This window comes from Pseudomonas sp. F2 (assembly GCF_057174385.1).
Genome location: NZ_CM169904.1, coordinates 4633001 through 4690671, shown reverse-complemented (window position 1 = coordinate 4690671; position 57671 = coordinate 4633001). Strand labels below are relative to the sequence as shown.

Sequence of the window (57671 nt, the reverse complement as noted above, 5' to 3'; positions counted from 1 at the left end):
CGGGGTCCGTCATGTGCTGCAGAGTCGCCGCTAACGCTGCATCACCTGCAACCAGTCGCTGGAATCGCTGTAACGCCGAATCGGCCGATTGCGGTGCAGGGGTGTCGCGCAAACCTTCGGCGATCTTCTGCGTGAGCCAGGCCCCGGGCCGGCAGTCGAGCACCAGATGAATCCGCGCGCAGGTATCGAAGTTATCCACCCGATGCACACGAGCAAGATCGAGAAACCAGCACTCCCCCGCCGACATCGGTACACGTTGACCCTCGAGCCAGAAGTCCACGGCGGGCGGGCTGAGCAGTGGAATGTGCAGGCGCAGATCGGCTTCCGGGCCTTCCAGATCGTAATCACGGTGCTCATGAATCCGCCCGCCCGGCCCCAGTCGCAGCAGGCGTGCGCTGACGATATCCAGCGCCAGCTCACGTAGCCCCAACCGCCAGCGTTCATCGCGCAGCCAGGGCGTGCGCTGCAGCGTTTCACCGCGTCCGGGCGATAACTCGGTCAGGGCATCGGCGGCCGAAATCAGTGCCACGCCGCTCCAGTCGCCCGTGAAGTAATCGGTGTTGAAGTGTCCGCGCCAAGCCTCTTCGGCAATCGCCTGCAGCGCCTGCAACAGCAGCGGCAAGTCCACCGCCACCGGCAGACGTGAACAGACCGGGCGGCTCATGCCTTGGGCAACACCGCGCATTCGCCAAGCCAGGTCAGCAGCCGGTCCAGACAGGCATCCACGGTCTGCACGCCGGTGTCGAGCACCAGCGAGGCCTGCGCGGGCGGCTCGTACGGTGCCGAAACCCCGGTGAAACCGGCCATCTCGCCACGCCGTGCGCGGGCGTAATGCCCCTTCGGATCACGCTGTTCGCACACCGTCAGCGATGCGCTGCACCAGACCTCCCGATAGTCCGCAACCAAACGCTGGGCGAACACCTCTCGCAGTTCCAGCAACGGCGCGATCATCGCCAGAATCACGATCTGCCCGTTTTCCACCAGCAGCGCTGCCAGCTCGCTGGCACGGCGGATGTTCTCCAGGCGATCGGCGTCGCCAAACCCCAGATCGCGGTTGAGCCCGACCCGCAAGCCGTCGCCATCGAGCACCACGCTCTGCACTCCACGGGCAAACAACTCGGCGTGCAGCGCTTGGGCCAGCGTCGATTTGCCCGCCGCCGGCAGACCGGTGAGCAAAATCGCCGCACCGCGATGGCCGTTGCGGGCCTCGCGCTGCCTGCGGCTAATGCTGGCGACGGGCGCCTGCAGATTATTTGGCAGCAGCATGCGCCACCACTGGCACCGAAATATCCCCCGACGCCCACGCCGATTCTCGGTTAGCCAACGCCGTGGCGATCGACTGCACTTCGGTGGACTGCACCTGATCCGGCAGCGGATCGAGGCCGGCGCTGGCGAAGATCTGCCCATAGGCATTGCGCAGATCGGCATACGACAGATCGCGGCGCAGATCCGCTTGCAGGTTGTTCAGTTCGCCCTGAATCAACTCCAGCTCGCCAATGCCGGCGGCCTGGTGCCGATTGCGCAACTGACCGACGATCTGCCCGTCGATGTCCGACAGTTGCTGGTTGGTCTTGAACTGACGCAGCGCCTCTTGATAGTTGGCATTGGCCACATACAGCTGCGCCAGCACCGCGATCGACATCGCCTGACGGCGTGCGGTGGCGACTTCTTCGCCGGCCTTGGCCACATCGATGGCTGCCGGGGCAGAGATCACATTGAACAGGTTCCAGGTGACTTTCACCCCATAGTCGGCCCAGCGATCGTTCACCAGAAACGAGTTGCTGTCGTAGTGTCCGCCGACGGAAAACTCCAGGCCCGGCAACATGCGCAACATCGCCTTGCGGGTTTCAGCAGCACTGATCCGGGTCTGGTAATCCTGCTCGCGCAGTTCCGGACGGCTGGTCAGGGCTTCCTGCTCCAGCCTGGAAATATCGACCTTGAGTTCCGGGATCTGATAACCGTCGTCAGTGGCCAGCGTCAGGTTGGTGCCCAGCGGCAGATTGATCAGGGTCGCCAGTTCGGTTTTCGCCAGCGACAACGCCCGGCGTTGCTCTTCCAGTTGCCGGGTCGCTTCGATCAACGAACGCTGGTAACCGAGGGACTGCACCGGATCACCGATGCGCTGCTCGCTCATGCTTTCGCTGTTGCGCCGGGCGGTGTCGACCCGGGCCATCAGGCTGTCGATCTGTTTGAGCAGACGTTCGGCCGCCATCGCCCGCCAATAGGCCGAGCGCACGTCCTGAACGATGGTGTTGATCACTTTGCGCCGGCGTTCCTGAACGATCAGGCGCTGGTCGCCCTGTTGCTTGGCGTTGATGTAGCTGACGCCGAAATCGAGGACGTTCCAGACCATGGTCAGGTCGGCGACGTTGCGGTCGCGGTCCTGGGAGGTCGACGGTTCCAGGGACTGGGTGCCGGTGCGTACGCTCTGGCTGCTGGAGGCGCTGACATTGTTGCGTCCGACGTAACCGGCATCCAGCGCCATGCGTGGCAGCATGTCGAAGCTGGCGAGGTCGAGCTGCCGCTTGGCCAGCGCTTCCTCCATGATTTTCAAGCGCCCTTCGAGGTTGTATTTCACCGCGCGGGCCATGGCCTGGTGCAGGGTCAGCGGACCGCTCAGCGGTTCCTGACCCTTGTACATGCTTTGCAGGTCGGCTTTGGCCCGTTGTTCGCTGACACTGCGTTCGATCGGTTCACTGGTGACTGCACATCCGCTGATTGCCAGCGCCAGCAGGCTGGCGCCGAACAATTTTTGACTTTTCTTCATCCCTGCATCGCCCCTGGGTGCTGCGCATATTGAGTTGTTGTGTGTGTTATCAGGCCTGCATTTCGCTGATACCGACCTGTTGCAGAGCCGCCGCCAGGTTGTCGACCCGGTGCTGCTCGCTGTCTTTGATCTGTTGCAGTTGCTGGCCCAGGGTCGGCGCGCCGAACACACCGCGCAGACCCTGGGAAATATCGCCGCCCGTGATCGAATGACGGTCGAAGGCATTCAGCGAATCGCGCTCTGCGGCGCTGTCCTGATGGAACAGGCTCGACAGCGTACTGCTGCCGAACACCCCGCCATCGCCACCGCCAAACCCGAGGAAGCCATGGCCGGAACCATCGCCGCCGCTGTCGCTGCTGGTGAAAACCTGGGCGATGAAGCTCGGGCTCAGGGCGCCGTGGTTGATGAAAATGTCACCCAGCGGACGGATGCCGTTGCCGATCACCCGTTGTTCGAACAACGGCGCGAAGGTCAGCGGTGAGCCGAGGTCGCCGGTGGGCGGTGTGAAGATGAGCGGTTGCAGCGGGACGTTCGGCGCCGGTGGTGGCACGACGGGGTCGCTGCTGCGGAACTCCGGATCCGGCGGCACCACCACCAACGGCGAGGTCGGTGTCACCGGCGGTACGACCACCGGCACCGTATTGATCACGTAGTTCCCGGACTGACTGATCCCGCTGCCGCTGTTGCCCGACTGGTCACTGACCCCGGCCGTGTTGATGCTGATTGCATTGCTGGCGCTGTTGACGTTGGCGGTCGGCGTCAAGGTCGCCGTCCAGGTCTTGCCACCGTCGCTGCTGCTCAGGTTGGACAGGGTGCCATTGGCCACGCTGAGGTCCGCCAGATCGAAACCGCTGACCGCTTCGTTGAAGGTGATGATCACCTGCGAAGTCTGGCCGACACCCAGATTCGGGTTGGCAACCACGACCGTGGCGGTCGGGCGCTCGCTGTCGAGGGCGTAGTTGTTCGACACCGCCACGGTGCTGCCGGCGTTGCCCGCCAGGTCGGTGACGTTGCTGGTGTCCAGCGCGATGAAGTTGCTCGGGTCGGTCACGTTCGCGGTCGGGGTGAAGGTCGCGGTCCAGGTCTTGCCGCCATCGCTGCTGCTCAGGTAGCTCAGGTCGCCATTGGTCACGCTCAGGTCGGACAGGTCGAAATTGCTCACCGCCTCGCTGAAGGTGAAGGTCACCGTGGTGGTCTGGCCGATGCCCAGATGCGGATTGGCAACCACAATGTCCACCGTCGGCCGGGTTGCATCGAGGATGTAGTTGTTGGAGATGGCGATGCTCGCGCCGAGGTTGCCGGCCAGATCCTGGACGCCGGCGGTGTCGATCAGGATCAGGTTGGTCGGGTCGTTGACGTTAGCCGTTGGCGTGAAGGTCGCGGTCCAGGTCACACCGCCGTCGCTGCTGGTCAGGTTCGACAGCGCACCGTTGGCGACGCTGATATCCCCCAGATCGAACCCGATCACCGCTTCGCTGAACGTGATGGTCACGGTGGTGGTTTCACCAATGCCCAGGCGATTGTCGGCGACCACGATGGTGGCGGTCGGCAGCGCGGTGTCGATGGCGAAGTTGTTGGAGTCGGTGATGCCGATACCGCTATTGCCTGAGACGTTGGTCACTCCGGCATTGCTCAGGCTGATCAGGTTGGTCGCGTCAGTGACATTGGCGGTCGGGGTGAAGGTCGCCGTCCAGGTGACACCGCCGTCGCTGCTGCTGACATTGCTCAGCGTGCCGTTGGCGATGGTCAGGTCGCTGTTGTCGAAACCGCTGACCGCTTCGCTGAAGGTGATGGTCACCAGCGAAGTTTCCCCGGCCTTGAGCGAAGTGTCGGCAACCACGATGGTGGCAGTCGGCACCTGAGTCTGCACCTGATAGTTGGCGGAGCTGGTGGTGCCGGTGCCGGTGTTGCCGGCCAGGTCGGTAATACCGGTGTTGTTCAGGACAATCAGGTTGGTGAGATCGGTGACACCAATGTTCGGCGTGAACGTGGCCGTCCAGGTGATGCCGCCGTCGCTCGACGCGACATTGCTCAAGGTGCCGTTGGCGACGCTCAGGTCGGCATTGTCGAATCCGGTCACGGCCTCGCTGAAGGTGATGGTCACCAACGCGGTTTCACCGGGACGCAGGTCGCTGTCGGCCATGACAATGGTCGCCGTCGGACGCTGACTGTCGACCGCATAGTTGTTGGAATCGGTGGTGCCGCTGCCGGCGTTGCCCGCGAGGTCGGCGATGCCGGTATTGTCCAGCGTGATCAGGTTGGTGGTGTCGGTGATGCCTGCCGCCGGAGTAAAAGTAGCCGTCCAGGTGATACCGCCATCGCTGCTGCTCACCGCGCTCAGCGTACCGTTAGCGATGGTCAGGTCGGCGTTGGTGAAACCAGTGACCGCTTCGCTGAAGGTGATGGTCACCAGACTGGTCTGGCCGACGCCGAGCGCGGTGTCGGCGACCACGACAGTGGCGGTCGGGCGCTGAGTGTCGATCGAGTAATTGTTGGAATCGGTGGTGCCGCTGCCGGCATTGCCCGACAGGTTTTGAACACCGGAATTGTCCAGCGTAATCAGGTTGGTGGCGTCGGTGATGTTGGTGGTCGGTGTGAACGTTGCCGTCCAGGTAATGCCGCCGTCGCTGCTGCTCACCGCGCTGAGCGTGCCGTTGGCGATGGTCAGGTCGGCATTGGTGAAACCGGTCACCGCTTCGCTGAAGGTGATGGTTACCAGCGAGGTTTCGCCGATTTTCAGCGAGTTGTCGGCAACGATGACGGTCGCGGTCGGCAGCACGGTGTCGATGGTGTAGTTGTTGGAGTTGGTGGTGCCGCTGCCGGCGTTGCCCGCCACGTCGGCGATGCCGGTGTTGGCCAGTGTGATCAGGTTGGTCGCGTCGTTGACGCCCACGTTCGGGGTGAACGTCGCGGTCCAGGTGATGCCGCCGTCGCTGCTGCTCACCGCCGTCAACGTACCGTTGGCGATGGTCAGGTCGGCGTTGGTGAAACCGCTCACCGCTTCGCTGAACGTGATGGTCACCAGCGAGGTTTCGCCGGCCGTAAGGTTGCTGTCGGCGACCACAATGATCGCGGTCGGGCGCTGGGTGTCGATGGCGTAGTTGTTGGAGTCGGTGGTGCCGCTGCCAGCGTTGCCCGCCAGGTCGGCGATACCGGTGTTGTCCAGGGTAATCAGGTTGGTGGTGTCGGTGACGCTGGCACTCGGCGTGAACGTCGCGGTCCAGGTGATGCCGCCGTCGCTGCTGCTCACCGCACTCAGCGTACCGTTGGCGATGGTCAGGTCGGCGTTGGTGAAACCGGTCACCGCTTCGCTGAAAGTGATGGTCACCAGCGAGGTTTCACCGATCCGCAGGTTGTTGTCGGCCACCACGATGGTCGCGGTCGGGCGCACGGTATCGATGGCGTAGTTGTTGGAGTCGGTGGTCCCGCTGCCGGCGTTGCCGTTCAGATCCGCGATGCCGGTGTTGTTCAGGGTGATCAGGTTGGTCGCGTCGGTGATGCTGGCGGTCGGCGTGAAGGTCGCCGTCCAGGTAATGCCGCCGTCGCTGCTGCTGACCGCCGTCAAGGTGCCGTTGGCAATCGTCAGGTCGGCGTTGGTGAAACCGGTGACCGCTTCGCTGAAGGTGATGGTCACCAGCGAGGTTTCACCGATCCGCAGGTTGTTGTCGGCCACCACAACGGTCGCGGTCGGCCGCGCAGTGTCGATGGCGTAGTTGTTGGAATTGGTGGTGCCAGTGCCGGCATTGCCAGCCAGATCGACGACCCCGGTGTTATCCAGGGTGATCAGGTTAGTGGTGTCGGTGATGTTGCTGGTCGGGGTGAGCGTGGCGGTCCAGGTGATGCCGCCGTCACTGCTGCTCAGGCCGCTCAGGGTGCCGTTGGCTACGGTAAGGTCGGCGGAGGTGAAGCCGCTGACCGCTTCGCTGAAGGTGATGGTCACCAGCGAGGTTTCACCGGCCGCCAAATTGGTGTCGGCCACCACAATGGTCGCGGTCGGGCGCAGGGTATCGATCACGTAGTTGGCCGAATCCGTCGTGCCGCTGCCGGCGTTGCCAGCGAGGTCGGCGATACCGGTGTTGTCCAGGGTGATCAGGTTGGTGGTGTCGGTGATGCTGGCGGTCGGAGTGAAGGTCCCGGTCCAGGTGATACCGCCGTCACTGCTGCTCACCGCGCTCAGCGTGCCGTTGGCGATGGTCAGGTCGGCGTTGGTGAAGCCGGTCACGGCTTCACTGAAGGTGAAAGTCACCAGCGAGGTATCGCCGATCTTCAACGCCGTATCGGACATCACGATGGTCACGGTCGGGCGCGCGGTATCAATCGCGTAGTTGACGGAGCTGGTGGTGCCGACGCCCGCCACGCCGTCGCTGATCGCAGTTACCCCGGTGTTGTCGAGGGTGATCAGGTTGGTGGCGTCGGTGATGTTATTGGTCGGAGTGAACGTCGCGGTCCAGGTCAGGCCGCCGTCGCTGCTGCTCACCGCTGTCAGCGTGCCGTTGGCAATGGTCAGGTCGGCGTTGGTGAAACCGCTCACCGCCCGGCTGAAGGTAATGGTCACCAGCGAGGTTTCGCCGATTTTCAACGCCGTGTCGGCCATCATGATGGTCGCGGTCGGTGGCTCAACATAAGCAGTGTTGAGCGTACCGCCGTTGTTGAAGATCGCCGCGACTGCAGTCGGCGAAGTACCGTTTGTGCCGCCGCCCGATGCCGTACCACCGACACCGCTGCCGGCGGCGTTACCGCTGATGGCGGCAAAGTTGGCGGCGGTGATCAGCACCGTGCCGCCCTGGTTCCAGATGGCGCCGACACCACGCCCGGCAATGCCACCGTTGGAAGCGTTGCTGCCGAGCCCGCCACCACCGCCGCCACCGCCCCCGGCACCGATGTTGTTGCTGATGACCGACGTCCCGACGATTTTAAGAGTCCCGGTCGAGGCGTTGTAAATACCGCCAGCAGCATTGCCGCCTGCGCCGCCGACCTTGTCCCAACCGGCCCCGCCACCGCCACCGCCGATGGAAATCGTGCCGTTGTTGGCCGTGCCGCCATTGCCACCGTTGCTGTAGTAGGAAACGCCCAACCCGCCGGCACCACCGGTGCTGCTGCCACCGCGACCGCCCATGTGCGTCGCGTCGTAGCCACCGCCGTAACCGCCGACGCCGCCGCTGCCGGCCTGCCCGCCGAGGGTGCCGGTGCCCGGCCCGGCCGTGCCGCCATGGCCTCCGCCTTGACCGCCAAGCCCGCCGCCACCGCCGCCGCCACCGCCGTAGTACGCACCGGTGACCCCACCGCCACCGCCACCACCGGCCGCCGCGTTGCTGGTCACCGTGACATTGTTCAACGTGAGGATGCCGGCGTTGAAAATGCCGCCGCCCATGGCGCCGGTCGCCCCGTAGCCGCCATTGCCGCCGTTACCCGAAACCAGTCCGCGAGTAATGACCAGACCATCGAGTGTCACCGTACTGCTAGAGGTGATTTCCACCACCCGCGTCCGGTACTGACCGTCGAGAATCACGTCGGCCGCGCCGTCGTTGTTCAGGTCGCCATCAACGGTGATGTTCTTGTTGATCAGCAATTCCGAGGTGAGCTGCACCGTCATGCCGGAGCTGAAGGTCACGATGTCGCCGTTCTGCGCCGAGGCAATGGCCGCACGCAGCGAGCCGACCCCGGTGTTCGCGTTGTTGGTGGCGGTCCACGTGGCGAGGCCCCACTGATACTCACTCATCGACAGGGTCGACAGCACGTTGGCGCTCTCGATCTTGCCCGTGGCGATTTCCAGATCCCAGTCGCCGCCCACGCCGGTGCGGTTGTTCGAGGCGGCTACATCGCGGCCGGTGAATTGTGCCAGCGAGTCGACGAAGCTCAGGCCGCGGTCGCCCTCGGCGGTGTAGCAGCCGTAAATGAGGATGTCGCCGCCAACGTTCATGTCCTTGCCGATTTCTGCCAGCAGCGCACTGCGCTGCGCGACGTTGTCCGCCGACAGATAGCTGTTGCCGAGCCACAGGTCACCGGCGTTGCCATGAGCGATGATCTGTACCGAGCTGACACCCGAATGCTGGTCGAGATAATCGGCGATCTGCTGCAAACCGTCTTTGCTTGCATCGAGCTTGACCACTTGCGCGCCGGGAGCGACGCCTTTGAGCAGGCTGTCGGCATCCTTGACCCGGGCATCGACGAACACCACGCTCTGGCCCGGTACCGCAACAGGGCTGGCAGCCGGCGTGGCATCGGCCTGGCCGTGGGTGTCTTTGCTGACCGACGGGTGATCGGCCGTCGGCGCCTTGGCCGCATCGGCTGCAGGATGGCTGTCGGCCTGGGCGGCGGCGTCAGCGACCGTGGCCGCGACGGCGCCGTCGAACAGCATGCGCGGTTCCAGTGACATGATCAGCGGCGCAGCCGGCGTCCGTTGGCCCTCGGTTACCCGCGACTTTTGCTTGCTCCACCACATGTTGCTCACCCGGACTCGAACAGTTGTAAACGCATCAATGAAAAACGCCGCGATCAACTGATCGCGGCGTCGGACTTCATACGAATCACATTGGCAGCACTGGCTGAGCCATCGAGCCAAAAGGACAGATCGGCGTATTGCTTGAACAGGTCCGGCGGCAGAATCGTGCGCCGGGACTGCAGGGCAACCTTGGGTTTGACCTTGTGCAAGCCGGCCACACCCAGCGCCTGGTCGAACGCCGGCGCGTCATAGGCCAGGTGTTCGAAATCGTGCTCGAACCAGGGCTCGCCAATGAAGTCGTAGACCAGCCGCAGCACGCGCTCCGGGGCCTGGGTCAACAAGTCGTAATCGACGATCAGCAGCGAATCGGCGTGCTCGCCGTAATAGGCTTCCTTGAGTGCCGCCCAGGCAAAACCGACCAGACGATTGCGCTGGGCCAGGGTTTCGCAGCGGCTGTAGACGGTGTTGCGCTCGACAGCATCGCCGAACAGCTTGGTGTTTTCATAAGGGTTGGCGCGGTACAACCGTTCCAGGCTGTCCATCACCCAGGCGACGTTGCGCACGCAGGCAATGACTTTGGCTTTGGGGAACAGATCGCTGATGGCCGGCAGGCGCGAACTCCACTGCCGGTTGGTGTCGAACACCACCGGTTTGTCAGCCTTGTCGGCGTAGTAGGCATCGAACAGTCCGCGCAGCAGGCGCCGGCGCATGTCGGTGTCGATCACCGCGCCGAATTCGCTGCCGGCGCTGCATTGTTCAAGGACACCGGAAAACAGCGCGCCGACCGGGCTGGTCATGCCGGCATGAAAGCGCGGGTTCTGCAGAAGAATCGCAGAAAGCAGGGTGGAACCTGAGCGCGGCAAGCCGGAGATAAAGTGGAACTGCTGCAATCCCTTCACCCTACTTTGTAAGTCCTTTTGTCCGACGAGCGTAGTCCAACAATACCCTTTCGACTAGTAGTGTTTTGATATCAAAATAGAGCAAAACGGACTATGAAAGCCCGTTTTAATCGCGAAAAAAATGGTGAAGCGTTTAAGTCATTTCTCCGTCGTCCCGTTATCAGTGGTCAACGAAAAAAGTCGCGCATTTGCGCCACCGGCATGGGTCTGATCACGCAGTTGCCAAGTCGTCGGCAAGGGTCGGAATGGGTCAGGCACGTCCACGTCCAGATCGCCGATCAACCAGACCCGGGCACTGCCCTTGGGCAGGTCATCGAGTCGGTCCAGGTAGACCTCCTCGGACACCAGGGTGCCGAAACCGTAGTGATTCGGACGCGTCGAACGGCCATCGGCAGCGGGCGGGGTATACAGCCGCACCTGAGCGTCAGTGCGGTTGTAGTAGACGTAACTGAGGTACCAGAGCATGTCGCTGGTGACGATCCGGTCACCGCTGACGAAATGCCGGTTGATGTAATCGACCATGACGTTGAACTGATCGTGCGGGTCGACCGTGGCGTTGGTGTTCACACCCACCAACTCAACCCCGACCCATGCCACCAGGATCGTCACTGCCAGCACACGAGTGCGGCGGTACAACCGGTCAATGGCCAGCGCCGCCAGCATCGGCAACCCCAGCGCATAGGCTGTCAGGTAACGTTCGATGAACACCGGGCTGATGAAGGACACCGCGAACACCAGCAACAACGGCATACCGGTGTAAAGCGCCAGCAAGACGCTGCCATGGTTCACGCTGCGGTCGCGGGCCACGGCCACGCCCGCCAGCGCCAGCAGGGCCAGCGGTACGCCGCAGAACAGCAGCAACGGGAGATGCTCGCCGTCGTCCTGGATCAACCAGAGCCAGATCATCGACGGCAGCGAGGACAGGGTCACCGGATCTTCCCAACCCACATCGCCACCGACCTTGAGTTCTTCCATGTGTTGCGTCAGATCAAGCAGGTTCGGCAACCACGGCAGGTAGAGCACGACGATGGCCAGATTGGCCAGCCACCAGTCCTTGCGCTGGATATGCCGCAGGCGATAACCCGGCAGCAGGCGAATCAGCCCCAGATACAGCCAATGGCTCAGCGCGGCCAGCACTGCAAAGTAGTGGGTGTACAACGCGGCGCTCATCAGCAATGCATAGATCAGCAGATACCGGCGGCGCTGCGGGCGCCTGACCCAGCAGATCAGCGCCAGTGTGGTAGCGATCAGGAGCAGGCCGAGCAGCGAGTACATGCGCACTTCCTGGCTGTAGCGCACCGCCGTCGGCAGCAACGCCAGCAGCACCCCGGCGATGATCGCGGCGCGGCGGGTGGCCAGGCGATCGACCAGGCAGACACCCAGCCCGACCGTGGCGATGCCGGCCACAGCGCTGAGGCTGCGAATCGACAGGATGCCTTCACCGAATAACCCGATCCAGCCGTGCAGCAGCATGAAATACAACGGCGGATGCACGTCGAACGCCGCGTGTTCCCAGATACCACTGAGCGAATAGTTCGCCAGCAGCAGGCTTGAGCCTTCGTCGCCCCAGATCGCGGCAGCGGTCAGGTCATAAAAACGCACCACCGTCGCCAGCAACAGAATCGGTATCAGCCACTGCTGGCGAGCCCAGCGCCATAGACGCCGGACACCGGCGTTCGGTGCGGCAAACGGGTCCTGGGTATCCCCCAGCGGAGTCTCGCGACGCGCTTCCATCAACCTTCCCTTACAGATTTACCGAGTCACAACCAGCATCACTCATTGCGCACACTGTAGGCCAGAGGCGAAGTCGACGCGCGGCCATGACGACGTCCGGCAAGTCCGCTGATCCGGGTCTACGCTACGGCGTGGCGTGACCTGCCCGCGCAAATGCAAGGCGTCAGCACAGCCTGTGGACCTGCCCTGCAACCAGGCTACCGCGCGGCGCGCCGACCACATAACAGAAGGATGAGGAACCATGGAAGTCTTTATGGGTACGATTCAACCGTTCGCCTTCAACTTCGCCCCCAGTGGCTGGGCCTTGTGCAACGGACAAATCCTGGGCATCTCGCAATACCAGGCATTGTTCGCCTTGCTGGGCACCTTCTACGGCGGCAACGGCACGACCAATTTTCAGTTGCCCAACCTGCAAGGTCGGGTGCCCGTGGCACAGGGTACCGGACAGGGCCTGACGCCGCGTGTCATCGGTGAGGTGTATGGCACGGAAAACGTCACCGCCACGATCGCCAACATGCCCAACCACACCCACGCGATGACCGGCCTTTCCGCCAACACCGCCCTGCAACTGGCGGTGCCTGCAAGCAATCCGGCGACCGTGCCCACCGCGACCAATTCGTACATCGGCGCTTCCGGCGGCGGCCCTGGCTCGGCGAACATCTATTCCGATGCCCAAGGTGCCACACCGGTTCCCATCAAAGGCCTGACCACCACGGTCACCGGGGACATTTCCTCCACGGGCGGCAGTCAGCCGTTATCCATCGTCAACCCCTCTCTGGTCGTCAACTTCAGCGTTGCCCTGAACGGGATATTCCCTTCGCGCAACTGATCATGCGTCGGGGGCCTCACGGCCCCCGGCCGTTCTTTTTTCAACGGAGTCAGATCATGCTGCAAGCGGTTCAGATCCAACACGTCCAGCCGTTGCTCGGACAGCAAAGCACGCTGCACCTGCCAGATGGCACGGCATTGCCGATTCAGATCGAGCATCTTGATGAGGTTCCAGCGGCGAAAACCCGCTACAGCGAGCGCATGCCGTTCTGCCTCGAATTCAACAGCCTGGTGCCGACCGGGTTCGTCGACGGCCTCTGCGCACTGGAGCTGCCGGAACTCGGGCGAGTGGAAGATATTTTCGTGTCGCGAGTGCCGGCGATGGGGCGGGATCCGCAACTGGGTTACTTCTGCATGTCCTTCAACTGAAATCCCGCCTCACTGCGGATACCACACCAGCCGTTCCGCCGCCGGATTGCGTTCTTCCACCGCAAATCCCAACGCCAGATAGTGTTGCCGTGCGTGGGGGTTGTTGGCCCAGACCACCGTTGCCACCGGGCAACGAACCTGCTGCGCGGCCTTTTGCACGCCTTGCAACACCGCGCGGCCGTACCCCTTGCCCCGCGCCTGGGGAATGAAGGCGATGTACAACACGCGGATTTCATTGGGGCCGAAGTCGGTGCTCAGCGCCCCGATGGCCGTGCCGAGTTTTTCCACGACGTAGTGCAGGGCGTTGGGATGGTTTTCAGCCACGCCCTGTTCCTGCACCTGAAATTGCTGGGCGATCACTTGCTGCACCACTTCCTGCTCGCCGTCGATCCATTGCAGATCCGGGCGCGCCGACTGATAGAGGCGGTGCAAAAATGGCTCGTCGGTGGCCCGCGCAGGTCGCACCACCAATCCGTCTGCCGCCACACCCGCGTTGCTCGCCATGTTCACGCTCCCTAGAAACCGCTTTCCCTGACCCCCAGCGCCGCCAACCGGCGCCAGGCCACGCCGAGTACCGACTCGCCGCTGCCCTGCAGCACCACCACACCGCGCAACGGTTGAACCGGGGTGGGCGGCTGATCCAGCGTAGTCAATCGCGCGCCATATTGCGCTTGTACAGGCTCGGCTCGTTGCTGTTGATCGCGACGCACGGCAATCGGCCCGTGATGATCGGAGGTCAGCGCCTCCTGATCGACATAGGCCACGCCATTGGTATCGATTTCATCCAGTTTTACGGCGAGCGCCGGATGCATCGGATCATCGGCGATGAACCGCCCGGTCGCACCCGGTTTGACTCGCCACAACTCGGCTTCGGCGATATAGCCACGCAGGCGCGAACCGTCCTCGACCACCCGCGCCAGCGCATCCTTGCTCGACAGCCAGCGCCCCGGCGTCAGATTGGGCAGCACATCACGCACAGTGCCGGCATGGGGCGCGCGCAGCAGCAGGCGTTCGCGGCGAGCGCTCAGACCACGGTATTGCGCCACGGCTTCGGCGAGGCGTTGCTCGATGATACCGGCGTCGGCCGCGGTTTCACTGCGACCGGCCTGTCGGCGCATCAGCAATTGCTGGATCTGGATTTCCCGGCGAACGATGGCCTGCTGCGATTCGAGGTCCGGCGACTCCAGTTCGATCAGTACATCGCCCTGGGCGACTGTCTGGCCATCCGCGACCTTGACTGTTTTGACCCGCGCCGCCACCGGCGCATGCAACGCACTGGCCCGACCGCCCTCAAGCATCGTCGGCAGTTCGACCGCGCTGCGCCACGGCACGATCAGCACCAGCAACAGGCCGAGTACCGCCAGGCTGCTGACCAGCACACGCGGGCCATGCGCTTGTTCGCGGCGGCTCCACCACTGACGCCACTCATTCATGATCGGCAGAAAGATGAACCACACCAGTTCCACCAGCATCAGGAAGATCCCCAACACCTTGAAGAACAAGTGATAGACCGCCAGCGCGATCCCGAAAAACAACGCCGCACGCCATAACCACGAGCCATACCCCCAGATCAGCAAACGCCGCTGCATCGTCGGCGACCAAGGCTCCGGCGCCGGGGCGCCATAGCCGAACAAACACTCACGCAGGCGCCAGCGACAGAAGGCAAAGGCCCGGCCCTGCAGGTTGTCGACCTCCCACAGGTCGCTGAGCAAAAAGTAGCCATCGAAACGCATGAACGGGTTGAGATTGACCACCAGCGTGGTGATCCAGGTCGCACTGGCGAGCATGAACGCCGCCGTCCGGGCCGGGCCGTCGGGCAATAGCGACCAGACCAGCAACGCGATGCACGCCAGCAACAACTCCGCCAGCACCCCGCCGGCGCCGATCAGCAGCCGCGCACGCCGGTCGTTGACCCGCCAGGCGTCACTGACGTCGGTGTAAAACATCGGCAGCAAGACCATGAACGCCACGCCCATGCTCTGCACCCGACACCCGGCGCGCTTGGCCATGAATGCGTGGCCGAACTCGTGACAGAGCTTGGCGAAGAACAGCGCCACAGCAAACGAGAGCGCCCCACCGAGGCTGAACAGGTGCGGAAAGGTGCCGACAAAGCGCTGCCAGTCCCGCGAAACCAGAAACACCCCGAGCGCCAGCGTTATCGGCAGACCGACGCGCAACAGTCGTGGTCCGAAGCGCTCCAGCCACGGCCACGCGCGATTGAGAAAAGCGTCCGGACGCCACAATGGAATGCGAAAAAACAGATATTGGTGAAGCAGGATTTTCCACAGTCTCTGCCGTTGCGCGAGAGCCTTGAGCGAGTAACTGGCACGCTGCTGATCGTCGAGGGCGCTGATCAGGTCATGCCCGCGCAGAAATGTCAGCAGTTGCTCCAACTCGACACCGTCCAGCGGCAGGCCCGGTTCGCGGTTGGCGGCGCGCAGCACTTGCTCGGGATCGCCCAGCGACCAGTGGCGCAACAGGCGCATCGCCGCCGCGCCGAGTTTGAAATACCGACCGCGCACCGGATCGGCCAGGGTCCAGCGCGGTGAACCGTCCAGTGCTGGCGCCGCGGGCGACAGTTGCAGGTCGGCACGCAGGCTCGGCAGATTCATTTACAGACCTACGCTCTGGCGCAGACCGGCAAGCGGGCGGCGCAGCAGGTACAAGGCCAGCGGCGCGCGGTCGCCGAATATCTTGGCCGTACCGCGCAGGCCGATGCGCGGCGGTGCCTCGGTAAAATTCGCATCCAGTCGATACGCCAGTTGGCCGCCAGCGGTGGGCTGCGCTTCATAGGCCGAACGCTCAAGTCTGGCGGTGTGGCGTTGCAGCGGATCGCTGTCGAGGAACAACGCAATATCGGCGCCCGGTTCCAGCGCAATCGCGTCGCCCACCGCCAGTTCGATACGCAGTTCGGCCTGATTCGGGTCGGCGATTTCCATCAACCGCTCGCCGGTCTGCACCGGTCTGCCGGTCAGGCGCTCGGCATCGGCGAACACGGCGATCCCATCACGCTCGGCGCGCACTTCGCTACGCGCCAGCAACTCGCGGGCGTAATCGCGCTCGGCGCGTTTTTGCTCGGCACGGGCGGCGAGCAAATCGACCCTGGCACTGGACTCGGCATCGGCAAACGAACGTTGCGAGTTGGATTTCAGTTCTGCTTCCGCCACGCCCAAGGCACGCTCGGCCACATCAGCCTGGGCCTTGAGGGTGGTGCTTTCAAACCGCAGCAGCAGGTCGCCGGCTTTCACCGGTTGATTGGGCTTGACCAGAAACTCGGCGATCACCCCGTCCAGCGGCGCCGCCACCACGCGACCGCCCTGCGGCACGACTTCCGCCGGCGCCAATACCGACTGGCGCACCGGGATCAACAACCCGAGCAACAGCACCGCCACCAGCGCCACCTGACGCTTGCGGGTCCAGCGCAGCCGCCACGGCTTGCCCGGCTGCAACGCCAGCCACGCATGACTGTAGGTGTCGCCCAGTTGTGACAGCAGCACTTGTTCGGAAGGGTTCCACGGCACATCGCGGGCCAGCCACAAACCGCCGAACACCTCGCCCTCGCGGTCGATCAGTGGCAGCCAGAACACTTGAGCGGCAGACAGACTGCGCCAGTCAGCCTGAATCGCTTCGCCCACCTGCTCAGGCGTGATGACCCGCGCAATCTTCAATCCATCCTGCTTGAACAACTGCGCCACCGCCTGCTCGACGAATGCCACAAACGGTGCATTCGGCTCGACCGTGCTGACGCCAGTCACCGCCTGTACCTTGCCAGCGATCAGTAAGGCCGCATGGCGATACCCGAACAGCGCCTGGCTGTCGTTGACCAGGCTATAGGCCAGTTGCGAGGCATCGCGAGCAGCACGTGTCTGTCGTTCGAGATCCAGAAACCGCGCAAACACCTGTTCGGCGCCGCCGGCCACCGGGGCGTTCATTTAAGCTCCGCAAAATGCGCCGTGCCGCTCATGCCGGCGAGCAAGCCCTTGGCTTCGGGAAGTGTGGCGACCAGCAACAGGGTCTGACTGCCTTCGTCAATCCGCGCACCGAGTCGTTTGACCGTGGCATCGATCGGCTGGCCGGTTTCGTCGGGGATAAAGCTGAAGGTCTGGCCGGGTTTGAGTCTGGCCATCCAGCGCGACGGCACCAGCAAGTGGATCTCCAGGGTGCGGTTGTCGACCACATCGAGCAGTGGCGCGCCGGCCGGCACACTTTCGTAGCGTTGCACCTTACGCTCGACCACTTGCCCGTCGAACGGCGCAACCACGCTGCAGCGTTTGACCTGAACCTGATAAACCTGAGATTGCGCCTGGGTCTCGCTGACCTTGGCCTCGGCCCGCGCCACTTCGAAACGCCCGACGGAATTGAGCGCCGCCAGTTGCCGATTGTGCGCCAGCTCCTCACCGGCACCGCGGCTGGCGGCCTGGGCGGCATTGAGCTGAGCCTGATACGCCGAGCAATCGAACTTCGCCAGCACATCGCCCTTTTTAAACGACTCGCCCTCGCTGAACGGCAACTCGACAATCCGCCCCGACAACTCACTGGCCAGCGTCGCCTGATCCCGAGCGCGCAACACACCCCGCGCCTCACTGCTCGCCGTGGCTGTCGCAGGCGTTGCGTTATCCAGCAGCGGATCGTCTGGCCCGGGCGTTTGCGCCTGAACTGCACACGTAACAAAGGTCAATCCGATAACCCAACCGCGCAAACGCTGCATAACCGCTACTCCCTGACGGATGAGCGGAGTCTACGACAGCGGGGAATAGCGTCAAGCGAAAGGCCATCACTGTGCCGTTACGCTTGCTGTAATCCGACCGAAGCGCTATGGTCAACCCATCGAAAATATGACTTTGATGGAATATTCCATAACACTCATATTAGTGCCCATGAATTGGGATATCGAATACACCGACGAGTTCGGCAACTGGTGGGAAGAACTGACTGAGAGCGAGCAGAGTTCTGTGGCGGCAAGCGTCAAACTGCTTGGGCAATTCGGCCCAGGCCTGCGTTTTCCGCATAGCAGTGCAATCAATGGCGCGCGGCATGGTCATTTACGGGAATTGCGCGTCCAGCATGGCGGGCGACCCTATCGCGTGCTCTATGCGTTTGATCCAAGACGCTGCGCGTTGCTTTTGATCGGTGGAGATAAAACCGGTCAGGACCGCTGGTATGAACTCAACGTCCCGCTCGCCGATCGACTGTACGATGAGCATCTCGAAACATTGCGCAAAGAGGGTTGCAACAATGGCTAAGAAATTCGCCGACCTCGAAGCACGCATGACACCCGAAGCACGGGCGCTTGCCGATTCGATCTACCAACAACACATCAAGGAAATGCCGCTTAACGAACTGCGACAAGCCAAGGCCTTGAGCCAGGCCACGCTGGCTGAAATGCTGCACGTCAACCAAGCAGCCATCTCGAAAATGGAGCGCCGTACCGATATGTACATCAGCACGTTGCGCAACTATATCCGGGCAATGGGTGGCGAACTTGAAATCATCGCGACCTTTCCCGACGGGCAAATCAAAATCGAAAATTTCGCAGGCTGAACAGCCATAACCCGCTTCAACCTGTGAATCTTCCACTGTGCAATAGCCGTATAGTGGCCAATCGAATTCGCCGATTTGCTCCCTCAGGCGCAATCTCAGCGCTGCGCCATCTCCCCCACCGGATACACCGCCTCCCATCCCCCACCCAACGCCTTGTATAACCCGACCATCGCCAACGACACACCCGTCGAACTCTCCACCCACTGCTCCTGAGTCGCCAGCAACGCGCCTTGCACGGTGAGGACGTTGACGAAATCGACCACGCCTTCGACGTACTGCTGCTGTGCGGTGCGCAGGGCGATCTGGTTCTGCCGCACGGCTTCGGCGAGGCTGTCGCGGCGGCGTTGGCTGGCGTTGTAGGCGGTCAACTGGTCGTCGATTTCATGCCAGGCGCGCAGCACGGTCTGCTGATAGGCGATGGCCGCTTCCTGTTGCTGGGCTTCGCGCAGTTGCAGCATGCCGCGCAGCCGTCCGCCGTCGAACAGCGGCAGGCTGAATTGCGGGCCGATACCAAAAGCCCGCGAGCCCCAGGAACCGAAATCGCTCAGCTGCATTGCCTGCGAGCCGAGGTTGCCGGACAGGGTGATGCGCGGATAGAAGTCGCCTTTGGCCACGCCGATGTTGGCAGTGGCGGCGTGCAGGCGTGCCTCGGCCTGGCGGATGTCCGGTCGGCGTTCGGCCAGCTGTGACGGCAGGCCGATGGCGACTTGCAGCGGTGACTGCGGCACCGCGGCATCTGTGGATAACTCCTTGGCCAGCGCTTGGGGCGCTTCGCCCATCAACAGGCTGATCGCGTTGATCAGTTGCGACTGACGCTGCTCAAGGGCCGGCAGGCGCGATTCGATGGCCGCGACCTGGGCGGCGGCTTCGGCGACGTCCAGATCGGTCGCCACACCGTCGTTCAGGCGCAGTTGCGACAGCTTGAGGCTGTGCCGGGCGACATCGAGGTTCTGCTCGGTGACCGCTCGGGTGTTCTGCACGCCGCGCAGCTGAATGTAGTTCTGTGCAGTGTCGGCGAGGACCGCGAGCAGCACGCCGCGACGGTGGTTTTCGGCGACTTCGAGGTTGGCATCGGCAGCCTCGGTCTCGCGGCGCACGCGGCCCCAGACATCCAGTTCCCACGAGGCGGAGAAACCGGCGTCCCACAGGTTGAAGGCGGAATCGCCGTTGTGCCCGGACGGGTCATTCAGGCCGTCGCCGCTGTTGCGTTTGCGCGCGTAGCTGCCGGTAGCGGCGGTGGTCGGGTAGCGTTCCGCGGTGATCACCTGGCGCGCGGCACGGCTTTGTTGCAAGCGGCTGCCGGCCAGCTGCAGATCGAGGTTGCTGTGCATCGCCCGCTGGGTCAGGGCTGAGAGTTGCGGGTCGTGGAAAACCTCCCACCAGCGTTCGTTCAGCGGTTCGCTGACCGCCTGACTGGGGGCGGACTTGGCGGGTTTGGCCCAGTCGGTGATCTGGCGGGCTTCAGGCTTGTGGAAGTCGGGGCCGACGGTGCAGGCGCTGAGGCCAAGGGTAAGCAAGGCACTTAAGGTGAGTTGCTGCCACGGACCTCTTCGCTGGCAAGCCAGCTCCCACAGAGAACTCTGTTTGGAGTGAGAATCCCGGCCAGTCTGCACACCCTCTGTGGGAGCTGGCTTGCCAGCGATGTCGCCAGCCGATTCAACAAAAATCATCGCTGAGTCACCTCGCGCTCCGCCGACGCCGAACGGCGAGTGTCGATACTCGCCTCCACCGACATGCCCACCCGCAAACGCTCGGCCAATGGCTGACCCGACTCAAGCACGATCTTCACCGGAATCCGCTGCACGACTTTGGTGAAGTTGCCCGTGGCGTTGTCCGGTTTCACCGCGGCGAATGTCACGCCAGTGGCCGGGGCGATGCTTTCGACGCGACCGCTCAAGGCCTCACCGCCGAGGCTGTCGACGTGCACCTGCACTTGCTGGCCCGGTTGCACGTCGGTGAGCTGAGTTTCCTGAAAGTTGGCAACCACATACGCCTGCTGCAACGGCACCACCGCCAGCAACTTGCTGCCCGGCGTGACATAGGCGCCGACGCGCACCGCACGCTCGCCGACCATGCCATCCTGCGGCGCAGTGATGCGCGTGTAGGACAGCTCGAAACTGGCGATTTCCAGTGCCGCTTGCGCATGCTTCAGATTGCCTTCGGCGGCATCACGCTGCGCCGTGAGGATCTCCACCTGCTTGCGCTCGGCCGCCAGTTTCGCGCTGGCCGTATCGAGACGCGCGCTCGCCTGATCGATGCGAGTGCGCGCCTGCTGCGCATTCTGCACCGTGCCGGCGCCGACGCCAGCGAGGTGGTTGTAGCGGTTGAGCTCTTGCTGGGCGAAGGCCATTTCTGCCTTGGCCGAGACCACCGAGGCCTGCGCCTGAGCGATCACCGAGGTCTGCCGCTCCAGCGTGGCCCTGGCGTTTTGCAATTGGGCGCGGGCGACCAGGGTTTGCGCATCGGCCGCTTCAGCGGCGGCGCGCAGATCACGATCATCGATCAACGCCAGCAATTGCCCGGCCTTGACCTGCTGGTTGTCTTCCACCAGCACTTGCTTGATGAACCCGGCCACGCGCGGCACCACTAACGTGTAGTCGGCGGAAACGAACGCGTCGTTGGTATTTTGCTGGGTGCGCTTGCCGAACAGTCCCGGCACCGCCAGGTACAGCAACACGCCCACCGCCAGTGCGGCGGCCACGGCCACCGCGAGTTTTTGCTTTGCTTGAGTCGTCATAAAAACCTTCTGTTTCAGTACAGCCATCAGGTCGGCGCGCGCGGCGGAAAAATCCGCGTCGGCAGCCAGAAAATCAGCAGGATCAGCGCCACCGCGACGCCGGCCATGCACACATAAAGATCAGAGGACGTCAGCACCACGGCCTGTTCGTGCAGGCGATGGGCAAGGCCCGGATCGCTGCGATCGGCCAACGGTGAATTACCGAGGTTGTCGATCAACATGGTCGAGTGGAAATGCAGGCGCGCGGTGGTCAGCGCCTCGATGACGCCGGTGGCGATCACCGCCGCCAAGCCTTTAACCGTGTTGAACCACGCCGAAGCGAACGGGCCGTCCTGTGGCTGGATGCTGCCGGTGGAGAGCATCAACAGCGGCAGTACTGACATCGGCTGACCGAAAATCTGCAGCCATTGCAGGACGTAGAAATTGTCGCGGATCCACTCCGAAGTCAGCAGCGAGCCGCCCAGGCAAGACAGAGTAAGCATGCTCAAACCGATGCCCAGCACCCAGCGACAATCGACCCAGCGCAGGTTGCACAGCGCCGCCACCAGCGGCAGCGCGATCAGCTGCGGCAACGCCGCGATCAGCATGATCGGCGCGGTCTGCACCGGGCGATAACCCTGCACCTGCGCGAGATAGCTCGACGGAATCAGCACCACCGCCTGCAATACCACCAGCACCCCGGCCAGGGTCATCAGTGCGAACGCCAGGTTGCGAATACCGAGCATCTGCAGCTTGAAAAACGGAATCGGCTGCGACCATTCATGGATCAGAAACGCCAGCAGCAACAGCGAGCCGGCGCCGAGCAATGCGCAGATCAGGTTCGATTCGAACCAGTCCAGCCGATTGCCCTGGAGCAAGCCAATCACCAGCATGCAGATCGCCGGAAAACCCAGCAGCAGGCCTTTCCAGTTGAAGGTTTTGAGGCGTTCAAGGCGCAGCGGATCCTGCGGAATGCCCCAGGCCACCATCGCCATGGCAATCAGACACGGCACGATGATTTGCCAGAACGTCCATTGCCAGCCGACGTATTCGCTCCACAACCCCGCCAGCGGCGTGCCAAGACCCGGGCCGAACGTCGCCGTCAGCGCATAGCCGGCCAGGCCATAAAGTTTGAAATTGGCCGGCAGAAATCGCAGGGCGACGGTCATCAGCATCGGCGGCAGCGCGCCGCCGGCCAGGCCTTGCAAGGTGCGCATCAGCAACAGGCTTTCGTAGTTCGGGGCGAACGGGCACAGCACGCCGAGCAGCGTGAACAGGCTGATCGCGCAGAGGGTGAAGCGGCGCAGGGAAAACGTCACCGAGCACCACGGCGCAAACGCCATCGCCGCCACCGAAGTCGCGGCGTAGCAGGACACCAGCCAGGTGCCTTCGTCGTAACCGATGTTCAGCGCACCACGAATGTCGGCCAAAGCGACTTTGGTCACCATCTCGTTGAGGCCCGAGACCAGCACCGCCAGCAGCACGCCGACCAGGCCGGTGATGATCCGCGCGCCGAACACCGGTGGCGTGGCCGCCGTCGCCGGACTGGCCGCAGCGACGTTCGCCGGGACGGTCAGGGATGTCATGAATACACACTCCGGAGGGAAAAATACCGGAGCATTTTAGTAGGGCTTACTGCTGACGAAAATTGACTTATCGGCAGGTTATAAGTGCGTCAGACACAATTGTTTAATGCAAAAAATCGCAGCCTTCGGCAGCTCCTGAAGACTGCGCTTCCCTGTAGGAGCTGCCGAAGGCTGCGATTTTTTGGCCCTTCAGGGCTGCGCGGCCAGCCAGGTTTCGTCGCAACAGGCCTTCAGCGTTTCGCGCAGCCAGCGGTGTGCCGGGTCTTTGTCGAAGCGCGGGTGCCAGGCCTGGGTCAGCATCAGCGTCGGCAACGGGATCGGCAGGTTGAAAGAACGCAGCTTCAAGCCCAGCCGCCGCACGCTGAGCAACGCTTCCTTGGGCACCGGCAGGATCAGGTCGGAATCGGGCAAGGCAAACATCGCCGCGTGGAAGCTTGGCGCAATCACCGCCACCCGCCGCTCCAGGCCCAAGGCGTTCAGCGCGGTGTCGATGGGGCCGCGAGCAATGCCACGGCGCGACATGCTGATATGTGAGTAACCGGCATAGCGCTCGGCAGTGATTTCGCCGTCGAGCAGTGGATGATCCTCACGTACCAGACCGACGAAATGCGTGGAAAACAGGTTCTGCACTTTGACTTCCGGGGTCACCGGACGGGTGTTGCTGACACTCAGATCAATCCGTCCTTCCCGCAGCGCTTCGTCGTCGCCATCGCCTTCGGGAACGAAGCGCAATTCGCAGTGCGGCGCCTGCTGGTCGAGGGTGTCGAACAGCTTGCCGCCATATACGCCGATGAAAAAGTCGTTGGCGCGGATGCTGAAACGCCGCCGCAAGGTACCCAATTCCACGCTGTCGGCGGAGCGAAACAGCAGCGCCGCCTGCTCGACGACATCGCGCACCTGCTCGCGCAATTCGAGGGCTTTGGGGGTGGGTACCAGGCCACGACCGGCGCGCACCAGGATCGGATCGCCAATGGCTTCGCGAATGCGCGTCAGGGTGCGACTCATGGCGGCAGGGCTGAGGTTCATCCGCCGCGCGGCGCCGACCACACTGCCTTCGTCGAGCAGGGCGTCGAGAGCGACCAGAAGGTTCATGTCCGGGAGTTGCATGCAGAGCACTCGTGGCTGATCTGGATTGATTCAGGCGCAATGCTAGCAAACATGTCTCAAGTTTGGCGGCTGCTGTAGGGGCGCCATCGCTGGCAAGCCAGCTCCCACAGGACTTTCGGCGGTCACAGAATCAGTGAACGCCACAATCCTTGTGGGAGCTGGCTTGCCAGCGATGGGGCCAGCTCAGTCAATACACATCAGCGCTGCATGCCCCAGCGCTTTACGGTCACCCGCTCCAGCGTATCGAACACCAGATTCTCCACCAGCAACCCGATCAGGATCACCACCGCCAACCCGGCAAACACCTTGTCGGTGTACAGCTCATTGCGGTTCTGGAAGATGTACCAACCTAACCCGCCCTTGCCGCTGGTGGCGCCGAACACCAGCTCGGCGGCGATCAGCGTGCGCCAGGCAAACGCCCAGCCGATTTTCAACCCGGCGAGGATCGACGGCAGCGCTGCCGGGATCAGGATGAACAGCACAAAACGCATGCCCTTCAGCCCGTAGTTACGCCCGGCCATGCGCAGGGTTTCCGAGACGCCGAGAAAGCCTGCGTAGGTGTTCAACGCCAGCGCCCACAGCACCGAATGCACCAGTACGAAAATCAGGCTGTTCTGCCCAAGACCGAACCAAAGCAACGCCAGCGGCAGCAAGGCAATCGCCGGCAGCGGGTTGAACATCGAGGTCAGGGTGCTCAGCAGGTCGCGACCGAGCTGGGTCGACACCGCCAGCGTGGTCAGGGCGAATGCCAGGACGATGCCGATCAGATAGCCCTTGATCAGCACCACCAGCGATATCCACACCTTGCCCAGCAGCTCGCCGCTGAGCAGGCCGTCGTACAGCGCATGGCCGGTCTGCAGAAAGCTCGGCAGCAACAGGTCGTTGTTCTGCACCCGGGCGATCACTTCCCAGAGGATCGCCAGCAGAATCAGGATCACACTTTTACGCAACCAGCCCTGTTGCCACAGGCGTTGCGCCAACGGCAATTCGCGCTCAAGCGGCACGCTGGTCAATGGTTCAAGGACGGTTTCAAACTCTTGTCGTACAGACGATGGCTGGCTCATCAGGCAATCCTCCAGAACGCTCAATAAGCGATACGAATGTCGTTGAAGTCATGGTCACGCTCGGTCTCCGGCGACTGGCCTTCATCGAACAGCAAGCGGTGAATGCGCCGTGCCGATTCCTGAAACGCCACGCCGCCGAGGCTTTGCAGATCGTATTGATGGCTGTGCACCTCAGCGCGTACCCGCCCCGGATGTGGCGACAGCAGCAAGATGCGATTGCCGACCACCAGCGCCTCTTCAATCGAGTGGGTGACGAACAGCAAGGTGAAGCGCACTTCTTCCCAGAGCAGCAGCAATTCTTCCTGCATCTTGCGCCGGGTCAGCGCATCCAGCGCGGCGAATGGCTCGTCCATTAAAAGGATTTTCGGCTGCATCGCCAGCGCGCGGGCAATCGCCACCCGCGCCTTCATGCCGCCGGACAAGGTGTGGGGATAGGCGTCGGCGAATGCTGCCAGACCGACTTTTTCCAGGTAGTGCAGTGCACGTTCTTCGGCGTCTTTTTTGTTCAAGGTTCGCGAGGCCAGCAGCGGAAACATCACGTTCTGTTTCACGGTTTTCCACGGCGGCAGTTGATCGAATTCTTGGAACACCACGATCCGGTCCGGACCCGGTCCCTCGACCCGCTGACCTTGCAGGCGAATCTCGCCTTCGCTCGGCGCAATGAAACCGGCGGCCGCCTTGAGCAAGGTCGACTTGCCGCAGCCGGACGGGCCGAGCAGCACAAAGCGGTCCGCCGGATCGATTTCGAAACTGACCTGATGGGTGGCCCGCACCACCCGTTGCGGGGTGCGGTATTCGAGGCTGACGTTATCCACCGCCAGCAGCGCTTGCGTGTTGGCGACCGAGTTGCTGGCCGCGTGGCCTTGCAAGAGGGCGTTCATCTCGATCAGCTCCCTTGCAGCGGTTTGGCGTCTTGGAAGAAGTAGTCCTTCCACGATTCCGGTTTGTTCTTGATCGCGCCGACGCGGTAAAGAAATTCGGCCAGTGGATAAGTATTTTTCGGCGTGACGCTGAACTCGAACTGCGGGTTGTCGATGATTTTCAGCAGCTCGGCGCGGTCGATCCTGGCCTTGGTCACGCGGATGTAGGTGTCCGCCGCCGCGCCCTTATCGTTCTGGGCAAATTGCGCGGCTTCGCTCAGCGCCTCGACGAAAGCTTTGTAGGTTTTCGGGTTCTCATTGCGGAATTTCTCGGTGGCGAACAGCACGGTTGGCGAGTTCGGGCCGAGGATGTCGTAGGAGTTGAGCACCACGTGCATGTTGGGATTCTGCAGCGCCTGATCCTGGAACGGCGGGTTGGAGAAATGCCCGGTCAGTTCGGTGCCGCCGGCAATCAGCGCAGCGGTCGCATCCGGGTGCGGTACGGCGATGGTGTACTTGTCGAGGCGATTGAATTCCTTGTCACCCCACTGCTTGGCCGCGGCGTATTGCAGGAAGCGCGACTGCACCGACACGCCCACCGCCGGCACCGCAATGCGGTCCTTCTCGGTGAAATCGGCAATGGTTTTGACCTTGGGATTATTGCTCACCAAGTAGTACGGGAAGTTGCCGAGCGAGGCGACGGCCTTGACGTTCTGCTTGCCGTGGGTGCGATCCCAGATGGTCAGCAACGGGCCGACCCCGGCGCCGGCAATGTCGATGGAACCGGACAAGAGCGCATCGTTGACCGCCGCGCCGCCCGAGAGCTGCGTCCAGTCGACCTTGATGTCGAGGCCTTGCTGCTTGCCGTACTTCTCGATCAGGCCCTGATCGCGCACAACGTTGAGCAATAAATAGACAATCCCGAACTGTTCGGCGATGCGGATTTCACCTTCGGCGTGGGCCACGGTCGGCGCCACCAGGCTGCCGGCAATCAGGCTGAAACCCAGGCCAATGGCCGCCGCCAGCGGTGCAAAGGGAAGACGTTTGGACATGATCGAATCTCCGGCAAATCAGAAAGGCGCGTCGCCCTGGATGGTCGTGCGATACAGCTTGCGGCGCAGGTGCGCGGGGCAGCCGGCGGCGAGGTGGATCAGCGAACGGTTGTCCCAGAACACCATGTCGTGGGGCTGCCACTGATGGCGGTAGATGTTTTGCGGCAGCACGCTGTGGGCGTAGAGCTCGGCCAGCAGCTGTTGGCTCTCGTCCTCCGGCAGACCGACGATGCGGGTGGTAAAGCCTTCGCTGACGAACAACGCCTTGCGGCCGTTTTCCGGGTGGGTACGGACGATCGGGTGCACCACTTCGGCGACCTGCGCCAGTTGCTCCGGGGTCAGGGTCGGACGCCAGTTGCCTTCGAATTTGGTTTCGCTGTAGCGCGCGGTGTAGGAATGCGCGGCCGAGCGCCCTTCCACGGCTTTGCGCAACGCCTCGGGCAGGTTGTCCCAGGCTTTGTGCATGTCGGCAAACAAGGTGTCGCCACCCTCGGACGGTAATTCCTGCGCATGCAGCATCGAGCCGAGACTCGGCAGTTCTTTATAGGAGAGATCGGAGTGCCAGAACTTGCCGGCGTCACCGAGACCGATGTTCTGGCCGTTCTCGACGATGTTGGAGACGATGAGAATTTCCGGGTGATTGGCCAGCAGGAACTGCTTGAGCACATGGATCTGCAGCACGCCGAAACGACGGCTGAAATCGATCTGCTGTTGCGGGGTGATGCGCTGGTCGCGGAACACCACGACATGGTGATCCAGATGCGCGCGATGAATGCGCGCGAAGTCATGGTCGTTGACTGGCCGGGTCAGGTCCAGGCCGATGATTTCGGCACCGACGGCACCGCTGAATGGGCGAATCTCGAAGGTTTGCGGCGCGGCAGTCGCGGCGCTTGGGGTGGCAGTAGCTGCGGACATCTTTCAATCTCCCACGCACGGCGCGCTCACGGGCGCGCACGTCGATCAGACACTCACGCTGGATTGCGTGTCGGTTCAGGTCGTGCGGCGCGCCGATTGGTCGGCAGGTACGCAGGTGGGTGACTTTAAAGCTATAAGAACTGGAAATTAAATACCGTTAATGAATAACTATATGGCGGATGGTGAGGAATGGACGGGATGGTGAGTGACGGTTTTTGTCACTTCTGGGCGTAATGTGGCAATTTCACTGACGCCATCGCTGGCAAGCCAGCTCCCACAGATTCCGATGTCGAGCACACAATCGTGTTCCAACCGAAAACTCTGTGGGAGCTGGCTTGCCAGCGATGAGGCCATAAAGACCGCTAGAGCATCAACGCTCGTGCAACGCCTCGGCCCGCGCCCGGATGATCGGCTTGAGCAGATAGCTCAACACCGATTTCTTGCCGGTGATGATATCCACCGACGCGACCATCCCCGGAATGATCAGCAGCGGCTTTTCATCGGTGCCCAAGTGGCTTCGCTCGGTGCGCACCTTGATCATGTAGTAGGTGGTTTTCTTGTCTTCGTCGGTGATGGTGTCGGCGCCAATCTGCTCCAGCTTGGCTTTGAGTCCGCCGTAAATGGTGTAATCGTACGCGGTGAATTTGACGATCGCTTCCTGCCCCGGATGCAGGAACGCAATGTCCTGCGGGCGGATCTTGGCTTCGACCAGCAAGGTGTCGTCCAGCGGCACGATTTCCACCATGTCGCTGCCCGGCTGGATCACGCCGCCAATGGTGTTGACCAGCAACTTGTTGACGATGCCGCGCACCGGCGAGGTGACCAGTGTCCGGCTGACCCGGTCTTCCAGCGCTTTGCCGGTGGCCTGGGCCTTGTTCAGGTCGGTGCGGGCTTCGTTGAGCTGAGTCAGCGCTTCGCTGCGGAATTTGCCGCGCGTCTCGTCGATCTTGCGCTGGACCTCCTTGATTGCCGATTCGGCGCGCGGGATGGCCAGCGTGGTGGCGTCGAGCTGACCACGGGTTTCGACCTCGGCACGCTTGAGGCGCAGCACCTCCACCGGCGATACGGCACCCTGCGCCACCAGCGGCTCGGACATGTTGATTTCCTGGCGCTGCAGGCCCAGTTGCTGACGATATTGCGCTTGCTTGGAACTGAATTCGCGCAGTTCTTGTTGACGCTGAATCAGTTGTTCCTGCAGGCCACCGATTTCGTCATGCAATTGCTGACGACGGCTGATGTACAACGACTCTTCGCTTTTCGCCTGACCCGGCACGGCTTTGAGCACGTCCTCCGGGAAGTTCAGCGGACGGTCTTCGACCTCGGCGCTCAGGCGCTCGACGCGCAACAGCATCGACAGGCGATCAGCTTCGGTTTCGCCGACGTTGGAAGCAAATCGCGTGTCGTCCAGGCGAATCAGCGGTGCGCCGGCCTCGACGATCTGACCTTCCTTGACGAACATTTCCGAAACGATCCCGCCCTCAAGGTTCTGGATTTTCTGGATCTTCGACGACGGAATCGCCTTGCCGTCGCCCTTGGTCACTTCGTCGATCACGGCGAAGTTGGCCCACAGCAGCAGGAACAGGAAGAAGCCGATGATTGCCCAGATGGTCAGGCGCACGACGCGCGGGGCGTCCTCGATCAGCGCCTTGTTGACCTCCGGCAGCGGCTGGCCCTGCAGCGAGGCAGAACCCTTGAAGTAGCGACGGATCGACTCTTTGACACCCGACTTAAGCAACACTGATCTGCCCCTTCTTCAACGCTTCCATCACGGCGGCTTTCGGGCCATCGGCAAGAATCTGTCCACGGTCGACCACCAGCAGGCGGTCGACCAGCGACAGCAGCGAGGCCCGGTGCGTCACCAGCACCACGGTCTTGTTTTCAACCACGGCAGCCAAGCGTTGCTTGAGGCGTTCTTCGCCGGTGTTGTCCATGGCGCTGGTCGGTTCGTCGAGCAGCAGGATTGGTGGGTTGAGCAGCAGCGCCCGCGCCAGTGCGACGTTCTGCCGTTGGCCACCGGACAGGTTCTGCCCGCGTTCACCGACTTGCAGTTCATAACCCTGCGGATGCAGGCGGGCGAATTCGTGCACGCCCGCGAGCTCTGCGGCTTGCAGCACCAGCTCGTCTTCGACGTAGCGCGCGCCGGAGATCAGGTTGTCACGCAGGGTGCCGGCCAGTAACTGGATGTCCTGCGGCACGTAGCCGATGTTGTAGCGCAGCTCGCTGACGTCGATCTGGCGGATGTCGACGCCATCTACCAGCAGCGCGCCGTCATCCGGTTGGTACAAGCCGACCAGCAGTTTCGCCAGCGAACTCTTGCCCGAACCGCTGCGGCCGATGATGCCGATCTTCTCGCCGGGACGAATTACCAGGTTGATGTTCTTCAGCGCCGGGTTCTGCTGCTCCGGGTAGGTGAAGCTCAGCTGACGGCACTCGATCGCGCCCTGCAACACCTTGCGGCTCAGCGGACGCTCTTCGAAATTGCGCTCCTGCGGCAGCTCCATCATTTGGTCAACCGAGGTCATGGTCACCCGCGCCTGCTGATAACGCGTCAGCAAACCGGACAGCGAGGCCAGCGGGCTGAGCGCGCGGCCGCTGAGCATGTAGCAGGCAATCAGACCGCCCATGCTCAGGTTGCCGGCGATGATCTGGTACACCCCGAAGACGATCATGATCACCCCGGCCAGTTGCTGGATCAGCAGGGTGATGTTCATCGCCAGACCGGAGAGCATTTTCACTCGCAGCTCAAGGCGGCTGAGGGTACCGATGGTCTGTTCCCACTGATACTGGCGTTCGCTTTCGGCGTTGTTGACCTTGACCGCATCGAGGCCGGCGAGGGTTTCGATCAGGCTCGACTGCCGCTCGGCGCCGAGGGCCATGGTGCGCTCCATGGTCGCGACCAGCGGCTTCTGCAGCGCGTAACCGATCAACAAGGCAATCGGGAACGCCAGCACCGGAATCCACACCAGATGCCCGCCGAGAATCGCGATAACGATGAAGATCAGAATGGTGAACGGCAGGTCGATCAGGCTGGTCAGGGTCAGCGAGGCGAGAAAGTCGCGCAGGCTCTGAAACTCATGGATGTTCTGCGCGAAACTGCCGACCCGCGCCGGGCGGTACTTCATGGCCATGCCGACGATGCGTTCGAACAGCGTCGCAGAGATGATCAGATCGGTTTTCTTGCCGGCCAGATCCAGGCACAGACTGCGCAGGCTCTTGAGGATCAGGTCAAAAATGTAGGCACCGGTGATGCCCAGCGCCAGCACCCACAGGGTCGCTTCGGCCTGGTTCGGCACCACGCGGTCGTAGACGTTCATCACGAACAGCGGCGCGGCCATGGCAATGATGTTGATCAGGAAACTCGCGGCGATCGCATCGGCGTACAGCCAGCGCGAACGCTTGAGGGTGTCGCGGAACCACGAGCGCGCACGCGGGATCAGCGTGCCGTGGTTGACGTCGAATTTGTGCTGCGGCTGGGCGAAGAACACTTTGCCGGTGTAGTCGTCGGCCAGCAGTTCGCGGCTGACCACCGATTCGCCGCCGTCGCTTTCGCTGAGCAGCACCCGGGCTTCGTTGTCACCTTGCCAGCCGAGCAAGACCGCGCTGCGACCATCCTTGAGCAGCAACAGCGCCGGCATGGCAATCGCCGGAATTTCTTCCAGCTTGCGTTGCAGCACCCGACCCTGCAGCCCGGCGCGAGCCGCTGCGCGGGGCAGCAACTCGACGCTCAGGCGCTGCTTGGGCAGCGGCAGACCGGTGGTGAGCATCGCCGCACTGGCGGGTTTCTGGTGCAGCATGCACAGAGCGAGCAGACCATCCAGCAACGGATCGTCGTGCATCGCGCGCGGATCATGAATGAGTTGAACTCGACTGACTTCTGATTCCACGCTCGGCACTCTTGGCTAACAATTGAACAATGAAGGTTCTGCTCAATTCATACCGGGCAGTTGGACCTTCGGCTTCACATCGTTCTGCACGACGGATGCCAACGGTGCGACCACTCCCTGGCTCTTGAGCAACTCGCCCATGGTCGCCTTGATTCGATACTGAGTAAATAACTGAATGTTCTTGATCTCGGCCAGACGGCGCGAAGCGGTGAACAACTCGTTTTCGCTGTCGAGCAAATCGAGCAGGGTGCGCTCGCCGAGGCTGAACTGACGCTGGTAAGCGGTACGCACGGCGGTGCTGTGATCAACGTACTGCTGAGCGATCGGCACCTGCGCATTGGCGTTGTTCAGGGCATTCCAGGCCAGACCCAGTTCTTCATTCAATTGACGCAGAGCGTTGTTGCGGATGTCCAGCGCCTGGTTGGACAGGTACGACTTGGATTCCAGATCGGCCTTGTTGCTGCCGCCGGAGTACAGGTTGAAGCGCATGCGCAGCATGGCCTGCCACTCGTTGTTGTGGCCGTTCTGACCGTCGAGATCGTTGTCGGCGGTGCGACCCAGCTCGGCGTCGAAACGTGGGTAGAAGGTCGACTTGGCGGTTTCGTACTGCTTCTCGGCAGCAGCGATATCGGACTCGGCCGAGCGCAGGATCGGGCTGTTTTCCAGCATCTGCTGCCGCGCTTCATTGAGGTTGGCCGGCATCATCGCCATGAACGGTGCCGGACGCTCCAGCTGGTCAGGCATCTGGCCGACGGCACTGAGGAAGTTGGTCTCGGAGTCGGCGAGGTTGGTCTGCTCGGTGATCAGGTTGTTACGCGCCTGGGCCATCCGCGCTTCGGCCTGATCGAGGTCGGCACCACTGCCGACGCCGCGCTGGGTGCGCAGTTGAATCTGGTCGTAGATGCGCTGGTGGCTCTTGAGGTTTTCTTCGGCCAGACGCACGAATTCGCGGCGGGTCAACACGTCCAGGTACACCTGGGCGACGGTCAGCGCGGTGCGCTCGGAAGTCCCCAGCAGGGAGTAGGCGCGGGAGTTGACGGTGGCTTGTTGACGCCCGACTTCGCTCGACGTCGCAAAACCGTCAAAGACCATTTGCGAGAGACGTAAACTTGACTCACTGCGGTTCAGTGTCTCCCAGTGATTGCCGCCACCGTTGGCGCGCGTGGTCACGCTGTCGGTGCCCTCACGGCCATAACCACCCAGCAGGTCGACCTTGGGCAGGTATCCACCTTTCGCAGCCTTTAACTGATAATCCGCCGCCAGACGACTGTTGACCCCTGCCTGGATTTCCGGATGGACATCCAGTGCCTGTTGCATGGCTTCCGGTAAGGATTGTGCATGGGCGAAAGAGGCGGCCAGAGCGAAGGGTAGAGCCTTGAACAAGTGCAAACGCATGGTAAAGATTTCCCAGGACTTCTTGTCTTGAATCACAGCAAAACGTGCTGCTGCGTCGGATGATTGGCAACCGGAATGACCGTATGTCGGAAAGTTCAAAATAGGAACTGGATCACACGCTGAGGGACAGGTCGCCGCGGAAATATCAATGTGACATTAGTGGGGCGATTGTTTAGGATGGCACCCAGAAGGTCAATAGTTTGGCATAAAGTTAATAGCGAAAGAATCTAGCCAAAATATTGACGAAAAGAAGCGTCAAACTTGATTCGCAAATTTTAAAAGTACGTCCAGACTGAATCGGCGCCGAAGCCATCAGGCAATGGAAGTCAACTGAACGTAACACCCGGAGAGTCTTCAATGAGCAGTGTTGTTGCCATCGTCAAAAGCATTGTCGGTCAGGTATTCGTGGTATCCCCCGAGGGTGTACGCCGCGTGCTCGTTGAAGGCGATCGCCTGTTCGTCGGCGACCAGATCGATACTGGCCTCTCCGGCGCTGTATCGCTGGAACTGGCGGATGGCCGCACCCTGGACCTGGGTCGCGAAACGCAGTGGAGCGCCAACGCGCCCGACTCCAGCACGGACCTGGCCGAAGCCACCGCGCAGGCCGCACCTTCTGTAGCCGAGTTGCAGCAGGCCATCGCCGCCGGCGCCGACCCGACCACTGCTCTTGAAGCCACCGCTGCCGGCGCGACCGCCGCGGGGACTGGCGGCGCGGCAGGCGGCGGCCACAGTTTCGTGATGCTCGACGCCACTGCTGGCCGCGTCGACCCGACCATCGGCTTCCCGACCGCGGGCATCAACGCCGGTGCGCAAGCGGCGCAGAACATCACCGGTGGCCAGACCACCGACACCACCGCCAACGCCCTGCGTGAGTCGACCCTGAGCCTCAGCGCCACGCCGACCATCACTGAAGCCGGCGGCGTGCTGGTGTACACCGCGACCCTGACCCAGGCGCCGCTGACCGACCTGACCATCACCCTGTCCAACGGCTCGGTGATCGTGATTCCCGCCGGCTCCACCACCGGCACCGTCAACGTGCCGCTGGCGCCGAACGACACCGTTTATAACGACCCGACCCAGATCGACGTGACCGTCACCGGCACCACTGGCGGCAACGGCATCACCGTGACCCCGCCGACCACTCCGGCCACGACCCAGGTCACCGACACCATCGACACCACCACTGTCACCCTGACCGCTGGCAGCAGCGTCACTGAAGGCGGCCAGATCACCTACACCGCGACCTTGACCAACCCGGCACAGACGCCGGTCACCGTCACCCTGTCCAACGGTTCGACCATCACCATCGAAGCCGGCCAGACCACGGGCACTGTCAACGTGCCAACCGCGCCGAATGACGTCTACAACAACGGCAGCACCGTCAGCACCACCATCACTGGTGCCACTGGTGGCAACTTCGAGAACCTGGTGCCGAACACGACACCAGCCGTGACGAACATCGTTGATTCGCGCGACACCACCGGCCTGACCCTGACCGCTACCGGCAGCGTGGTTGAAGGTGGCCAGATCACCTACACCGCGACCCTGACCAACCCGGCGCAGACGCCGGTCACCGTCACCCTGTCCAATGGCTCGACCATCACCATCGAAGCCGGCCAGACCACGGGCACCATCAACGTGCCGACTGCGCCAAACGACGTCTATAACAACGGCGGCACCGTCAGCACCACGATTACCGGTGCTACCGGCGGCAACTTCGAGAACCTGGTGCCAAACACGACGCCAGCGACCACCACTGTCACTGACTCCATCGACACCACCAACCTGTCGCTGAGTGCCACTGGCACCGTGGCCGAAGGCGGTTCGATCGTTTACACCGCAACCCTGACCAATCCGGCCGGTACCCCGGTGACCGTGACGTTGAGCAACGGCTCCGTCATCACCATCGAAGCTGGCAAGACCACCGGTACCGTGACCGTTCCCGCGCCTGCGGATGACGTCTACAAAGACGCCGGCAAAGTCGAAGTCAGCATCACCGGCACCAGCGGTGGCAATTTCGAGAACCTGGTACCAAGTACCGATCCAGCCGTCACCGAAGTCACCGACACCATCGACACTTCGACGGTCAAACTGACCGCCGATACCTCGGTCGCTGAAGGCGGCACCGTCACTTACACCGCCACCGTAGGCGCGCCTGTCACCGGTTCGCCAGTGACCGTGACCCTGACCAACGGTCAGACCATCACCATCGAAGTCGGCAAAACCACCGGCACCGTGACCACCACCGCACCGAACGATGCGCTGACCGGCAACCCGCCGCTGACCAACGCCATCACCAACGTCAGTGGCGGTAACTACGAGAACCTCGTCGCCGACAAAACCCCGGTTTCGACCACCGTTACCGACACCGTCGACACCACCAATCTGTCGCTGAGTGCCACTGGCTCCGTCGCTGAAGGCGGTTCGATCGTTTACACCGCGACGTTGACCAATGCTGCCGGCTCGCCGGTCACCGTAACCCTGAGCAACGGCGCCGTGATCACCATCGAGGCCGGCAAAACTACCGGCACCGTGACCGTTCCGGCGCCTGCCGATGACGTCTATAAAGACGCAGGCAAAGTGGAAGTCAGCATTACCGGAACCAGCGGTGGCAATTTCGAGAACCTCGTTCCAAGCACCGAGCCCGCTGTCACCGAAGTGACCGACACCATCGATACTTCGACCGTCAAACTGTCCGCTGACACTTCGGTCGCCGAGGGCGGCACGGTGACTTACACCGCTACGGTTGGCGCCCCCGTGACCGGTTCGCCGGTTGTCGTGACTCTGGCCAACGGCCAGACCATCACTATCGAAGTGGGTAAAACCACCGGCACCGTGACCACCACCGCGCCGAACGATGCGTTGAACGGTCACGAACCACTGACCAACGCGATCACTGGCGTGAGCGGTGGCAACTACGAAAACCTCGTCGCCGACAAAACCCCGGTTTCGACCAGCGTTACCGACACCGTTGACACCACCAACCTGTCGCTGAGTGCCACTGGCTCCGTCGCTGAAGGCGGTTCGATCGTCTACACCGCAACCCTGACCAATCCAGCGGGCACACCAGTCACCGTGACCCTGAGCAACGGTTCGGTGATCACTATTGAAGCCGGTAAAACGACCGGCACCGTGACGGTTCCGGCGCCAGCCGATGACGTCTACAAAGACGCCGGCAAGGTCGAAGTCACGATCAAGGATGCGTCCGGCGGCAACTTCGAAAATCTGGTGCCGAGCACCGTTCCGGCCGTCACCGAAGTCACCGACACCATCGATACCTCTACCGTGAAGCTCAGCGCCGATACTTCGGTGGCTGAAGGTGGCACCGTCACTTACACCGCCACAGTCGGCGCACCGGTCACCGGCTCACCGGTTGTTGTAACCCTGGCCAACGGTCAGACGATCACCATTGAAGTGGGCAAAACCACTGGCACCGTGACCACCACCGCGCCGAACGATGCGCTTAACGGTCATGAGCCGTTGAGCAACTCGATCACCGGTGTGACCGGCGGCAACTACGAAAATCTGGTGGCGGACAAAACCCCGGTTTCGACCACCGTTACCGACACTGTCGACACCACCAATCTGTCGCTGAGTGCCACTGGCACCGTGGCGGAAGGTGGCTCGATCGTCTACACCGCGACGCTGACCAACCCGGCCGGTACGCCGGTCACCGTGACCCTGTCGAACGGCGCGGTGATCACCATCGAAGCGGGTAAAACGACCGGCACCGTGACCGTTCCGGCGCCAGCCGATGACGTCTACAAGGACGCCGGCAAAGTCGAAGTCACGATCAAGGATGCGTCGGGCGGCAACTTCGAGAGCCTCGTTCCGAGCACCGTGCCGGCTGTCACCGAAGTGACCGACACCATCGATACTTCGACCGTCAAACTGTCCGCTGACACTTCGGTCGCCGAGGGCGGCACGGTGACTTACACCGCTACGGTTGGTGCACCCGTGACCGGTTCGCCGGTTGTCGTGACTCTGGCCAACGGTCAGTCCATCACCATCGAAGTGGGTAAAACCACCGGCACTGTGACCACCACCGCGCCGAACGATGCGTTGAACGGTCACGAACCACTGACCAACGCGATCACTGACCTGAGCGGTGGCAATTACGAAAATCTGGTTGCTGACAAAACTCCGGTCAGCACCACCGTCACTGACACCGTGGACACGACGAATCTGTCACTCAGCGCCACCAACTCGGTCGCCGAGGGCGGTTCGATCACCTACACCGCGACCCTGACCAACCCAGCGGGCACTCCGGTAACCGTGACCCTGTCCAACGGTTCGGTGATTACCATCGAAGCGGGTAAAACGACCGGCACCGTGACCGTTCCGGCGCCAGCCGATGACGTCTACAAGGACGCCGGCAAGGTCGAAGTCACGATCAAGGATGCGTCCGGCGGCAATTTCGAAAATCTGGTACCGAGCACCGTCCCGGCCGTGACCGAAGTCACCGACACCATCGATACCTCTACCGTGAAGCTCAGCGCCGATACTTCGGTGGCTGAAGGTGGCACCGTCACTTACACCGCGACCGTTGGCGCACCAGTCACTGGCTCGCCAGTGACTGTCACTTTGGCCAACGGTCAGACCATCACCATCGAAGTCGGCAAGACCACCGGCACCGTGACCACCACCGCGCCAAACGATGCGCTGACGGGTCACGAACCGCTGACCAACTCGATCACCGGCGTCAGCGGCGGCAACTACGAAAATCTGGTCGCTGACAAAACCCCGGTCAGCACCACCGTCACTGACACCGTGGACACGACGAATCTGTCACTCAGCGCCACCAACTCGGTCGCCGAGGGCGGTTCGATCACCTACACCGCGACCCTGACCAACGCTGCTGGCTCGCCCGTCACCGTGACCCTGTCCAACGGTTCGGTGATTACCATCGAAGCGGGCAAGACCACCGGCACCGTGACGGTTCCAGCGCCAGCCGATGACGTCTACAAAGACGCCGGCAAGGTTGAAGTCACCATCAACGGTGCAACCGGTGGCAACTTCGAGAACCTCGTTCCGAGCACGGTTCCGGCAGTGACTGAAGTCACCGATACCATCGACACCACGTCGGTAAAACTGACCGCAACCGAGTCCGCGGCTGAAGGCGGCACCGTCACCTACACCGCGACTGTCGGTGCACCCGTGACCGGTTCGCCAGTCGTGGTGACCCTGGCCAACGGTCAGAACATCACCATCGAAGTGGGTAAAACCACCGGCACTGTGACCACCACCGCACCGAACGATGCGTTGAACGGTCATGCGCCGCTGACTAACGCCATCACCGACGTGAGCGGCGGCAACTACGAGAATCTGGTTGCCGACAAAACCCCGGTCAGCACCACCGTGACCGACACCGTCGACACCACCAACCTGTCGCTGAGCGCGACCGGTACCGTGGCTGAGGGCGGTTCGATCGTTTACACCGCGACGTTGACCAATGCTGCCGGCTCGCCTGTCACCGTGACTCTGTCCAACGGCGCCGTGATCACCATCGACGCGGGCAAAACCACCGGCACCGTGACTGTTCCAGCCCCTGCCGATGACGTCTACAAAGACGCTGGCAAGGTCGAAGTCACGATCAAGGATGCTGCGGGCGGCAACTTCGAGAATCTGGTGCCAAGTACCGCTCCAGCCGTGACCGAAGTCACCGATACCATCGACACCACGTCGGTAAAACTGACCGCAACCGAGTCCGTGGCTGAAGGCGGCACGGTCACCTACACCGCGACTGTCGGTGCACCCGTGACCGGTTCGCCAGTCGTGGTGACCCTGGCCAACGGTCAGAACATCACCATCGAAGTCGGCAAAACCACCGGCACCGTAACGACCACCGCACCGAACGATGCGCTGAACGGTCACGAACCGCTGAACAACTCGATCACCAATGTCAGCGGTGGCAACTACGAAAACCTCGTTGCCGACAAGACGCCAGTCAGCACCACCGTGACCGACACCGTCGATACCACCAACCTGTCGCTGAGCGCCACTCCGGCGGTGAACGAAGGTGGCCAGATCACCTACACCGCCACCCTGACCAACGCCGCCGGCACTCCGGTGACCGTGACGTTGAGCAATGGCGCGGTGATCACCATCGACGCCGGCAAAACTTCCGGCACCGTGACCGTCGATGCACCGAAGGATGACGTCTACAAGGACGCCGGCACCGTTGAAGCGACCATCAAGGGCGCGACCGGTGGCGACTTCGAAAACCTGGTCACCAGCAACACGCCGGCGGTGACCACCGTCAACGACACCATCGACACCTCCACCGTGTCGCTGACTGCCACCGCCAACGTCGCCGAAGGCGAGACCGTGGTCTACACCGCGAGCGTGACCGCACCTGTAACCGGCTCGCCAGTTGTGGTCACTCTGTCCAATGGACAGACCATCACCATCGCCGTCGGTGAGACCACCGGCAGCGTGAACTTCGTCGCGCCGAACAGCCCATTGGCGGGCGGCAGCTCGCTGAGCGTCGCCATCGACAAGGTTGCCGGCGGTAACTATGAAAACCTGGTGGCCGACAAGACACCGGCAAACACCTCAGTGTCGGACACTGTCGACACCACCAACCTGAACCTGACTGCCAGCGACTCGGTGGCCGAGGGTGGTTCGATCGTCTACACCGCAACCCTGACCAATCCGGCCGGGACTCCGGTGACCGTGACCCTGTCCAACGGCGCGGTGATCACCATCGAAGCCGGTAAAACCACCGGTACCGTGACTGTTCCAGCTCCGGCCGATGACGTTTACAAAGACGCCGGTAAAGTCGAAGCGACCATTTCCAGCGCCACCGGTGGCAACTTCGAGAATCTGGTGCCTAGCACGGTTCCGGCCGTCACCAACGTTACCGATACCATCGACACCACCACGGTCAAACTGACCGCGACCGAGTCTGCTGCCGAAGGTGGTACCGTCACCTACACCGCGACCGTTGGTGCGCCAGTGACTGGCTCGCCAGTCGTGGTGACCCTGGCCAACGGTCAGAACATCACCATCGAAGTCGGCAAGACCACCGGCACCGTCACCACCACCGCGCCGAACGATGCGCTGACCGGCCATGCGCCGCTGACCAACGCCATCACCGACGTGAGCGGCGGTAACTACGAAAACCTTGTGGCGGATAAAACGCCGGTTTCGACTAATGTCACCGACACCGTCGACACCACCAACCTGTCGCTGTCCGCGACCGGTACCGTGGCCGAAGGTGGCTCGATCGTTTACACCGCGACCCTGACCAACGCCGCTGGCTCCCCAGTCACCGTGACCCTGTCCAACGGCGCGGTGATCACCATCGAAGCCGGTAAAACTACCGGTACCGTGACTGTTCCAGCTCCGGCCGATGACGTTTACAAAGACGCGGGTAAAGTCGAAGCGACCATCTCCAGCGCTACTGGTGGCAACTTCGAGAATCTGGTGCCTAGCACGGTTCCGGCCGTCACCAACGTTACCGACACCATCGACACCACCACGGTCAAACTGACTGCGACCGAGTCCGCTGCGGAAGGTGGCACTGTCACTTACACCGCGACTGTCGGTGCGCCAGTGACTGGCTCGCCTGTGGTCGTGACCTTGGCCAACGGTCAGAACATCACCATCGAAGTGGGTAAAACCACCGGTACTGTAACCACTACAGCACCGAACGACGCGCTGACCGGCCATGCGCCGTTGACCAACGCCATCACTAACGTGACCGGTGGCAATTACGAGAATCTGGTCGCCGACAAAACCCCGGTTTCAACCACCGTTACCGATACAGTCGACACCACCAACCTGTCGCTGAGCGCAACCAATTCGGTCGCCGAGGGTGGTTCGATCATCTACACCGCGACCTTGACCAACGCCGCTGGCTCGCCAGTCACCGTGACGTTGAGCAACGGCGCCGTCATCACCATCGAGGCCGGCAAAACCACCGGCACCGTAACCGTTCCAGCGCCAGCCGATGACGTTTACAAAGACGCAGGCAAAGTCGAAGCGACCATTTCGACCGCCACCGGTGGCAACTTCGAGAACCTGGTGCCGAGCACTGTTCCAGCCGTCACCAACGTGACCGACACCATCGACACCTCGACCGTCAAACTGACTGCCGACACTTCGGTGGCCGAAGGTGGCACCGTCACCTATACCGCAACCGTCGGTGCGCCGGTAACCGGTTCTCCGGTTGTGGTGACCTTGGCCAACGGCCAGAACATCACCATCGAAGTGGGTAAAACCACAGGCACCGTGACCAGCACTGCACCGAACGATGCGCTGACCGGTCATGCGCCGCTGACCAACTCGATCACCGGTGTGACTGGTGGCAATTACGAAAACCTCGTGGCTGACAAAACCCCGGTCAGCACTAACGTCACCGATACCGTCGACACCACCAACCTGTCGCTCAGTGCGACCGGCACCGTGGCCGAGGGTGGCTCAATCGTTTACACCGCGACCCTGACCAATGCGGCTGGCTCGCCAGTCACCGTGACTCTGTCGAACGGCGCCGTGATCACCATCGACGCCGGTAAAACCACTGGCACTGTGACCGTTCCGGCGCCAGCCGATGACGTGTACAAAGACGCAGGTAAAGTCGAAGCGACCATTTCCACCGCGACCGGTGGCAACTTCGAAAACCTGGTACCGAGCACCGTGCCGGCTGTCACTCAGGTCACCGACACCATCGATACCACCACGGTCAAGCTGACCGCGTCTGAGTCTGCGGCAGAAGGCGGCACCGTCACCTATACCGCTACCGTCGGCGCGCCAGTGACCGGTTCGCCTGTGGTCGTGACCCTGGCCAACGGTCAGAACATCACCATCGAGGTGGGTAAAACCACTGGCACCGTCACCACCACCGCACCGAACGATGCGCTGAACGGTCATGCGCCTTTGACCAATGCCATCACCGACGTGAGCGGCGGTAACTACGAGAATCTGGTCGCTGACAAGACACCGGTTTCGACCACCGTTACCGACACTGTCGACACCACCAACCTGTCCCTCAGCGCAACCAACTCGGTCGCCGAGGGTGGTTCGATCATCTACACCGCGACATTGACCAACGCTGCCGGCTCGCCAGTCACCGTGACGTTGAGCAACGGCGCCGTGATCACCATCGACGCTGGTAAAACCACTGGCACAGTGACCGTTCCGGCACCTGCCGATGACGTGTACAAAGATGCCGGCACCGTTCAAGCAACGATCACCAACGCTACCGGTGGCAACTTCGAAAATCTGGTACCGAGTACTGTGCCGGCTGTGACTCAGGTCACCGACACCATCGACACCACCACGGTCAAACTGACCGCGACCGAGTCGGCGGCTGAAGGCGGTACCGTCACCTACACCGCGACCGTTGGTGCACCGGTCACTGGTTCGCCAGTGACAGTCACTCTGGCCAACGGCCAGAACATCACCATCGAAGTGGGCAAAACCACCGGCACCGTGACCACCACCGCACCGAACGATGCGCTGACCGGTCATGCGCCATTGACCAACGCGATCACTAACGTGAGCGGTGGCAACTACGAGAACCTCGTTGCCGACAAAACCCCGGTCAATACCACGGTCACCGATACAGTCGACACCACCAACCTGTCGCTGTCCGCGACCGGTACCGTGGCCGAAGGTGGCTCGATCGTTTACACCGCGACCCTGACCAACGCCGCTGGCTCCCCAGTCACCGTGACCCTGTCGAACGGCGCCGTGATCACCATCGACGCCGGTAAAACCACCGGCACCGTGACCGTTCCGGCTCCGGCTGATGACGTCTACAAAGACGCCGGCACCGTTGAGGCCACGATCAAGAGCGCGACTGGCGGCAATTTCGAAAACCTGGTGACCAGCAACACCCCGGCCGTGACCAGCGTCACCGATACCGTCGATACCACCACGGTCAAACTGACCGCGACCGAGTCTGCGGCTGAAGGTGGCACTGTCACTTACACCGCGACCGTCGGTGCGCCAGTCACCGGTTCGCCGGTTGTGGTGACTCTGGCCAACGGTCAGAACATCACCATCGAAGTCGGTAAAACCACCGGCACGGTGACCACCACCGCGCCGAATGACGTATTGACCGGTCATGCACCGTTGACCAACGCCATTACTAACGTGACCGGCGGCAACTACGAAAATCTGGTGGCCGACAAGACCCCGGTCAGCACCACCGTGACCGACACTGTCGACACCACCAACCTGTCCCTGAGCGCAACCAACTCGGTCGCCGAGGGTGGTTCGATCATCTACACCGCAACCCTGACCAACGCCGCTGGCTCGCCAGTGACCGTGACGTTGAGCAACGGTGCAGTCATCACCATCGACGCGGGCAAAACCACCGGCACCGTCACCGTTCCGGCTCCAGCGGACGACGTCTACAAAGACGCCGGTACCGTGCAGGCGACCATCAAGTCGGCGACAGGTGGCAACTTCGAAAATCTGGTACCAAGCACCACGCCGGCCGTAACCAACGTCACCGACACCATCGACACCACTGGGGTGAAACTCACCGCCACTGGCACCGTGGCCGAAGGTGGCACCGTCACCTACACCGCCACCGTCGGTGCGCCAGTCACGGGTTCGCCTGTCGTTGTGACACTTGCCAACGGCCAGACGATCACCATCGACATCGGCAAGACCACCGGCACCGTGACCGCCATCGCGCCGAACGATGCGCTGACCGGCCACGCGCCGTTGACCAACGCGATCACTGACGTGACTGGCGGCAACTACGAAAATCTGGTGGCCGACAAGACGCCGGTCAGCACCACTGTGACCGACACTGTCGACACCACCAACCTGTCCCTGAGCGCCATTAATACGGTCGCCGAGGGTGGTTCGATCATTTACACCGCAACCCTGACCAACGCGGCCGGCTCGCCAGTCACCGTGACTCTGTCGAACGGCGCCGTGATCACCATCGACGCCGGCAAAACCACCGGCACCGTGACCGTGCCTGCTCCGGCTGACGACGTCTACAAAGATGCCGGCACCGTCCAGGCCACCATCACCAATGCCAGCGGTGGCAATTTCGAAAATCTGGTACCAAGCACCACGCCAGCCGTGACCAGTGTCACCGACACCATCGACACCACCACCGTGAAGCTGAGCGCCACCGGCACCGCAGCGGAAGGCGGCAACGTTGTCTACACCGCCACCGTCGGTGCGCCAGTCACTGGCTCGCCAGTCGTGGTAACCCTGGCCAACGGCCAGACGATCACCATCGACATCGGCAAGACCACCGGCACTGTGACCACTGCTGCGCCAAACGACGCGCTGACCGGCCACGCTCCACTGACCAACGCCATCACCAACGTCAGCGGCGGCAACTACGAGAACCTCGTGGCCGACAAAACGCCGGTCAGCACCACCGTGACCGATACTGTCGACACCACCAACCTGTCGCTGTCCGCGACCGGCACCGTGGCCGAAGGCGGCTCGATCATTTACACCGCAACCCTGACTAACGCCGCTGGCTCGCCAGTGACCGTGACCCTGAGCAACGGCGCCGTGATCACCATCGACGCCGGCAAAACCACCGGCACCGTCACCGTCCCTGCTCCGGCCGACGACGTCTATAAAGACGCCGGCACCGTGCAGGCCACGATCAAGACTGCCACCGGTGGCAGCTTCGAAAATCTGGTACCAAGCACCACGCCAGCCGTGACCAGCGTCACCGACACCATCGACACCACTGGCGTGAAACTCAGCGCCACGGGCACCGTGGCCGAAGGTGGCACCGTCACCTACACCGCCACCGTCGGTGCACCTGTGACTGGCTCGCCAGTCGTGGTGACCCTGGCCAACGGCCAGACGATCACCATCGACATCGGCAAGACCACCGGCACCGTGACCGCCATCGCGCCGAACGATGCGCTGACCGGCCACGCGCCGTTGACCAACTCGATCAGCAACGTGACCGGCGGCAATTACGAAAACCTCGTGGCCGACAAGACCCCGGTCAGCACCACCGTGACCGACACCGTCGACACCACCAGCCTGTCGCTGAGCGCGACCCCGGCGGTGAACGAGGGCGGCCAGATCACCTACACCGCGACCCTGAGCAACGCCGCCGGCTCGCCAGTGACCGTGACCCTGAGCAACGGTTCGGTGATCACCATCGACGCCGGCAAAACCACTGGCACCGTGACCGTTCCGGCTCCGGCTGACGATGTCTACAAAGACGCCGGCAGCGTGCAGGCGACCATCACCAACGCCAGCGGTGGCAACTTCGAGAACCTGGTACCGAGCACGACACCGGCCGTCACCAGCGTCGCCGATACCATCGACACCACCACCGTCAGCATCACCGGCAGCACCTCGGTGACCGAAGGCCAGACCGCCAGCTACACCGTCAGCCTGACCCACCCGGCGCAAACCGACGTGACCCTGAAAATCGTCTACAGCGGCACCGCCGCCGACGGTTCGGACTTCACTGGCGTGTACACCGTGAAGATCCCGGCAGGCGCCAGCAGCGCGCAGTTCAACGTCGCGACCATCGATGACAAGATCACCGAAGGCACCGAGAACTTCGTGGTCAAGATCGACTCGGCCACCGGCGGCAACTTCGAGAACCTGGCTGTCAGCAGCACCAACGGCAGCGTCAGCACCTCGATCATCGACAACGATGCGCCACCGGTCATCGACCTGGATGCCAACAACTCCAGCGGCGCCACCGGTGCCGACTACAAGGTGACGTTCACCGAAAACACCCCGGGCGCCGGCGTGTCGATTGCCGACACTGACCTGACGATCACCGACCCGGACAGCACCATGCTGACCGGTGCGACCATCGTCCTGACCAACCGTCAGGACGGCGATGCGCTGAACCTTGGCAACAGCGTCAACGGCATCACCATCAATGCCAACAGCACCAACGGCACCGTGACCCTGACCCTGTCGGGTAACGCGACGCTGGCCGACTACATGCAGGCCATCAAGAACATCACCTTCACCAACAGCAGTGAAGACCCGAGCACCGTGCCACGGATCATCACCGTGACCGTGACCGATGGCGGCAACTACTCCAACACTGCGACCACCACGGTCAACGTGGTGGCGGTCAACGATGCGCCGGTTGCGGCTCCGGTCAACGTCACCGGCACCGAAGACACCCCGCTGATCCTCGGCTGGTCGACCTTCGGTGTGACTGACGTCGACAGTCCGGCCAGCAGCCTGGGGATCAAAATCACCCAGCTGCCGGGCGAAGGCAAACTGCAGTATCTGGACGGTTCGACCTGGAAAGACGTCGCCAACAACCAGACCTTCAGCAAGGCTGACATCGACGCGGGCAAGCTGCGCTTCCTGCCGGATGCCAATGAGTCGGGCGTCAACGGTTACGGCGGCACCGGCATGGGCAACAACCAGGCCGACTACGCGCAGATCAAGTTCCAGCCCACCGACGGCCAACTGCTGGGCAACACCGGCACCGTGAAGATCGACATCACGCCAGTGGCGGATGCACCGACCGTGAGCGTGGCCGACAACAGCGTGAAATCCACCGGACTGGTCAAGGAAGTCTGGACCGGTCTGGCGGGCCTGGGTACCAGCGGCAATGGCGCTGACTCGACCACGCTGAAAAACGTGATCGATGGCGCCGGCACCCCGAACACCAGCACCAACGTGACCAACGTGCAGTCGGACGGCAGCGTGACCGCCGGCACCGCGTCGAAAACCTCGGGCCTGATCTATCTGGAAGCCGGCAAGACCTACAGCTTCAGCGGCGTGGCTGACGACAGCCTGCTGATCACCATCGGTGGCAAGAGCGTGGCGTCGGGCACCTGGGGCGCGGGCGGTACGATCAGCGGTTCGTTTACCCCGACCACCAGCGGCTACTACACCCTGGACATTTACCACCACAACCAGAGCGGCCCGGGCAGCTATGACGTGAACCTGTCGGTCAACGGCAGCACGCCGATCGACCTGAGCAGCGCCGGCGTGCCGATCTACACCGGCGTGCAGGATCTGGTGAACGCCGGTGTGACCGTCTCCGACCTGCACGGTACCAACGGCGAAGGCTATTACGACGGCTACAAACTCAACACCGGCGCCGAAGGCACCACGGTGAAACTGTCGGCGATCAACACCGCGCTGACCGACACCGACGGCTCGGAAACCCTGAGCGTGAAGATCAGCGGTGCGCCGGTCGGTTCGGTACTCTCCGACGGCCATGGCCACAGTTTCACCGTCACCGCGAGCAACGGCGAAGCCAACGTCACCGGCTGGAGCCTCGGCAGCCTGACCGTGACCCCGCCGACCTACTACAACGGCCAGTTCAACCTGACCGTGACGTCGACTTCCACCGAGATGGTCGGCGGCTCGGCCAGCAGCACCGCGACGATTCCGGTCACCGTGGTGCCGGCGGTGTACAACGCCGTGGTCGGTACTTCGGGCGATGACACCTTCAACGGCACCGACGGCAACGACATCATGGTCGCCGACATCGGCGGTCTGACTGTGGTGCCGGGTACCAACTACAACATTGCGTTCATGGTCGACAGCTCGGGCAGTATGAGCACCTCGTCGATCAACGCGGCCAAAGACTCGCTGACCTCGGTGTTCAACACCCTCAAGCAGAGCCTGGGCGGCAGCAACTCGGGGACCGTGAACATCTTCCTGGTGGACTTCGATACCCAGGTCAACAAGTCGGTCTCGGTGAACCTCAACGACCCGAACGCGCTGACCCAGCTCAAAGCCGTACTCGACTCGATGACCTCCGGTGGCGGCACCAACTACGAAGACGTGTTCAAGACCACGGCCAACTTCTTCCAGAGCACGGAAGCGCTGGCCAACACCGGGGCGAAGAACCTTACCTACTTCATCACCGACGGCCAGCCGACCTACTACCAGAGCGGCGAGCAGACCAACCCGACGCTGTATGGCAGCGTGAGGTTCGACAGCGTGGTCACGACCAGCAACTACAAGCTGGGCGATACCTTCAGCACCTACATCGACAACACGCATTACCTGAGCATCAACTCCAGCGGTTATGCCCAGTTGCAGACCTACAACGGCCGCGGCTGGACCACCACCAACCTGGGCACGGTTCACGCTCAGGGTGACGGCACCTACGAGCTGTCGAGCCTGGCCGGTACTGGTAACAGCACCACGACTGCCACCACCGACAACTCCAGCAGCAGCTTCGCCTTGCTCAGCGGTCTGTCGAACGTCGAAGCCATCGGTATCAACAGCGGTGTCAGCCTCAACGACCTGAAACCGTATGACTCGGATCACTTGCCGCAAACCAACATCGATCCGAAGGATCTGGCCAACTCGATCATCGGCCATACCGAAGCGACGATGCCGGGCAACGACACTGTCAGCGGTGGCGACGGCAACGACATCCTGTTCGGCGACCTGGTGAGCTTCAACGGCATTGCCGGCGAGGGTTATCAGGCGATGCAGGCGTTCGTGGCCAAGGAAACCGGGGTTGACGTCAGCAAGGTCACCACCAGCAACGTGCACCAGTACATCACCGAGCACTATCAGGCGTTCGATGTATCCGGTGCACATGACGGTAACGACACGCTGCTGGGTGGCGCAGGCAATGACATCCTCTTCGGCTCGGGCGGCAACGACCTGCTCGACGGCGGCAAGGGCAATGACATCCTGCTCGGCGGCACCGGCAACGACACGCTGATCGGTGGCCAGGGCAACGACATCCTGATCGGTGGTTCCGGTGCCGACACCTTCGTCTGGAAAGCAGGCGACACCGGCAACGACGTGATCAAGGACTTCAACGCCAGCGAAGGCGACCGCATCGACCTGCGTGACCTGTTGCAGGGCGAAACCGGCAGCACCATCGACAACTTCCTGAAGATCACCACGGTTGATGGCACGTCGTCGCTGCAAGTCAGCTCGGCGGGCAAGTTCAACTCCGGCGACGCGGCAGCCGCCACGCCGGACGTGACGATCAAACTGGAAGGCAACAACTGGTCGAGCGCCAACATTCACAACCTGATCGCCGGCAGCGATCCGACCATCAAGGTCGACCACAACAACAGCTGATGCGTGTACAAAACGGCCGCCCCTTGGGGCGGCCGTCACGTTTGCGGCTAACTCGGCGGTGACGATTTCGTCGCCAGCCCGCATACTCGCGCGCAGTTGGCCTATGCTGCTGACAGCATGACGCTGGTTCTTTCTGAGGGATGCTCAATGTTTTACGTGCAACGCGATGCGCAGGGTCAGTTGATTCGCGTGGAAGCGGCGGCCTACGCCGAGGCCACGGAAACGCTGCCGGCCGACCACCATGACATCCAGGCCTGGTTCGCCAACGCGGCCGTGGAAAACAGCCTCAAACAGCTCAAGCAGAGCGACTTTGAAATGATTCGGGTACTCGACGACCTGATTCAGGTGCTGACCCAGAAGGGCGTGATCCGCGTCACCGACCTGCCGCCGGCGGCGCAAGCCAAACTGATGGACCGGACCCAGGCACGGGAAGCGTTGGGTGGGTTGAGCCACCTGATCGATGAAGATGAAGGCGGGCTGATCTGATCCCGAATCTTCGTTGACTGATCTGGCCTCATCGCGGGCAAGCCCGCTCCCACAATGGGATGGGTTACCGCAGTTATGTGAACGACACAAAATCCTGTGGGAGCGGGCTTGCCCGCGATGGCGGCATCACTGACGCCACGCGGACAACGGCTCAGCTCCAGGGCTTGGGCTCACCAAACAGCTGCCCCTGCACCCCATACAAACCCATCTCGCGAATCACCGACAATTCCCCTTCGGTCTCCACCCGTTCGGCAATCAGCGGCAGATCAATGCTGTGCGCCGCCCGCTGGATGGCTTCGATGAACAGACGCTTGTCACTTTCCTGATCGATCGCACGAATATAGCTGCCATCGATCTTCAGATACGCCAGCCCCAGCCGCGCCAGGTTGCCGATCATGCTGAAGCGTCCACCAAAGCGCTGCAGGCTCAGGGAGAAACCGAGTTCACGCAGACGCCGGGTCAACTGCTCCAGCACCGCTTGCTCCGGCAGTTGCTCCTCACCGATCTCCAGCGTCAGACGCTCGCCGAGGTCGGAGTGCGCGCGCAGAATCTCGAACACTTTGTTCAATGCCTGTGGATCGGCCAGGGTTGCCGAGGACAGGTTCAGCGCCAGCGAATCCTCATGCGCTTTCATCTGCTCCAGCACACGCTCGAGCATCAAGCGGTCGAGTCGTGCGGTCCAGCCGAAACGCTCGAGCCACGGCAGGAAGCGCCCGGCGGGAATGGTCTGGCCCTGCTCATCCAGCAAGCGCGAGAGCACTTTGTAATGCAGCACCAGTTGAGTGTCCTGCGCAGCCACCACCGGTTGGAAGTACAACTCGAAGCGCTGCTGATTCAGTGCCTGATCGAGCAATCGATGCCAGGCGTGGTGATCGTCGCCAACCTCGGCCACCAGGCTCTGATCGATGCACGCCCAGTTCTGCTCGCCCTGCCCCTCGGCCTGCGCCAGCGCCTGATCACCCAGGGTCAGCACTGCTTGCGGTGAATCGCCGTGGGCAAACGGGGCGAGGCCGATGGAGGCCACCGCCGGCACATCAGTGGCGCCGGTGGCGTGTAGGCTGCTCAACGCACTGTCGAGGTTCTGCGCCAGTTGCAGCGCTTCTTCACGCACCAGCCCCGGCGCCAGCACGGCAAATTCCCCTCCGCGAATCCGGGTGACGAGGTTCTGGGTTTCCGGGTATTTGGCGCATTCGCGGGACAACTGCTCGCCGACCGCTTTCAACAATTCATCCGTGCGCTGACCGCCCAGGCGCTGGTTGAGCCCGGCCAGATCCTTGACCCGCAACAACAGCAGGTAACCGGAACTGGCCTGCTCCGGGTTGCTCACCCGATTGTGCAGTTGCATCTCGAAATAGCGCCGGTTGGCCAGCCCCGTGAGGTTGTCCTGATAAGACTCGGCGCGCAGTTTTTCACTGCGCTCGGCCTGTTCCTGGAACAACGCCTTGAGCTTCTCGACCATCTGGTTCATCGCCTGCACCACGCGCCGCAGTTCCGGGGTGCGCGGCAGCTCCGGCAGGCTGAGGAACTCGCGACGGGCGATGGCGTGGGACTGTTTGACCATGTAATCCAGCGGGCGCAATTGCCGGCGCAGCAGCAACGCACCAAGCACCGCACTGACCGCGCCGCACAGCAACAGCCAGCCGAGGCTGCCCAACGCGCTCTGCCACAGCTTGGCCACGGCAAACATCGGGTGGCTGACCACCTCGACCCGCGCGGCCTGCTCCCAGCCACGGCTGACCAAGGCATCGCCACCGGCCGGTTCCAGGCCGATCAGTTTGACGAACCAGTCAGGCACATTGCTCACCGCCGGAATCCCGCTGCGCTCGACGATGGTCTGGTCGGTCTTGAGGTCGACCACACGGATGCTCGCGTAATAACCGCTGTCGAAAATCGAGCTGACCAGCAGCTCGACCATCGCCGGGTCGTCGATATTCGGCGTCAGCGACAACGCCAGCGCCGTGGCAGCGTCCTGGGCATGGGAGCGCAGCTGGTTGACGTACTGGGTGCGCGAACTCTCCAGACTGACCATGAAGCTGCCGGTGAAGGCGACCACCAGGAACAGACAGATAGCGATCAACAGCTGTTTGAACAAAGACATCTGAGCGCGTGCTCCTAGTTAGTCGTTTCGACCGGAAAACCTTCGGCCTGCATTTTCTTCAGCACATCCTGCCAGCGCGACAGGCGTTTGGTGTCACCGACCTTTTTGTTGCCCTTGGCTCCCGGCAGGTACAGACCTTCGGCATTGAAAGAGTAGACCGGCAGCAAATCGGTTCGCTGGGACGCAGGCTGAATCGGATCGATCAGGCTGTCGAGCACCAGCGGCATGGCATCGGGGGTGGCGTAGTAAGTCAGTACCATGTGCGCGCGATTCTGGCGCAGTGCCTTGACGTAGGTGATGCGCAGCTTGTCACTGGAGACCCCGAGATGGCGCAGGCTGAAATACTTGGCGATCGCGTAGTCTTCGCAATCGCCGGCGCCTTTCCACAGCGCTTCGATGGGCGTCTCCCAATAATCGACCTGGCCCCACAGATCGATGTCCTCTACATAGCGCACCTGTTTGTTGAAAAACAGGTTCACGACTTTCAGTTTTTCCATCTCGCTGACCTGTTTCTGCGTGGCCAGCAGGTTCTGCCAGGCATCGATCCGCTGCTGCCCGGCGCCCAGCGGCCCGTAAAGCGCCGTGGCTTTGCGGCTGATCGCGGAAAAATCCCAATCGGCATGCAGACCGCCCAGCATGACGCCGGCCAGCAGCAGTGCGCAGCCTAGCCAGCGCAAGGTCCGAGGGATCGCGAAACGTACCGCCACAGCAGGTTTCCAAGGGGGCAGGAAGGAAAGCGTTTGATGGTGAAGCTTAGCCCGGCAAAAAACAATGGCACCATGAGATCATCGCCAGCGCGCTAAACTTTACTCAGGACAGCAATCCTTTACATGGTTTGACAACCTGTAGAGCAATCACTAGTGTCTTTGGATCCAAATTCCGTCTTCATTCAGGGTGAGTAGTTGTGACACAGAAGCCCAACCCGCTGCACAGCATCAAAGTCGATGGGCCGATTCCTGCACATCTTGCCCGTTCGATCATCGAGGAGACCTTGCGCTCGGCGATTCTTGACGGTCGTTTACCGTGCGGCACCGCCCTGCGTCAGCAGGATCTGGCTGACTTGTTCGGGGTCAGCCGCATGCCGGTGCGCGAGGCTCTGCGTCAGCTGGAGGCCCAGGAGCTGCTGAGCGTCACGACCCACAAAGGCGCTGTGGTTGCCCCGTTGATTCAGGGCGACGCTACTGAAACCTACGAGTTGCGAATCCTGCTCGAATCCGAAGCCATGCGCCAGTCGGTTCCGCTGCTGACCAGCGCCGATCACGCGCTTGCCGCCGGTCATATCGAAGCACTCGAGACCCAGCACGACTACAGCGAAATCGGTCGACTCAATCGCCTGTTCCACATGGCCTTGTACCGCAAGGCGCCGAATCAGCGGTTGCTGCGACTGGTCGAAGACGGCCTGAACGAAGAAGAGCGGTTTCTGCGTTTCAACCTCGAAGCCATGGGACTGGGCAAACTGTCCCAGGAAGATCACCGGGCGATGCTCCAGGCCGTGATCGAACGCGATGTCGAACTGTCGGTGAAGCTGCTCACACAACACCTCAACCGTGGCGTCGAGGTGATCACCCGTTACCTCGCCAGCCCTGCCGGACAACACCGCAAGGCGGTCCGCTGATGCCTTCAACGCCGGTCTCAGTCGCTCGCAGCTGACCGGCGAATAACCCGCTTACAAATCCTCTCTACGGTCTGCCGCAAACCCGGTGGCGGATTCGCCTGTTCGCTCTAACCTCCCAGCGCCCCCATAAGTCCGGTAATGCAGCTCGCCGCGGACGAATCGGTCATAGCCGTCCCGCCAATTTACCCGCACTCTTGAACAGCCAACCCATGAAGAACGGGGACGCACCGCACCGCCGGCGCAGTCCTCGCACCAGGAACCTACGGAAGGAGCCTTGCCACGGGATAAAAGGAAGTTACGGCGCCGTTCCCGGCCAACTTTCACCCCTATACACAACTTCAATCCTTGTATCGAAAAGTTGCTCTGAGTGAGGAATTCACTCTTGTCTTCAATTTTGGCCACTGTTCGCCGAAAGGAGTAACTACGCCCAAGTAAAACTTAATTTATAAGTTTTACCGGACCAACTCACACTTAAAAAACAGCAAACTTAAAATAATTAAAAATAAACTTGTTAAGTTATTTGATGATGTATTAGTTTTTCCTCGCCGAGCAGGTTAAACCCCGCAAACACGGCACGGCTCCGCACTCAGCTGACAGCCATGGCAAATAGTCGCCCTGGCACAGCCCAGAGCCTCCAATGCACTTTGCACACGTTCATTTAACTGAATGAGGCCAGCGCTCGCCAATATAAAAATTTAAAACCCAGACAGTCTGCATTGACGCACCGAACGAGCAACTTTCTCTATTCCAATAACACCGAGGTTAGCCATGATGCCAACTAAAGAACAACTCGCCCTGATAAAAGCTCAATTGAGCGTTCATCCGATCTTTACTGAAATCGATTCGTTATCGGTACTGCGCCGGTTCATGGAATCCCACGTCTTCGCCGTCTGGGATTTCATGTCGCTGACCAAGCGTCTCCAACAAGAACTGACCTGCACCCGTCTGCCGTGGCTGCCGCCGCGTGACCCGCATGCTGCGCGGCTGATCAACGAGATCGTGCTCGGCGAAGAGTCCGACGACCGTCCCGCTCACGGCCATTACAGTCATTTCGAGCTGTATCTGGACGCCATGCGCGAAGTCGGTGCGAGCACCACGGCAGTCGAACGCTTTGTCGCGCTGCAACAGGAGGGCGTGAGTTACGACGTCGCCCTGCAAAGCGTGGAAGTGGATCCGGCAGCAGCAAAATTTGTTCGCGAGACGCTGAACACCGCGCTGCATGCGCCAGGCCACAGCGTCGCTGCCGCGTTCCTGCATGGTCGCGAGAGCGTCATCCCGACCATGTTCCAGCGCATCCTCGATGACTGGGGGATCGGTATCGAACAGGCGCCGACCTTTCGCTATTACCTGGAGCGCCACATCGAGGTCGATTCCGAAGATCACGGTCCGGCGGCGGAGCAACTGCTTGAGCGTCTGGTCGATGGCGATCCGCAACGCGAAGCCGAAGTCTACGCCAGTGCCATCGCGGCGGTGGAAAGCCGCATCGCCTTGTGGGACGGCCTGCGTCTGAGCATGCGCGAATCGTTGGCGGAGGTGGCCCAATGAATGCCGCCGATTACCAATCCTTCGCCGACGCCTGGGAAAGCCGCGCCACCATCCGCACCCGGCCACGGCGCGTACTGGAAGACGATGAACGCCTGATTTATCCGTTGAGCCGCCAGCCCCTGGTGCTCAGCGACACCTTCCTGCGCGAGTGCCCGCAACAGCGGGATTTTGCCTTGGTGCAGACGCTGTACAAGTTCATCAACGACGTGGTGATTTTCGAAACCGAGATCGTCGACAAGACCGCGCGCAGTATCGCCAAGAATCGCTTTGCCGTGGCCTTCCCGTTCGCCTGTCGCTACGACGCCATGACCGTGGTGGTGGACGAGGATTACCACGCGCTGGTGGCGATGGACTTCATGCAACAGACCGTGGCCATGACCGGCATCGAGCCGATCGAACTGCCCGCTGAAATTGAACTGAGCCGGGCGATTCCTGCCGCTGTGGCGTTGGCGCCCGAGCACCTGCGCAGCGCGGTGGAGCTGATCTGCGTGGCGATCGCCGAAAACACCGTGACCGGCGACGTCGCCGCGTTTGCCCGTGACGACACGGTCAAGCCGTCGATCAAAGGCCTGATGGCCGATCACTTGCTGGATGAGGGACGGCATTCCAGTTTCTGGGCGCGCATGGTGCGCATCTATTGGCACACCGCCAGTGACGCGGACCGGGCAACCATCGCGCAGATCCTGCCGGTGTTTATCGGCCATTACCTGACCAACGACATTCAAAAGTCCTTCGATCTGCGCCTGATCGACGCCTTGCCGGTCAGCGATGCCGTGCGCCGTTCCCTCAAGGACGAGATGGCCGGCCTGGCCTTCCCGATCAATCGCCATCATCCGCTGGTGGGCAACATCGTGCGTTTTTTCCACAGCAGCTCGCTGCTCGACACGCCCTGCGTGCAGCACGCCCTGCGCGACTATCTGGTTTGATGAGGAGGCTGACATGAGACGTCTCGACATTTTGCTGATTGGCGCCAGCCAGGCCATGACCGACCTGGCGCAGGAACTCGAACAACACGGTCACACCTTGCTGCGCAGCGGCGCGGCGCAATCGCCGGTGGATCTGATCATCGACGATGGCTTCATCGGCGCCGGCGATTTCTGCGCCATCCCGCACCTGCATCTGCGCCTGGGTATCGGTTCGCCTAGCCTTGGCGGTTTACCGACGCTCGACCTGCTGTGCTTCCTCGGCTCGTCTCTGATCAGCCGTGTGCCGATTGGCGATGAGCCGTCCGGCAACGGGCAGGCTCTGCGTCAGCGGCTGCTGACGCAGGTGGTTGACGAAGTCGCGCTGCTGGTCAGCCGTTTCTCCCGCGATGCCGAGTATTTCCAGCAGGTGATGCCCGCCACGGCAGTGGATTTCGAACAGGTGGAAGACCTGCGGTTTCTCGACAGCCTGGCCTACGTCCATCGCCTTAACGACACGGCCAACCCGATGCTGCTCAAGCAGGCGCAGATACCGCTGATCGAGCGTCTGCAACGCAGCCTGATCGAACACGCCGAGCGACCGGCGCTGCACCTGGCCGAGCAGTCGCTCAGCTATCGCCAGTTACACGCCCACAGCTGTGCGATCCAGCAACGCCTGCTGCCATTGCTCAAACAACATCCGCAGCCGTGGATCGTAGGTATCTGTCAGCCGAAAAGCCCGGCGCTGTTTGCCTCGATTCTGGCGGTGCTCGGCAGTGGCGCGGTGTACCTGCCGCTGGAGCCGAGCCATCCGTTGCAGCGCCAGCAATACATCCTGCAGAACGCTGGCGCGGTGTTGTTGCTGCACGATGGCGAGCACCCGCTCAGTGAGTCAATGCCCGATCTGGATGTCAGTTGTATCGACAGCGCGGATGCGGATCTCAGCCAACCGTTGATGCGTCAACGGGCGACGCTTGAAGCACCGTGCATGGCGCTCTACACCTCAGGCACTACCGGGCATCCGAAGGGCGTGCTGCTGAGCCAGGCGAACCTCGCGCACTTCACCGCGTGGTACGCCGATTACGTGCAGTTGCGCGCCGAAAGCCGGGTGTTGCAGTTCTCTTCGCTGAGCTTCGACTCATCGCTGATCGATATCTTTCCGACGCTGCTGCAGGGCGCCGAACTGGTGGTGCCCGACGACACCCAGCGCCGCGATCCGCTGCAACTGGTGGCGTTGATCCGCCGCCGGCAACTGACCCACGCGTTCCTGCCGCCAGCGCTGCTGAGCATCCTGCCGTTGGAGCAATTGCAAGGCGTGGAGGTGATGACCGGTGGCGACGTCTGCGAGCCCTTCGTCATCGAGCAACTGACCCGTCAGGGCAAGCTGCATAACCTGTACGGCCCCACCGAAGCGACGGTGCTGATTACCGCCCGGCAACTGCAACCGGGTGACAGCAACCGCACTCTTGGCGCACCGATTGCCAACAGTCAGGTGCTGATTCTCGATGACGACCTGCAACCAGTGACGGAGAACACCGTCGGCGAATTGTTCATCGTCGGTCCCGGCGTCTGCCTCGGTTACTTGAACAACCCACAGCAGACCGCCGAGCGCTACCTGACCCTGCAACTGCCGCACGGTGAGAACTTGCGCGCCTACCGCAGTGGTGACATGGCCAAATGGGGCGAGCACGGTATCGAGCTGTGCGGACGGCGCGACAATCAGGTGAAAATCCGTGGTTTCCGGGTCGAGCCGGAGGAGATCGAACGCTGCCTGCGCGAGAGCCAGTTGTACCGTCAGGTGGCGGTGGTGATCGACAGTCAGCGGCGGATTCTGGCGTTCCTTGCGCAGTCGCAATCGGACGCTGCCCGCGAT

At 62.1% G+C, this 57671-nt stretch carries 33 protein-coding genes (2 of these 33 running past the window's edge); 10 read left to right on the top strand and 23 right to left on the bottom strand.

Annotation, left to right across the window (positions count from 1 at the left end; translation table 11 throughout):
• The 6 genes from AC193Q_RS21110 to AC193Q_RS21085 form a co-directional block, all read right to left on the bottom strand.
• A protein-coding gene (locus tag AC193Q_RS21110; RefSeq protein WP_121187690.1) for an aspartyl/asparaginyl beta-hydroxylase domain-containing protein crosses the window boundary here: on the bottom strand, nucleotides 1–664 show its 5' portion. 122 nt of this gene lie to the left of the window's left edge; only the first 664 of its 786 coding nucleotides appear in the window; its start codon is at nucleotides 662–664; its stop codon lies beyond the left edge, outside the window.
• Complete coding sequence (cysC, locus tag AC193Q_RS21105) at nucleotides 661–1266, bottom strand: adenylyl-sulfate kinase (RefSeq protein WP_095667863.1); 606 nt, start codon at nucleotides 1264–1266, stop codon at nucleotides 661–663. Before cysC ends, AC193Q_RS21110 begins: the two co-directional genes overlap by 4 nt.
• Nucleotides 1250–2767, bottom strand: a complete 1518-nt coding sequence (locus AC193Q_RS21100; RefSeq protein WP_121183008.1) for a TolC family protein — start codon at nucleotides 2765–2767, stop codon at nucleotides 1250–1252. The genes cysC and AC193Q_RS21100 overlap by 17 nt, the downstream gene beginning before the upstream one ends.
• Nucleotides 2768–2816: 49 nt before the next feature.
• On the bottom strand, nucleotides 2817–9125 hold the full coding sequence (locus AC193Q_RS21095) for an Ig-like domain-containing protein (protein ID WP_483879639.1): 6309 nt from the start codon (nucleotides 9123–9125) through the stop codon (nucleotides 2817–2819).
• A 137-nt stretch (nucleotides 9126–9262) separates the two neighbouring features.
• Nucleotides 9263–10108, bottom strand: a complete 846-nt coding sequence (locus AC193Q_RS21090; RefSeq protein ID WP_047290731.1) for a sulfotransferase family protein — start codon at nucleotides 10106–10108, stop codon at nucleotides 9263–9265.
• A 138-nt stretch (nucleotides 10109–10246) separates the two neighbouring features.
• Complete coding sequence (locus tag AC193Q_RS21085; protein ID WP_047290730.1) at nucleotides 10247–11842, bottom strand: glycosyltransferase family 39 protein; 1596 nt, start codon at nucleotides 11840–11842, stop codon at nucleotides 10247–10249.
• 241 nt (nucleotides 11843–12083) lie between these two features.
• Between AC193Q_RS21085 and AC193Q_RS21080 the strand changes: the two genes are divergently transcribed.
• Complete coding sequence (locus AC193Q_RS21080; protein ID WP_047290729.1) at nucleotides 12084–12671, top strand: phage tail protein; 588 nt, start codon at nucleotides 12084–12086, stop codon at nucleotides 12669–12671.
• A 56-nt stretch (nucleotides 12672–12727) separates the two neighbouring features.
• Nucleotides 12728–13039, top strand: coding sequence for a DUF6916 family protein (locus tag AC193Q_RS21075; protein ID WP_047290728.1), 312 nt, complete (start codon nucleotides 12728–12730; stop codon nucleotides 13037–13039).
• A 9-nt stretch (nucleotides 13040–13048) separates the two neighbouring features.
• Here AC193Q_RS21075 and AC193Q_RS21070 read toward each other — a convergent pair whose 3' ends face one another.
• Genes AC193Q_RS21070 through AC193Q_RS21055 form a run of 4 tightly spaced genes read right to left on the bottom strand, consistent with a single transcriptional unit; the run spans nucleotide 13049 to nucleotide 17747 of the window.
• Nucleotides 13049–13543, bottom strand: a complete 495-nt coding sequence (locus AC193Q_RS21070; RefSeq protein ID WP_121183004.1) for a GNAT family N-acetyltransferase — start codon at nucleotides 13541–13543, stop codon at nucleotides 13049–13051.
• A gap of 11 nt (nucleotides 13544–13554) precedes the next feature.
• Entirely contained in the window at nucleotides 13555–15651 is a 2097-nt protein-coding gene (locus AC193Q_RS21065) for a site-2 protease family protein (RefSeq protein ID WP_121183002.1), read from the bottom strand.
• On the bottom strand, nucleotides 15652–16971 hold the full coding sequence (locus AC193Q_RS21060) for an HlyD family efflux transporter periplasmic adaptor subunit (RefSeq protein WP_121183000.1): 1320 nt from the start codon (nucleotides 16969–16971) through the stop codon (nucleotides 15652–15654).
• Nucleotides 16968–17747 carry an efflux RND transporter periplasmic adaptor subunit gene (locus tag AC193Q_RS21055; RefSeq protein ID WP_047290724.1) on the bottom strand — a complete coding sequence of 260 codons (780 nt, stop codon included), beginning with the start codon at nucleotides 17745–17747 and terminating at the stop codon, nucleotides 16968–16970. The genes AC193Q_RS21060 and AC193Q_RS21055 overlap by 4 nt, the downstream gene beginning before the upstream one ends.
• A 169-nt stretch (nucleotides 17748–17916) precedes the next feature.
• Between AC193Q_RS21055 and AC193Q_RS21050 the strand changes: the two genes are divergently transcribed.
• Together AC193Q_RS21050 and AC193Q_RS21045 are read left to right on the top strand one after the other, a co-directional pair.
• Nucleotides 17917–18282 carry a type II toxin-antitoxin system RelE/ParE family toxin gene (locus AC193Q_RS21050; RefSeq protein WP_047290723.1) on the top strand — a complete coding sequence of 122 codons (366 nt, stop codon included), beginning with the start codon at nucleotides 17917–17919 and terminating at the stop codon, nucleotides 18280–18282.
• Nucleotides 18275–18580, top strand: a complete 306-nt coding sequence (locus AC193Q_RS21045; RefSeq protein WP_047290722.1) for an XRE family transcriptional regulator — start codon at nucleotides 18275–18277, stop codon at nucleotides 18578–18580. Before AC193Q_RS21050 ends, AC193Q_RS21045 begins: the two co-directional genes overlap by 8 nt.
• A 95-nt stretch (nucleotides 18581–18675) precedes the next feature.
• On the opposite strand, the gene AC193Q_RS21040 is transcribed toward AC193Q_RS21045, so the two are convergent.
• From AC193Q_RS21040 to AC193Q_RS20990, 11 genes are all read right to left on the bottom strand, one after another.
• Nucleotides 18676–20250: an efflux transporter outer membrane subunit gene (locus tag AC193Q_RS21040; protein WP_183082824.1), complete on the bottom strand. Its 1575-nt coding sequence runs from the start codon at nucleotides 20248–20250 to the stop codon at nucleotides 18676–18678.
• A complete protein-coding gene (locus AC193Q_RS21035) occupies nucleotides 20247–21317 on the bottom strand; it encodes an HlyD family secretion protein (protein ID WP_121187686.1) in 1071 nt (356 codons plus the stop codon). The genes AC193Q_RS21040 and AC193Q_RS21035 overlap by 4 nt, the downstream gene beginning before the upstream one ends.
• Nucleotides 21318–21343: 26 nt before the next feature.
• Nucleotides 21344–22882, bottom strand: coding sequence for an MFS transporter (locus tag AC193Q_RS21030; RefSeq protein WP_121182998.1), 1539 nt, complete (start codon nucleotides 22880–22882; stop codon nucleotides 21344–21346).
• Between the two features lie 189 nt (nucleotides 22883–23071).
• Entirely contained in the window at nucleotides 23072–23989 is a 918-nt protein-coding gene (locus AC193Q_RS21025) for a LysR family transcriptional regulator (protein WP_007961495.1), read from the bottom strand.
• A 197-nt stretch (nucleotides 23990–24186) separates the two neighbouring features.
• Nucleotides 24187–25053 carry an ABC transporter permease gene (locus tag AC193Q_RS21020; RefSeq protein ID WP_095667872.1) on the bottom strand — a complete coding sequence of 289 codons (867 nt, stop codon included), beginning with the start codon at nucleotides 25051–25053 and terminating at the stop codon, nucleotides 24187–24189.
• Nucleotides 25054–25073: 20 nt separating this feature from the next.
• Complete coding sequence (locus tag AC193Q_RS21015) at nucleotides 25074–25934, bottom strand: ABC transporter ATP-binding protein (protein ID WP_047290718.1); 861 nt, start codon at nucleotides 25932–25934, stop codon at nucleotides 25074–25076.
• Between the two features lie 5 nt (nucleotides 25935–25939).
• The gene (locus AC193Q_RS21010) at nucleotides 25940–26965 is read right to left on the bottom strand and encodes an ABC transporter substrate-binding protein (protein ID WP_121182996.1); all 1026 of its coding nucleotides are present in this window, start codon (nucleotides 26963–26965) and stop codon (nucleotides 25940–25942) included.
• Nucleotides 26966–26983: 18 nt separating this feature from the next.
• On the bottom strand, nucleotides 26984–27880 hold the full coding sequence (locus tag AC193Q_RS21005) for a TauD/TfdA dioxygenase family protein (RefSeq protein WP_047290716.1): 897 nt from the start codon (nucleotides 27878–27880) through the stop codon (nucleotides 26984–26986).
• 370 nt (nucleotides 27881–28250) lie between these two features.
• A complete protein-coding gene (locus tag AC193Q_RS21000; RefSeq protein ID WP_095667875.1) occupies nucleotides 28251–29618 on the bottom strand; it encodes an HlyD family type I secretion periplasmic adaptor subunit in 1368 nt (455 codons plus the stop codon).
• The gene (locus AC193Q_RS20995) at nucleotides 29608–31764 is read right to left on the bottom strand and encodes a type I secretion system permease/ATPase (RefSeq protein WP_121182994.1); all 2157 of its coding nucleotides are present in this window, start codon (nucleotides 31762–31764) and stop codon (nucleotides 29608–29610) included. Before AC193Q_RS20995 ends, AC193Q_RS21000 begins: the two co-directional genes overlap by 11 nt.
• A 42-nt stretch (nucleotides 31765–31806) precedes the next feature.
• Nucleotides 31807–33159: a TolC family outer membrane protein gene (locus AC193Q_RS20990; protein ID WP_041070916.1), complete on the bottom strand. Its 1353-nt coding sequence runs from the start codon at nucleotides 33157–33159 to the stop codon at nucleotides 31807–31809.
• A gap of 357 nt (nucleotides 33160–33516) precedes the next feature.
• Between AC193Q_RS20990 and AC193Q_RS20985 the strand changes: the two genes are divergently transcribed.
• Nucleotides 33517–49152 carry a LapA family giant adhesin gene (locus AC193Q_RS20985; RefSeq protein ID WP_121182992.1) on the top strand — a complete coding sequence of 5212 codons (15636 nt, stop codon included), beginning with the start codon at nucleotides 33517–33519 and terminating at the stop codon, nucleotides 49150–49152.
• 147 nt (nucleotides 49153–49299) lie between these two features.
• Complete coding sequence (locus AC193Q_RS20980) at nucleotides 49300–49638, top strand: tryptophan synthase subunit beta (RefSeq protein ID WP_121182990.1); 339 nt, start codon at nucleotides 49300–49302, stop codon at nucleotides 49636–49638.
• Nucleotides 49639–49789: 151 nt separating this feature from the next.
• Here AC193Q_RS20980 and lapD read toward each other — a convergent pair whose 3' ends face one another.
• Together lapD and lapG are read right to left on the bottom strand one after the other, a co-directional pair.
• A complete protein-coding gene (lapD, locus tag AC193Q_RS20975; RefSeq protein ID WP_121182988.1) occupies nucleotides 49790–51736 on the bottom strand; it encodes a cyclic di-GMP receptor LapD in 1947 nt (648 codons plus the stop codon).
• Nucleotides 51737–51750: 14 nt separating this feature from the next.
• Nucleotides 51751–52443 carry a cysteine protease LapG gene (gene lapG / locus AC193Q_RS20970; RefSeq protein ID WP_007962016.1) on the bottom strand — a complete coding sequence of 231 codons (693 nt, stop codon included), beginning with the start codon at nucleotides 52441–52443 and terminating at the stop codon, nucleotides 51751–51753.
• A gap of 197 nt (nucleotides 52444–52640) precedes the next feature.
• Between lapG and AC193Q_RS20965 the strand changes: the two genes are divergently transcribed.
• The 4 genes from AC193Q_RS20965 to AC193Q_RS20950 all read left to right on the top strand — a co-directional run.
• Nucleotides 52641–53351, top strand: coding sequence for a GntR family transcriptional regulator (locus tag AC193Q_RS20965; RefSeq protein WP_121182986.1), 711 nt, complete (start codon nucleotides 52641–52643; stop codon nucleotides 53349–53351).
• A gap of 768 nt (nucleotides 53352–54119) precedes the next feature.
• Nucleotides 54120–54896: a DUF3050 domain-containing protein gene (locus AC193Q_RS20960; RefSeq protein ID WP_121182984.1), complete on the top strand. Its 777-nt coding sequence runs from the start codon at nucleotides 54120–54122 to the stop codon at nucleotides 54894–54896.
• Nucleotides 54893–55822, top strand: a complete 930-nt coding sequence (locus AC193Q_RS20955; protein WP_121182982.1) for a diiron oxygenase — start codon at nucleotides 54893–54895, stop codon at nucleotides 55820–55822. Before AC193Q_RS20960 ends, AC193Q_RS20955 begins: the two co-directional genes overlap by 4 nt.
• A gap of 13 nt (nucleotides 55823–55835) precedes the next feature.
• Nucleotides 55836–57671, top strand: partial view of a non-ribosomal peptide synthetase gene (locus tag AC193Q_RS20950; protein ID WP_121182980.1) — the 5' portion only. 1557 nt of this gene lie beyond the right edge of the window; only the first 1836 of its 3393 coding nucleotides appear in the window; its start codon is at nucleotides 55836–55838; its stop codon lies off the right edge, out of view.

What these genes read in the sequence shown, in the direction of transcription:
- cysC (WP_095667863.1), bottom strand. Translation starts at nt 1,266, where the DNA reads ATGCTGCTGCCAAATAATCTGCAGGCGCCCGTCGCCAGCATTAGCCGC.
- AC193Q_RS21100 (WP_121183008.1), bottom strand. Translation starts at nt 2,767, where the DNA reads ATGAAGAAAAGTCAAAAATTGTTCGGCGCCAGCCTGCTGGCGCTGGCA.
- AC193Q_RS21095 (WP_483879639.1), bottom strand. Translation starts at nt 9,125, where the DNA reads ATGCTGTTCGACGGCGCCGTCGCGGCCACGGTCGCTGACGCCGCCGCC.
- AC193Q_RS21085 (WP_047290730.1), bottom strand. Translation starts at nt 11,842, where the DNA reads ATGGAAGCGCGTCGCGAGACTCCGCTGGGGGATACCCAGGACCCGTTT.
- AC193Q_RS21080 (WP_047290729.1), top strand. Translation starts at nt 12,084, where the DNA reads ATGGAAGTCTTTATGGGTACGATTCAACCGTTCGCCTTCAACTTCGCC.
- AC193Q_RS21075 (WP_047290728.1), top strand. Translation starts at nt 12,728, where the DNA reads ATGCTGCAAGCGGTTCAGATCCAACACGTCCAGCCGTTGCTCGGACAG.
- AC193Q_RS21070 (WP_121183004.1), bottom strand. Translation starts at nt 13,543, where the DNA reads ATGGCGAGCAACGCGGGTGTGGCGGCAGACGGATTGGTGGTGCGACCT.
- AC193Q_RS21065 (WP_121183002.1), bottom strand. Translation starts at nt 15,651, where the DNA reads ATGAATCTGCCGAGCCTGCGTGCCGACCTGCAACTGTCGCCCGCGGCG.
- AC193Q_RS21060 (WP_121183000.1), bottom strand. Translation starts at nt 16,971, where the DNA reads ATGAACGCCCCGGTGGCCGGCGGCGCCGAACAGGTGTTTGCGCGGTTT.
- AC193Q_RS21055 (WP_047290724.1), bottom strand. Translation starts at nt 17,747, where the DNA reads ATGCAGCGTTTGCGCGGTTGGGTTATCGGATTGACCTTTGTTACGTGT.
- AC193Q_RS21050 (WP_047290723.1), top strand. Translation starts at nt 17,917, where the DNA reads ATGAATTGGGATATCGAATACACCGACGAGTTCGGCAACTGGTGGGAA.
- AC193Q_RS21045 (WP_047290722.1), top strand. Translation starts at nt 18,275, where the DNA reads ATGGCTAAGAAATTCGCCGACCTCGAAGCACGCATGACACCCGAAGCA.
- AC193Q_RS21040 (WP_183082824.1), bottom strand. Translation starts at nt 20,250, where the DNA reads ATGATTTTTGTTGAATCGGCTGGCGACATCGCTGGCAAGCCAGCTCCC.
- AC193Q_RS21035 (WP_121187686.1), bottom strand. Translation starts at nt 21,317, where the DNA reads ATGACGACTCAAGCAAAGCAAAAACTCGCGGTGGCCGTGGCCGCCGCA.
- AC193Q_RS21030 (WP_121182998.1), bottom strand. Translation starts at nt 22,882, where the DNA reads ATGACATCCCTGACCGTCCCGGCGAACGTCGCTGCGGCCAGTCCGGCG.
- AC193Q_RS21025 (WP_007961495.1), bottom strand. Translation starts at nt 23,989, where the DNA reads ATGCAACTCCCGGACATGAACCTTCTGGTCGCTCTCGACGCCCTGCTC.
- AC193Q_RS21020 (WP_095667872.1), bottom strand. Translation starts at nt 25,053, where the DNA reads ATGAGCCAGCCATCGTCTGTACGACAAGAGTTTGAAACCGTCCTTGAA.
- AC193Q_RS21015 (WP_047290718.1), bottom strand. Translation starts at nt 25,934, where the DNA reads ATGAACGCCCTCTTGCAAGGCCACGCGGCCAGCAACTCGGTCGCCAAC.
- AC193Q_RS21010 (WP_121182996.1), bottom strand. Translation starts at nt 26,965, where the DNA reads ATGTCCAAACGTCTTCCCTTTGCACCGCTGGCGGCGGCCATTGGCCTG.
- AC193Q_RS21005 (WP_047290716.1), bottom strand. Translation starts at nt 27,880, where the DNA reads ATGTCCGCAGCTACTGCCACCCCAAGCGCCGCGACTGCCGCGCCGCAA.
- AC193Q_RS20990 (WP_041070916.1), bottom strand. Translation starts at nt 33,159, where the DNA reads ATGCGTTTGCACTTGTTCAAGGCTCTACCCTTCGCTCTGGCCGCCTCT.
- AC193Q_RS20985 (WP_121182992.1), top strand. Translation starts at nt 33,517, where the DNA reads ATGAGCAGTGTTGTTGCCATCGTCAAAAGCATTGTCGGTCAGGTATTC.
- AC193Q_RS20980 (WP_121182990.1), top strand. Translation starts at nt 49,300, where the DNA reads ATGTTTTACGTGCAACGCGATGCGCAGGGTCAGTTGATTCGCGTGGAA.
- lapD (WP_121182988.1), bottom strand. Translation starts at nt 51,736, where the DNA reads ATGTCTTTGTTCAAACAGCTGTTGATCGCTATCTGTCTGTTCCTGGTG.
- AC193Q_RS20960 (WP_121182984.1), top strand. Translation starts at nt 54,120, where the DNA reads ATGATGCCAACTAAAGAACAACTCGCCCTGATAAAAGCTCAATTGAGC.
- AC193Q_RS20955 (WP_121182982.1), top strand. Translation starts at nt 54,893, where the DNA reads ATGAATGCCGCCGATTACCAATCCTTCGCCGACGCCTGGGAAAGCCGC.